This window comes from Streptomyces sp. DT190, assembly GCF_049846985.1.
In the GTDB taxonomy this organism is placed as follows: Bacteria; Actinomycetota; Actinomycetes; order Streptomycetales; family Streptomycetaceae; genus Streptomyces.
Genome location: NZ_JBNCNM010000010.1, coordinates 112,868 through 169,696, shown reverse-complemented (window position 1 = coordinate 169,696; position 56,829 = coordinate 112,868). Strand labels below are relative to the sequence as shown.

The window sequence follows — 56,829 nt, the reverse complement described above, 5'->3', positions numbered from 1 at the left end:
AAAGGACATCCAGAAGGCGTACGACCTCTTCCCCATCCTCGGCGAACGCCGCAACCAGGCCGCCGGAACCCTCTCCGGCGGTGAGCAGCAGATGCTCGCCATGGGCCGCGCCCTGATGTCCCAGCCCAAGCTGCTCATGCTCGACGAGCCCTCCATGGGCCTCTCCCCGATCATGATGCAGAAGATCATGGCGACCATCTCGGAGCTCAAGTCCCAGGGCACGACCATCCTCCTGGTCGAGCAGAACGCCCAGGCCGCGCTGTCGCTGGCCGACCAGGGCCACGTCATGGAGGTCGGCAACGTCGTCCTGTCCGGCACGGGGCAGGACCTGCTGCACGACGAGTCGGTCCGCAAGGCCTACCTCGGCGAGGACTGAGGCCCCAGCCGTATACGAAAGCGGCCTGTTCCCCTCCGGGTGGAGGGGAACAGGCCGCTTTCGCCGTCTCCGGATCAGCCCTTGCCGGCCTTCTTCTCCTCGGCGTCCTGGATGACCGCCTCCGCGACCTGCTGCATCGACATGCGGCGGTCCATCGACGTCTTCTGGATCCACCGGAACGCGGCCGGCTCGGTCAGCCCGTACTCCGTCTGCAGGATCGACTTCGCCCGGTCCACCAGCTTGCGCGTCTCCAGCCGGAGGGTCAGGTCGGCGACCTCCTTCTCCAGCTCCTTCAGCTCCGTGAACCGCGACACGGCCATCTCGATCGCCGGCACGACGTCGGTCTTGCTGAACGGCTTCACCAGGTACGCCATGGCCCCGGCGTCCCGGGCCCGCTCCACCAGGTCGCGCTGCGAGAAGGCGGTCAGCATCAGGACCGGCGCGATGCTCTCCTCGGCGATCTTCTCGGCCGCGGAGATGCCGTCCAGCTTGGGCATCTTCACGTCCAGGATCACCAGGTCGGGGCGGTGCTCACGGGCCAGCTCCACGGCCTGCTCACCGTCACCGGCCTCGCCGACGACGGTGTACCCCTCCTCCTCCAGCATCTCTTTGAGGTCGAGCCGGATCAGGGCCTCGTCCTCGGCGATGACGACGCGGGTCGTCATCGGAGGCACGTGCGACTTGTCCTCATCAGGCACGTCAACAGGCTGGGGCGACTCGGGGGCGCTCACGTGGGCTCCTTGGTACGGGGCAGGCCGGTACTGCTCCCAAGAGCGTACCCAGCTGCGGTATGGTGGTCGGGCAGTGGGTCCGGGTCAACCTTGGATTCACCGGGCCCCGGTAGCCCAATTGGCAGCAGGCAATGGATTCAAAACCCATACAGTGTCGGTTCGAGTCCGACCCGGGGCACTTTTCCTTGTTTTCCAAGGTCACCACTGCGAAGCGGATGCCCACGTTCTCGTGAACATCCGCTTTTTGCTGCGTGTCGACGTGATCACGCTCCCACAGTGGCCACATGTACGACCTCAGCACACGCAGGCGAGCGCTCGCGTTGGTGGCCCAGGGCCGCAGCCTCAACTCGGTGAGCCGTGAAACGGGCATCTCACGGGCCGCGATCCGCTCCTGGCGGAGCCGCCTCGAGCCGCTGCCCCGCATGGTGCCTCCAGACCCCGGACCGCCTGCCGACGAGCGCGCTTACGCCTACCTGCTGGGCCTCTATCTCGGTGACGGCTGCATCAGCGGTCACCCTCGCGGCGCCGGCTACTACTTGAGGATCGCCTGCGCGGACTCGTGGCCGGGCCTGATCGACGCCTGCGAGATCGCGATGCGCGCCATCAACCCCACCGGGCGTGCCTTCCGCACGCAAGCTCAGGGCTACGTCTCGGTGGTCAGCTACAGCAGGCACTGGCCGTACCTCTTCCCCCAGCACGGCCCCGGGATGAAACACGAACGCCGGATCACCCTCGAACCCTGGCAACAGGCCATCGTCGACGCCCATCCCTGGGAGTTCATCCGCGGACTCATTCACTCCGACGGCTGCCGGGTCACCAACTGGACGACTCACATCGTCGGCGGTGAGCGGAAGCGCTACGAATATCCGCGGTACTTCTTCACCAACCTCTCGGCCGACATCATCCGGCTCTTCACCAGAGCCCTCGACCAAGTGGGCGTCGACTGGAAACGGGCGAACGCACGCAACATCTCCGTCGCCCGCAAAGCCTCCGTAGCCCTCATGGACGCCCACGTCGGCCCCAAGTACTGACAGCGCCCTAGTTCGGGCTGTCGTCCTCGGCGATGTGGTGGACGCGGACCAGGTTCGTGGAGCCGGAGACGCCGGGCGGGGAGCCGGCCGTGATGACGACCGTGTCGCCCGGGCGGCAGCGGCCGTACTTGAGCAGCAGCTCGTCGACCTGGTCGACCATCGCGTCCGTGGAGTCCACGCTCGGCCCGAGGAACGTCTCGACACCCCAGCTGAGGCTGAGCTGGGAGCGGGTCGCCTGGTCGGGGGTGAAGGCCAGCAGGGGAATGGGCGAGCGGTAGCGGGAGAGGCGGCGGGCCGTGTCGCCGGACTGGGTGAAGGCGACCAGGAACCTCGCGCCGAGGAAGTCGCCCATCTCGGCTGCCGCGCGGGCGACCGCGCCGCCCTGGGTGCGGGGCTTGTTGCGTTCGGTGAGGGGCGGCAGGCCCTTGGCCAGGATGTCCTCTTCCGCGGCCTCGGCGATACGGGCCATCGTGCGGACCGTCTCGACGGGGTGCTTGCCGACGCTGGTCTCGCCGGAGAGCATCACCGCGTCCGTGCCGTCGATGATCGCGTTGGCGACGTCGGAGGCCTCGGCGCGCGTCGGGCGGGCGTTGTCGATCATCGAGTCGAGCATCTGCGTGGCGACGATGACCGGCTTCGCGTTGCGCCGGGCCAGCTTGATCGCGCGCTTCTGGACGATCGGGACCTGCTCCAGCGGCATCTCGACGCCGAGGTCGCCGCGGGCCACCATGATGCCGTCGAACGCGGCGACGATGTCGTCGATGTTCTCCACGGCCTGGGGTTTTTCGACCTTGGCGATGACGGGGAGGCGGCGGCCCTCCTCGTCCATGATGCGGTGGACGTCCTGGATGTCGCGGCCGCTGCGGACGAAGGACAGGGCGATGACGTCGAAGCCGGTGCGCAGGGCCCAGCGCAGGTCGTCCTCGTCCTTCTTGGACAGGGCGGGGACGGAGACGGCGACGCCGGGCAGGTTCAGGCCCTTGTGGTCGGAGACGACGCCGCCCTCGACGACCGTGGTGTGGACGCGGGGGCCTGCGATCTCGGTGACTTCGAGGCAGACCTTGCCGTCGTCGACGAGGATGCGTTCGCCGGGGGTGACGTCGGTGGCGAGGCCGGCGTAGGTGGTGCCGCACATCCGGCCGTCGCCCTCGGCGCCGTCCTCGACGGTGATGGTGAAGGTGTCGCCGCGTTCAAGGAGTACGGGGCCTTCGGTGAAGCGGCCGAGGCGGATTTTCGGGCCTTGAAGGTCGGCGAGGAGGCCGACGCTGCGGCCGGTCTCGTCGGCGGCCTTGCGCACGCGGTGGTAGCGCTCCTCGTGTTCGGCGTGTCCGCCGTGGCTGAGGTTGAATCGGGCCACGTCCATTCCGGCGTCGACCAGGCCTTTGATCTGGTCGTACGAGTCGGTGGCGGGCCCCAGGGTGCAGACGATTTTCGCTCGGCGCATAGGTCCGAGCCTATGAGTTACCGACTGGTAGAGAATTGGCCGGGCGTGACCACTCAACAGACTTTGCATGAAGCGTTATTGACAAGTGTTGAATTGTGCGGTGGCGCGCTCCTATGAGCACTCCGAAAGTCGCCGGACCGCGCCGGAAATTCGCTCGTGTTTTCGGAAGTCGCGCATGTCGTTCAGCGGCTCACAGCGCCGGCGGCACCATGGTGAAGCGGGCGTTGATCTGCGCGTGGACGTGCTGGCGCTGGGGTTCGAGGTCGAGGGGGGCGGCCTGGGCGTCCTCGGCGGCGCCGGCGTAGGCGGCGGAACGCATCCGGCCGGGGTGCTGGGGGTAGGCCGGCGGGCTGTTCTCGGCTCCGATGTCGGCGAGTTCGACCAGGGCGGCGAGCGTGGTGCCGAGGGCCTCGGCGTACTCGCGGGCGCGCTGGACGGCTTCCGTGACGGCCTTCTTGCGGGCCTCGCGGTGGGCGGGCGAGTCGGGGCGCAGGGCCCACCAGGGGCCGTCGACGCGGGTGAGGTCGAGGTCGGCGAGGCGGGTGGTGAGTTCGCCGAGGGCGGTGAAGTCGGTGAGTTCGGCGGTGACGTGGACGCTGCCGTGGTAGGTGCGCACGCGTTCGCCGCGGCCGTGCTTGGTGAGTTCGGGGGTGATGGAGAAGGCGCCGGTCTCCAGGCGTTCGACGGCGTCGCCGTAGGACTTGACCAGGTCGAGGACGCCGGTGTTGCGGCGGGTGAGGTCGTCCAGGGCGGAGCGGCGGTCGCGGCCGCGGGCGGCGACGGTGATGCCGATGCGGGCGATCTCCGGGTCGACTTCGAGGCGGGCCTCGCCGCGCACGGCGATGCGGGGGGCGTCGGGAGTGCCGTAGGGGACGGCGGGCTGGGGGGTGTCTGCCGTGGGCGCGGTCATACGCCCCACTCTGTCATGGTGTGGTCGGCGGGCGGCATGGAGTCGACGGAACCGAGTCACCGGATCGCAACCTGGCGGGGCTGTTGCGGCCGGTCATGACCGGGTCAGAATCTACGCGCGTTATCTACGCGCGTCGTTCACATATTCCGCGAGGAGAGCCCGAGATGCCGTTGAACCGCCGGAAGTTCCTGGAGAAGTCCGCCGTGACCGGGGCGGGGGTGGCACTGGCCGGTGCGGTCGCGGCGCCGGGCGCCGAGGCGGCCGAGGCGCGGGACGGCTCGCGGGGGCGCGCGAAGCGGTACGCGTTCACCGTGATGGGGACGACGGACCTGCACGGCAACGTCTTCAACTGGGACTACTTCACGGACGCCGAGTTCGACGACAAGGCGCACAACGACATCGGTCTGGCGAAGGTCTCGACGCTGGTGAACCAGGTCCGTGCGGAGAAGGGCCGCCGCAACACGCTGCTCATCGACGCGGGCGACACCATCCAGGGCACGCAGCTGTCGTACTACTACGCCAAGGTCGATCCGATCACCGCCGTGGGCGGGCCGGTGCACCCGATGGCGCAGGCGATGAACGCGATGGACTACGACGCGGCGGCGCTCGGCAACCACGAGTTCAACTACGGCATCCCGGTGCTGCGCAAGTTCGAGGAGCAGTGCCGCTTCCCGCTGCTGGGCGCCAACGCGCTGGACGCCAAGACGCTGCGCCCGGCGTTCGCGCCGTACAGCATGCACCGGCTGCGCACGCCGTTCGGGCGGGACGTGAAGGTGGCGGTGCTGGGGCTGACCAACCCGGGCATCGCGATCTGGGACAAGGCGAACGTGCAGGGCAAGATGACGTTCCCGGGTCTGGAGGAGCAGGCGGCGAAGTGGGTGCCGAAGCTGCGGTCGATGGGCGCGGACGTCGTCATCGTGTCGGCGCACAGCGGTTCGTCGGGGACGTCGTCCTACGGTGACCAGCTGCCGTACATCGAGAACGCGGCCGCTCTGGTGGCGGAGCAGGTGCCGGGCATCGACGCGATCCTGGTCGGGCACGCGCACACGGAGATCCCCGAGTACTTCGTCACGAACAAGGAGACGGGCGAGCAGGTCGTGCTGTCCGAGCCGCTGAAGTGGGGGCAGCGGCTGACGCTGTTCGACTTCGAGCTGGTCTGGGAGAAGGGCTGCTGGAAGGTCGAGAAGGTGGCGGCGCAGGTCCTGAACTCCAACACCGTTGCGGAGGACCCGAAGATCGTGCGGCTGCTCTCGGACGAGCACGAGAAGGTCGTGGCGTACGTCAACCAGGTCATCGGCACGAACGCGGCGGAGATGACGTCGGCCGAGGCGCCGTACAAGGACGTGCCGATCATCGACCTGATCAACCACATCCAGGCGGACACGGTGAGGCAGGCGCTGGCGGGCACGGAGCACGCGGCGCTGCCGGTGCTGTCGCAGGCGGCGTGCTTCTCGCGCAGTGCCCGGATCCCGGCGGGCGAGGTGACGATCCGGGACGTGGCGGGCCTGTACGTCTTCGAGAACACGCTGGAGGCGCGGCTGATGACGGGCGCGCAGCTGAAGGCGTACCTGGAGTTCTCGGCGAACTACTTCACGCAGACCGCGCCGGGCGAGCCGGTGGACCCGGCGAAGCTGACCAACGCGAACGGCACGCCGGACTACAACTACGACGTGGTGAGCGGCCTGTCGTACGAGATCGACATCGCCAGGCCGGCCGGGTCGCGGGTGACGAACGTGCGGTTCGAGGGGCAGCCGCTCGCGGACGGCGCGACGTTCGTGTTCGCGGTGAACAACTACCGGGCCAACGGCGGCGGCAACTTCCCGCATGTCGCCGCCGCGCCGCTGCTGTGGTCGAACTCGGACGAGATCCGCAACACCATGATCGCCTGGGTGAAGGCGAAGGGGGCGATCGACCCGGCCGAGTTCGCCGCGGTGGACTGGAAGCTCACGCGGAACGGCACGCCGGTCTTCTGAGCCGGGTCCCTCTCATCTCCGGTCGTCGACGAGCGGGATCAGGGCCGGTGCCTCGCGGGGCGGCGGCACCTGCTGCCGCTGGGTGAGGCCGAAGCTGGTGAAGGCGGTGCGGCGCGGTAGTCCGTAGGCCTCCCTGCCGGTCAGGGAGTTGAGGATGACCGCGCCGCGCCAGGCGACGAGGCCGAGGTCGGGCGTGCCGACGCCGTGGGTGTGGGTCTCGGCGTTCTGGACGTACACCGAGCCGGAGACGGACGGGTCGAGGATCAGCCGGTGGTCCTCGTCGATGCGCGGCCGCTCCTGGCTGTCCCGGCGCATGTAGGGGTCGAGGCCGGCGAGGACGCGGTCGAGGGGGCGTTCGCGGTAGCCGGTGGCGAGGACGACGGCGTTGGTGGTGAGGCGGGAGCGGCTGTTCTGCAGGCCGTGTTCCAGGTGCAGTTCCACCTTGGTCGTCGCGACGCGGCCGGCGGTGCGGAGGTGGACGCCCGGGGTGAGGACGGCGTCGGGCCAGCCGCCGTGCAGCGTGCGGCGGTAGAGCTCGTCGTGGATGGCGGCGATGGTGCCGGCGTCGATGCCCTTGTGGAGCTGCCACTGCCCGGCGACGAGCCGGTCGCGGGCGGATTCGGGCAGGGCGTGGAAGTAGCGGGTGTGGTCGGGGGTGAAGTGCTCCAGGCCCAGCTTGGAGTACTCCATGGGGGCGAAGGATTCGGTGCGGCCCAGCCAGTGCAGTTTCTCGCGCCCGGCGGGCCGGTTGCGCAGCAGGTCGAGGAAGACCTCGGCGCCGGACTGGCCGATGCCGACGACGGTGACGTGCTCGGCGGCGAGCAGGGCGGCGCGGTGGTCGAGGTAGTCGGCGGCGTGCACGACGGGCACGCCCGGGGCCTCGACGAGGGGCTTGAGGGGTTCGGGGACGTGGGGCTCGGTGCCGATGCCGAGGACGACGTTGCGTGTGTACGTCCGGCCGAGGGCTTCGGCCTCGCCGTCGCCGTCGAGCTGGGTGAAGTCGACCTCGAACAGGTCGCGTTCGGGGTTCCAGCGGACGGCGTCGACCTGGTGGCCGAAGTGCAGGCCCGGAAGGCTCCGGGAGACCCAGCGGCAGTAGGCGTCGTACTCGGCGCGCTGGATGTGGAAGCGCTCGGCGAAGTAGAAGGGGAAGAGCCGCTCACGGGACCTGAGGTAGTTGAGGAAGGTCCAGGGGCTGGTGGGGTCGGCGAGGGTGACCAGGTCGGCGAGGAACGGGACCTGGAGGGTGGCTCCTTCGATGAGCAGGCCGGGGTGCCAGGCGAAGGCGGGGCGCTGCTCGTAGAAGACGGCGTCGAGGTCGCTCAGCGGCCGGGCGAGCGCGGCGAGGGAGAGGTTGGCGGGGCCGATGCCGATGCCGACGAGGTCGCGGGGGGCGGCGGGCTCCGGGTGCTCAGGGGGCGCGGGGTTCATCAGGGGGTGTGTCCTTCCACGAGTGTCGCTCGGCTCTCCGCCACGAGGTGCAGCAGGGCGGTCAGGTCGTCGGGCCCGGTGGCGGGGTTGAGGAGGGTGGCCTTGAGCCAGAGCCGGCCGTCGAGGCGGGCCCGGCCGAGGACGGCGCGGCCGTCGGTGAGCAGTGCGCGGCGCACGGCGGCGACGGTGGCGTCGGGGGCGCCCGCGGGCCGGAACAGGACGGTGCTGATGGCGGGCGGGGCGTGCAGCTCGAAGCCGGGGTGCTCCTCGATCCGGGCGGCGAAGGCGCGGGCGCAGGCGCACACCTGGTCGACGAGGGCGCCGAGGCCGGCGCGGCCGAGGGTCTTGAGGGTGACGGCGAGTTTGAGGACGTCGGGGCGGCGGGTGGTGCGCAGGGAGCGGCCGAGCAGGTCCGGCAGGCCGGCGTCGGTGTCGTCGGCGGCGTTGAGGTAGTCGGCGCGGTGCCGCAGGGCGGTGAGGTCGTGGGTGTCGCGGACGGCGAGGAGCCCTGCGGCGGCCGGTTGCCAGCCGAGTTTGTGCAGGTCGAGGGTGACGGTGTCGGCGGCGTCGAGTCCGGTGAGCCGGGGGCGGTGGTGGTCGCTGAGGAGGAGGCCTCCGCCGTAGGCGGCGTCGATGTGCAGCCGGGCGCCGTGGGCCGCGCAGTGGGCGGCGATCTCGGGCAGCGGGTCGATGAGTCCGGCGTCGGTGGTGCCGGCGGTGGCGGCGACGAGCACCGGCCCGGTCAGGTGGGTGAGGGTCTCGGCGAGTGCGGCGGGGTCGAGCGTGCCGGCCGGGGCGGGGACGACGGCGGGGGCGGGCAGTCCGAGCAGCCAGGCGGCGCGGGGCAGGGAGTGGTGGGCGTTGGCGCCGGTGACGAGCCGGACGGCTCCGCCGTGCGCCTCGCGGGCGAGGAGGAGGGCGAGCTGGTTGGACTCGGTGCCGCCGGTGGTGACGACGGCGTCGGGGGTGCGGGCCGGGTCGGTGCCGTAGACCTCGCGGGCCGTCAGCCGCGTGACCATGGCCTCCAGTGCGGAGGCCGCCGGGGCCTGGTCCCAGGAGTCCAGGGACGGGTTGAGGGCGGAGGCGGCCAGGTCGGCGGCCGCGGCGACGGCCAGGGGCGGGCAGTGCAGGTGGGCGGCGCACAGGGGGTGGGCGGGGTCGGCGGCGCCTTCGGCGAAGGCGCGGACCAGGGTGTGGACGGCGTGCGGGTCGCCCTGCTCGGGGAGGATCTCCCCCACCGCCTCCCGCAGCCGCGCGGCGACGGCGTCCGGCCCACCGGCGGGCAACGGCCCACCGCGCGCCCGGGCACCGGCGTCCAGCGCGTCGAGCACGGTGGCGAGCAACGGCCGCAGGGCGTGGGGGCCTTCGGGGCCCGAGGCGAGGGGCGGACTGCTCATGGGCTGACCTCCGGGGCGCGGGGCGGCACTGCCCGAAGAGCCCAACGACCGAGGGAGGGCGGAGGTACGTCTGTGGGGGAAAACGCGTGGGTCGGGCGGCTCGGGGCTGAGGCGCCCTGTTCCGGGGCTCTCGCGCCCCGGGGCTGGACGGGAGCCTCCGCCCGGTTGCCGGCCGTTCGCCCGCACGCCGGGCGAGGGGGCCGGCGACGGCGACGCCCCGGGCGGCACCCCTGAGCCCCTCCCCGGGCGTCCCGCGGTTCAGCAGCGCCGCGCGGCGCCCCCGTCGCATCGGCAGGAGGGGTCTCCCGCCCTGCGCCGGCGCCGGTCCTGGGCCCCGTTCACCGGGACCGGCGGGGTGTCGTCGGGTCGGGGCTCAGGTGGTCCTTCCGGCTTCGCGGACGCGCAGCGCCCGCCGCAGGTCGTCCAGTTGGTCCACCAGCTTGCGGCGCAGCGCCGGGGTCGGTTCCGCGTCGCGCAGGCACTCCTCGCCCAGGCGGAGGTTGTCCGCGTCGACGGCGTGGGCGGGGAAGGCCTCTCGGCCGACGGCCACGGCGATGGCGGGGCCGCGGCGCTCGGCGACGCCGACCGCGTCGGCGTAGTAGCGCGGCACGTACTCCCGCACCAGATCGGCCTGTTCCGGCTGCCAGAAGCCCCGGGCCGTGGCCGAGAAGAGGTAGTTCGACAGGTCGTCGGAGCCGAACATCGCCTCCCAGGCGCGGGCCTTGGCCTCCGGGTCGGGCAGCGCGGCCCGGCAGCGGGCGGCGCCTTCCTGGCCGGTGGCGCTCGGGTCGCGGTCCAGCTCGGCGGCGATGGCGGCCTCGTCGGTCGCGCCGAGCACGGCGAGCCGGGCGAGGACGCGCCAGCGCAGCTCGGGGTCGAGCTCCGGGCCGCCGGGGACGGTGCCGTCGGCGAGCCAGGCGGCGATGGTGTCCGGGTGGGCGGCCACGTCGATGCGGTGGCGTACGGCGATCAGGCGCAGGCCGGGGTTGTCGCCGTCCTCGGTGCGGCGGATGAGGTCGCGGCACAGCTCGGACAGGGTGGCGAGGGCGGCGGGCCGCTCCTCGGGCGTGAGGTAGTGGTCGGCGATGTCGGTGGCGGCGAAGGCCAGCACGCCCTGGACGATGGCGAGGTCCGTCTCCAGGGGGAGGTGGGCGCGGGCCGTCTCCAGGTAGGCGCCCGGGGCGAGTTCACCGTCGCGGACGGCGTCCCGCAGGGCGTTCCAGACGACCGCGCGGGTCAGCGGGGTGGGCAGCCCGGACAGGTCCTTGCGGACGGTCTCGAAGGACTCCGGGTCGAAGCGGACCTTGGCGTAGCTGAGGTCGGCGTCGTTCAGCACGAGCAGCGCCGGGCGCTTGCCGATGGGGTGGGCTTCGTCCTGCGGCAGGTCCAGGTGGCGGCGTTCGCGCAGCACGAGGTGGCCGCCGTCGTCGCCGAGGTCCCGGTCGTACAGGCCGACGGCGATGCGGTGCGGGCGGCTGCCGGCGCGGTCGACGGTGAGGGCGCAGGTGCCGTGGTCGCCGGGGGCGATGTGCGGGGTGAGGGTGTCGACACCGGTGGTGCGCAGCCAGGCGTCGGCCCAGGCGTGGACGTCGCGTTCGGTGGCGCCGGCGAGGGAGTCGATGAAGTCGGCGAGGGTGGCGTTGGCGAACCGGTGCCGGGCGAAGTGGGTGTTGATGCCGGCGAGGAAGTCCTTCTCGCCGAGCCAGGCGACCAGCTGGCGCAGGGCGCTGGCGCCCTTGGCGTAGGAGATGCCGTCGAAGTTGAGCAGCGCGGAGGCGGTGTCGTCGACGGCCTCGGGGGCGACGGGGTGGGTGGAGGGGCGCTGGTCGGCGTCGTAGCCCCAGCACTTGCGGGTGACGCCGAAGTCGGTCCAGGTGTCGGTGAAGCGGGTGGCCTCGGTGAGGGTCTGGTAGCCCATGTACTCGGCGAAGGACTCGTTGAGCCAGATGTCGTCCCACCACTTGAGGGTGACGAGGTCGCCGAACCACATGTGGGCCATCTCGTGGGCGATGACCATGGCGCGGGTCTGCCGCTCGGTGTCGGTGACGGCGGAGCGGTAGACGAACTCGTCGCGGAAGGTGACGAGTCCGGGGTTCTCCATGGCGCCCGCGTTGAACTCGGGGACGAAGGCCTGGTCGTAGGAGTCGAAGGGATAGGGCTCGTCGAACTTCTCGTGGTAGCGGTCGTAGCAGGCGCGCGTGACGTCGAGGAGTTCCTCGGCGTCGGCGTCCAGGTAGGGCGCCAGGGAGCGGCGGCAGTGCAGGCCGAAGGGCAGGCCGCGGTGCTCGGTGCGCACCGAGTGCCAGGGGCCGGCGGCGACGGCGACGAGGTAGGTGGAGATCAGCGGGGTGGGGGCGGCCCGCCAGTGGCCGTCGCCGGTGTGCTCGGTGACGCCGTTGGCGAGGACGGTCCACTCCTGCGGGGCCCGCACCGACAGCTCGAAGACGGCCTTGAGGTCGGGCTGGTCGAAGGCGGCGAAGACGCGCTGGACGTCGTCGAGGAACAGCTGCGTGTAGACGTACGTCTCGCCGTCGGTGGGGTCGGTGAAGCGGTGCATGCCCTCGCCGGTGCGGGAGTAGCGCATGGCGGCGTGGACGCGCAGTTCGTGCTCGCCGGCGGTGAGGTTCTTCAGGGGCAGCCGGTTGCCGTCCAGGGCCTCCGGGTCCAGGGGGTGTCCGTCCAGGGTGACGGAGCGCAGCTCGGCGGGCTTGATCTCGACGAAGGTGTCACCGTCCGTGCGCGCGCTGAAGGCGATCACGGTGTGGGAGTCGAAGGTCTCGTCCCCGCCGGTCAGGTCCAGTTCGATGGTGTAGCGGCGGACGTCGAGGAGCTCTGCACGGGTCTGCGCTTCGTCGCGCGTCAGTACGGACATGCGTGACATGCTGCCTGATGGCACCGGCAAGGCACAGAGGCGGATCGGTACGTGCGGAATGTCCGCTCTAGGTGCGGTCTTTTTCGAGCTCCCCGGCGTGCGCCCCCATGGGCCGCTGGGACGGCACGCGTGCGTCCGGATGCGGCAGGCGGGGCGGGCGCGGGGTGGCGTCGGTGTGCTCCCGGACGAGGGTGCGCAGCCGCCGTACCTCGCGCTGCAGGGCGAGGTGACGCTGGTGGGCGTCGTAGAGGTAGCGGACCTTGGTGCGCAGGGCCCAGGGGTCCACGGGTTTCATGACGAGGTCGGCGACGCCGAGGCCGAAGGCGGCGGTGGTCAGTTCCTGGTCGGCGCCGAAGCCGGTGAGCAGGAGCACCGGGATGTGCTGGGTCTGTTCGACGCGCCGCATGTAGCGCACGACCTCCAGGCCGCTGACGCCGGGCATGCGCACGTCGAGCAGCAGCAGGCCGACCTGCCCGCGCAGGACCTGCTTGAGTGCCTCGTCGCCGCTGGTGGCCCGGCTGAGCTGGTATCCCAGCGGGGCCAGCGCGCTCTCCAGCGCGTACAGCGTGTCCTCGTGGTCGTCGACGATGAGGATCCTGGTGTCCGACGGCATGGCCCGGCGCCCCTCCCTCGTGGAGGACCAGAGTAGTGCGGGACACTGACGGGCAGTGCTCGTCAGCTGACCTGCTGTGCACAGCGCAGCATGCCCCGTGCGGGCCGCCGTGTCACTCCCCCCGTGGCCGGATACCGGCGGTCGGGGGCACCGGGCCGCCGCGCGGTCAGCTGCCGGTGGGGGCCGCGCCGTTGAGGGTCTCGTCCGCGATGCGCTCGTGGTGGCGGATGACCTCGGCCACGATGAAGTTCAGGAACTTCTCGGCGAAGGCCGGGTCCAGCTTGGCGTTCTCGGCCAGGGCGCGCAGCCGCGCGATCTGGCGGGCCTCGCGCGCCGGGTCGGCCGGCGGCAGCTGGTGTTCGGCCTTGAGATGGCCGACCTGCTGGGTGCACTTGAAGCGCTCGGCGAGCATGTGGACGACGGCGGCGTCGATGTTGTCGATGCTGTCGCGCAGCCGGGCGAGCTCCTCGCGGACGGCGGGGTCGGCGTCGCCGGTGCGGGTGTTGCTGGTGGTCATGGGGCGTCAGCCTACGGAATCCGGCGGGACGGCAGCGGGCCGTCTCACACCTCGGCCGCGGTGAGCCGCTTGTGGAAGCAGACGTCCTCGTGGCCGCCGGGCACGCCCTCGATCCGGCCCCGTTCCCGGTAGCCGAGGCGGGGGTAGAACCCGGGCGCCTGGAAGCTGTACGTGGAGACGATCATGTCGGTGCAGCCGCGGCGGGCCGCCTCCGTCTCCGCCGCGCGCATCAGCCGGCTGCCCCAGCCGGCGTGCCGCTGGTCGTCACGCACCCACAGCATGTCGACCGAGCACAGGGTGCCCCAGGTCCAGGCGGTGAGCCCGCCGACCAGCTCGCCGGTCCCGTCGGTGACGCGGACGGAGAGGGGCTCGGTGGTGGCCCCGCCCGCGGCGGCGGTGTTGAAGGCGGTCAGCTCGTCGTCGAGCCGCTTCTCGAGGTCGTCGTCCTGGCCGCCCACGCGCAGCGCGGCGACGGAGCGCTGTTCACCGGTCACGGCCCGGATTCTGCCAGCGGCCCCGGGGAGCGACGACCGGTTTTCGCCGCGGCCGGACCCGTCCGCGGCTCACCCGGCCCTCGTACAGTGGAACCGGGTTCCGGGCGTCTGGGGGTGAGGCGTGGCGAACGACGGGCAGGTGGAACACGGCTACCCGCACCTGGAGACGGTGCGGGCCGCGATCACGGCGTTGTACAGGCGCCTGTCGTACGACACGATCCAGACCTTCGCGACCAGTGTGCTCCCCGCCGACGTGGCGTTCTGCGACACCGACGACCTGCACATGGGGGCGCAGCGGGTGGCGCACGAGCTGGTGCGGCACTACCGGCTGCCGGACGCCCGGCTGATCGTGAGCTTCCGGGAGATGCGGCACGCGGCGAACGTCGAGCTGGCGGCGGGGCCGGAGTACTTCGTGGAGCTGAACGACCGGTTCCGTACGCATCGGCGGGACATCGGGGCGGCCCTGGCGCACGAGGTGACCCATGTGTACCTGCACCGCCTGGACCTGTCCTTCCCGGGCGTGCGGGACAACGAGATCCTGACGGACACGGCGACGACGTACCTGGGCGCGGGGTGGCTGCTGCTGGACGCCTACCGGGAGGACGGGGCGTCGTCGCAGAAGCTGGGGTACCTCACGCCGGAGGAGTTCGGCTACGTGCTGGCCAAACGGGCGCTGGTGTTCGGCGAGGACCCGTCGGTGTGGTTCACCAGCGCGCAGGCCTACCGGGCGTACGAGCGGGGCAGGGAGCTGGCCCGGCGGGACGGGCAGCAGCCGCCGTTGACGGCGGCGGGGTGGGCCGGGCGGCGGCGGTACGCCCGCGACCGGCGGCACGCCCCGGCGGGGCCGCAGCCGGGGGTGCACTACGCGTTCTCGCCGGACGCGGGCGGACGGTTGCGCGTGTCGTTCCCGTGCCCCACGTGCCACCAGCGGATCAGGGTGCCGGTGAAGGGACGGGTCCGGGCGCGGTGCGCGTTGTGCCGGAGCGTGCTGGAGTGCGACACGTAGGGCGCCGTGCGTGAAGGGTGGGCCGGGGTTCCGGACCGGCCGGGCGCTGCGCACCGCCGGGGGCGGGGCTCACCCGGGGAGTGCCGGGCCTGGTCGTCAGTGCCGGTGATCGCCGCTGGTGATCTCCCGGTACTCCTCCACCGTGGGCTTCTCGATCCGCGCGTCGGGCCCGAACATGGCGTGCGCGAGCCGGGCCCGCAGCCGCTGGGACCGCTTGACCCTGCGCCGCACGCCTCCGGCGTCGACCTCGGGTCCGACCGCGTACGGCGGGTGCTGCTCGTGCTGGGTGAGGGTGAACAGTTCCGCATGCGCGAGCGGCTCGTGCACCTCGACGTACTCGCCGGTCGGCAGCCGCTTGACGGTCCCGGTCTCCCTGCCGTGCAGGACCTTGGCGCGGTCGCGGCGCTGCAGGCCCATGCAGATCTTCTTCGTGACGAGGAAGGCGACGACCGGCAGCACGAAGACGCCGATCCGCACGAACCAGGTGATGGCGTTGATGGACAGGTGCAGATGGGTGGCGACGATGTCGTTGCCGCCGCCGATCAGCAGCACGGCGTACAGGGTCAGCCAGGCCACGCCCAGGCCGGTGCGGACGGGCACGTTGCGCGGCCGGTCCAGGATGTGGTGCTCGCGCTTGTCGCCGGTGATCCACGCCTCGACGAAGGGATAGACCCCGAGGGCGAGCAGGATCAGCGGGAACAGCGAGAAGGGGATGAACACGCCGAGGACGAGCGTGTGGCCCCAGAGATTGATCTCCCATCCCGGCATCACCCGGATCAGTCCCTCGGAGAAGCCGAGGTACCAGTCGGGCTGGGCGCCGGTGGTGACGAGGTCGGGCCGGTAGGGGCCGAAGGCCCACACGGGGTTGATCTGGGCGATGGCGCCCATCACCGTCAGCACGCCGAAGACGAGGAAGAAGAAGCCGCCCGCCTTGGCCATGTAGACGGGCAGGAACGGCATCCCGACGACCGACCGCTCCTGGCGTCCGGGCCCCGGGAACTGGGTGTGCTTGTGGTAGAAGACCAGGATCAGGTGGGCGGCCACCAGGCCCAGCATGATCCCGGGCAGCAGCAGCACATGGACCGGGAACAGGCGCGAGATGATGTCGTCGCCCGGGAACTCCCCGCCGAAGAGGAAGAACGCCAGGTAGGTCCCGACGATGGGGATCGACAGGATCGCGCCGTGCGCGAAGCGGATCCCGGTGCCGGACAGCAGGTCGTCGGGGAGGGAGTAGCCGGTCAGGCCGGTGATGATGCCGAGCATCAGCAGGGTCCAGCCGAACACCCAGTTGAGCTCGCGCGGCTTGCGGAAGGCGCCCGTGAAGAACACCCGCATCATGTGCACCAGCATGCCGGTGATGAAGACCAGGGCCGCCCAGTGGTGGATCTGCCGGATCAGCAGACCGCCGCGCACGTCGAAGCTGATGTCCAGGGTGGACTCGAACGCCCTGGACATCAGGACGCCGTTGAGTTCCGTGTAGGACCCCTGGTAGACGACCTCCTGCATGCTCGGCTCGAAGAAGAGGGTGAGGTAGACGCCGGTGAGGATCAGCACGACGAAGCTGTAGAGGGTGACCTCGCCCAGCATGAAGGACCAGTGGTCCGGGAAGACCTTGCGCATGTTGGCCTTGGCCAGCGCGTAGAGCCCCAGCCGGCCGTCCGCCCAGTCGGCGAGCTTCTCGCCCCGGCCCGCGGGGGCTGCCCTGCGGGCGGAGGCCGTCCCGTACACCCGTCGTGCGCCGTCGTCGCCCATGCGTCGTCGCCTCCCCGTCGGATCCCTCCCAGCGTGGCACGGCTGCCCGGCGACGCCAACGGGGGCGAGGGTCGGCTGGGCCAAGGGGGCGAGCGGGCGGCTCAGCGGCGGCCGGCGTCCCGCACGATGCCCTCGGCCCTGGCGGCCACCAGCCACTTGGGGAACTCCCCCACCAGCCGGTCGTACAGCTCGCCGTCCGAGACCCGGCGCGGGTCCTCGCCCGCGTGGAAGAACCCGGCGTTGTCCACGACCCGTCTGCCGGGCACGGCCAGCTCGTCGAGCTTGCGCAGGAAGTCGAACTGCTTGCTGCGCGGGTCGCCGAAGCCGATGAACTGCCAGAACAGCGGAAGCCTCGCCGCCTTGCACAGATAGCGTTCCGCGGCGAGCTTGTTGACGGGTCCGCCGTCGGTCTGGAAGACGACCAGGGCGGGCGCGGCCGTCCCGCTGTCGAGGTAGTGGTCGATGACGGCGTCCATGGCCGCGTGGTAGCTGGTCTTCCCCATGTGCCCGAGCCCGGCCACGATCCGCTCGATCCGCCCCTGGTGGCCGGCCAGGGCGATCTCCGTCTCGGCGTCGACGTCGGTGGAGAAGAACACCACGGGCACGGTGCCGTCGTCGTCGAGGTGCGCCGACAGCCCGAGCACCCGGTCGGCCAGCGCCTGCACGCTGCCGTCCTTGTAGTAGGGCTTCATCGAGCCGGAGTGGTCGACCACGAGGTAGACCGCGGCGCGCAGCCCGTCCAGCCCGTGTTTCGTGAGGGACACCCCGGCGCTCTTGTACAGGTCCACCAGCGCGGGGGCGGTCTCCTGCACCTTGCTCAGACTGATCGCGGCCATGGCGTCACTCTCTCATCGCTCGACGACCGCTCCGTCCCCGTCGCTCGACGACCGCTCCGTCCTCACTGCTCGACGACCACGCCGTCGCTCAGTTCCAGCACGCGGTCGGCGAGGGTGAGGAGTTGGGGGTCGTGGGTGGCGACGAGGGCCGTGACGCCCTCGCTGCGGACCACCGCCCGCAGCAGCTCCATCACCGCCAGACCGGTGGCGGCGTCGAGCTGCCCGGTCGGCTCGTCGGCGATCAGCAGGGCCGGGCGGTTGGCGAGGGCCCGGGCGATGGCGACCCGCTGCTGCTGCCCGCCGGAGAGCTCGGCGGGCCGCTGCGCCTCGTGGCCGGTGAGGCCCACCAGGGCCAGCAGCAGCGCCACCCGCTCCTCCCGCTCGCGCGGCTCGGCCCGGCGCAGCCGCAGCGGCACGCCCACGTTCTCGGCGGCGGTGAGGATGGGGATGAGCCCGAAGGACTGGAAGACGAAACCGATGCGGTCGCGGCGCAGCTCCAGCAGTTCGCTCTCGCTCAGCCCCGACAGGTCGGTGCCGTCCAGGACGACCCGGCCGCCCTGCGGCGCGTCGAGGCCTCCGATCACATGGAGCAGCGTCGACTTGCCGGAGCCCGACCGGCCCTTGAGGGCGACCAGCTCGCCACGCCGGACGGTGAAGGAGACCCCGCGCAGCGCGTGCACGGCCGCGGCTCCCGTGCCGTAGGAGTGGTGGAGGTCCTGCACCCGCAGCATCGGCTCGCCGGGGGTGTCGTCGGCGAGGGCGGCACCGGATACCGGGCTGGTGTTCTCGGTCATCACCGCATCCCATACGGAACCGGTCGGGACGGTCAAGAGCGGAACGACCCCGGTTCGAACGCATGTGCCGGGCCGGTAAGTCCATGATATGCATGCCCAGTTGGAAGCACTGCGGCTCGGCCATCGGGTGGGGGAAGCGTGACGGGCATACTGCTGCTGCGCCTGCGGGCGCATCGGCTGCTCCTCACGGCCGCCCTGCTCGCCGTGGTGCTGACCACCTCGGTGCTCGCCTCCCTCACGGCCTTCTCCGCCTCCGTCGGGGACGCCGCCCTGCGCTCCACCCTGAGCGGCCGGTCGGCGGCCTCCGCGTCCCTCGTCGTGGAGGCGGACGTGCCCCGGGAGCGGCGGGAGGCGGCGCAGCGGGCCGTGGCGCGCGCGGCGCGGGAGTCGTTCGGCGGGCTGCCGGTGACCGTGCGGCGCCTGGAACGCTCCGGTCCGTACGCGCTGCCCCGTTCCCTCCAGGACGCCGACGGCCGCGCCGGGGAACCCGACCTGACGCTCCTCGCCGCCCTGGACCGGTCACGGATCAGGCTGGTGTCGGGGGCCTTGCCCGGCCCGGCCCCGGTGGCCCGTACCGCCGCGGTCCCCGTGGCCCTGCCCGAGACGGCCGCCCAGCGGCTGGGGCTGCGGGCCGGTGCGCGGCTCACCCTCACCGACCGGCTGGGCGGCGCACCGCTCCGGGTCCGGGTCACCGGCGTGTACCGGGTGGCCGACGGCTCCGATCCGTACTGGCAGGTCGACTCGCTCGGCGGCCAGGGCGTGCGCACCGTCGCCTTCACGACCTTCGGGCCGCTGCTCGCGGACGCGTCGGTGCTGGCCTCCGGCCGCGCCTCCGAGGACGGCACCGGCTGGGTGGCGACGGCCGACTACCGGACCTTCACGACCGACGGCATCGGCGCGCTCCGCGCGGCGACCGTCCGCGGGGCCGCGGCGCTGCGCGAGGAGCCGGCGCTCGGGGGCGACGCGGACGTGCGCACCGGGCTGCCCGAGGTGCTCGACCGGACCGAGCGGGCCCTGCTGGTGTCCCGCTCCACACTGATGATCGTCTCCGTGCAGCTGGTGCTGCTCGCCGGGTACGCGCTGCTGCTGGTGGCACGGCTGCTGGGCAGCGAACGGGCGGGCGAGACCGAGCTGCTGCGCGCCCGGGGCGCCTCGCGCGGCCGGATCGTGGGGCTGGCGGCGCTGGAGGCGCTGCTGCTGGCGGTGCCCGCCGCCCTCTGCGCGGCGCTGCTGTCCGGCCCGCTGGCCCGGCTGCTGGCCCGGTGGTCCGCGCTCGACCGGATCGGGCTGCGGCTCGACACCGCCCCGTCGGGCGGGGTGTGGCTGGTCGCGGGCGGGGTGGCCGTGGTGTGCGCGGCGGCGGTCGTGGCGCCCGCGCTGGCGGCGACGGCCGGTGCGGCGGTACGGCTGCGGCGGGTGCGTGCCGCCACGACGGCCGCACCCGTGCGGGCGGGAGCCGACGTGGGGCTGCTGCTGATCGCGGGCGTGGCGTACTGGCAGCTGGAACGGCAGACCGACGCGAGCGGCGGCGGGGTGCTCAGCCGCGACCGGGCCGGTGAGCTGGGCATCGATCCGCTGCTCGTCGCGGCGCCCGCGCTGGCGCTGCTGGCCGGCACGGTCCTGACGCTGCGGCTGCTGCCGCTCGCGGCCCGGCTGGCGGAGCGGCGGTCCGCGAAGGGGCGCGGGCTGCCGGCCGCGCTGGCGGGCTGGCAGTTCAGCCGGCGGCCGCTGCGCGGGGCCGGTCCGGTGCTGCTGCTGGTCGTGGCCGTGGCGACCGGGATGCTGGCGATCGGGCACGGCGCCTCCTGGGACCGTTCGCAGGACGACCAGGCCGACTTCCGCACGGGCGCGGACGTACGCGTGATCGACCAGCGGCCGGGCAGCCCCGGCCAGACCGGTCTGTACGCCGCGCTGCCGGGGGCCCGGGACGCCGCTCCCGCGCACCGCACCTCCCTGTCCCTGTCCGGCGACCGGGAGGCGACGGTGCTCGCCCTGGACACCGCGCACGCCCGGGACGGGATGCTGATGCGCGGCGATCTCGCCGACGAGTCCCCGGAGCGGCTGCTGCGCCACCTGGCTCCGCCCGCCCCGGACCACGACCGTGCCGTGCTGCTGCCCGGCGGCACCCGGCGGCTCGCCCTCGACGTGCGGATCGGCGACGTGCGGGCCCGGACGGGACGTTCGCCCTCCGAGCGCGCGCCCGTGCTCACCGCGGTCGTCGAGGACCGGTTCGGCATCGGCTACCGGCTGGGCGCCGGGACCGTCCCGGTGGACGGCCGGGTGCACCGGCTCACGCTGGACCTGGACGTGACGGCGGCGGGCCGCCGGGCCGCCCCGGCCGGGCCACTGCGGCTCACCGGCGTGCAGCTCGACGACACCGCGCCCGCCGCCCGCCCCGAGACGCACCGGCTCACCGTCGAACGGCTGCTGGCCACCGGCCGCGACGGCTCCGCGCGGGCCGTGCCCGTGCCCGCCGGGACCCGCTGGCGCGGCGACCTGGCCGTCACGGACAACGGCGAGGTCCTCGCCCGTTCCGCCGTGCGGCCGGACGGGTCGGGCACCGCGCCGTTGACCGTGACGTACGCGACCGGTGCCGACGCCGACGCGAGCACCGGAACCGCTCCGGTCTACAGCGTCCGCGTCTCCACCGCCGGGGACGCGGTGCCGCGGACCCTGTCCGCCGTCGCGACCCGGGACTTCCTGCGGGCTGCGGGCACCCGGCCGGGCGACACCATCGACGTGCCGCTGTCCGGGGAGCGGCTGCGGGTGCGGATCGTCCGGTCGGTCGAGGCACTGCCGACCACGGCCACCGGCCTGGACGGGCACGACGCGCAAGGCAGGGACGGCGGGGCGCTGCTGCTCGATCTGCGGGCCGTCGACGCCGTGCTGGCGGGGCGGGCCAGCGCGCCGCTCTCCCCCACCGAATGGTGGGTGAGCACCGCGCCCGGCAAGGCCGCCGAGGTCGCCGCCGGCCTGCGCGGGCGCCCCGACCTCGCGGCGGGGCAGGTGCTGGTGCGCGACGAGACGGCGGCCGAGCTGCTGCGGGACCCGCTCGGGGCCGGGCCGCGCTCGGCGCTGACGGCGGTGGCGGTGGCCGCCGTGGCGCTCGCCGCCGGGGGGTTCGCGGTGAGCGCCGCCGGGGCGCGGCGCGAGCGGTCCGCGGAGTTCGCGGTGCTGCGCGCCCTGGGCACGCCCCGCCGTGACCTCGCCCGGCTCGTCGCGACCGAGCAGAGCCTGCTCGTCGGTGCCGGTCTGCTCGCCGGGCTCGGACTCGGCGCGGTGCTGACCCGGGCCGTCGTGCCGCTGATCGTGCTGACCTCCGGCGCCGCGCGGCCGGTGCCGCAGGTGCTCGTCGAACTCCCGCCGGCCCGGCTGGCCCTGCTCGTCGCGGGAACGGCCGTGCCGCTGCTGCTGATCACCATCGCGTCGGCGCTGCGCCGTGCCGAACCGGCGGTCGTGCTCCGCCACCAGGGGGAGGACTGAGATGCCGTCGCCCACGCGGAGCGCGCCCTGGGTGCGGACCCGGTTGCGGACCGCGCCCTGGCCGGCCGTCGCCCTCGCGGTGCTGGTCCTGGTCACGGCGTTCCTCGCGGCCGCCCTGCCCCGGGCGGTCGAGGCGTATGAGACGGACGGGCTGCGCGAGGCCGTCGCCGGGGCCGCGCCCGAGGCCGGCGTGCTGGAGCTGAAGTCGCCCCCGCCCGGGCTCGAACGGCCCGAGGCGGCCCGGGCGGAGGCGGTCCGCCCGGAGGCCCTGGCGGCGGTCGGCGCCCGGGCGCGGGCGCTGCTGCCCGCGCCGCTGCGGGCGGACCCGGCCCAGTCGGCGTACGGGGTGCGGACCGCGAGGAGCCTGGAAGGGCTGGACGTCGCGCTGCCCCGGCCGGACGGACTGCCGCCGCGCTTCACCCTGCTCGCACAGTCCGGAGCGGCCGCCCACGCCACCGTGCGGGAGGGGCGGCTGCCCACCGCCGGCCGGGTGGGGGTGGACACCAGGGCGGTGGAGGGCGCCGTGACCCGCGAGACCGCCCGCGCCCTGGGGCTGCGAGCCGGGTCGACGCTCACCCTGGCCGGTTATCCGGACCGGCCGCTGACCGTGCGGATCACCGGCGTGGTCGAGCCCCGGCATCCGCAGCGCAGCTACTGGTCGGCGGAGTCCGTCCTGCGCACACCAGGACTGGTCAGCACCACCGGCCGGCCGCCGCAGTTCTACTGGGAGGCGGGCGTCCTGCTCGCTCCGGGGGCCGCGCCCGCGCTGCTCGGCGGTCAGGGCGAGCCGGAGCGGTACTGGCGGTTCGCGCCCGCGACCGGGCGGCTCACCGGGGCGGACGCCCCGGCGCTGGTCTCGGCGGTGGCTTCGCTGGAGGACGGGCCCGGCCTGGTGTCGATGCGCGGGGTCGCCGGCCCGACCGCGCAGCTGTCCACCGGCCTGGAGCAGGTGGTGGGCGCGTACGCGGCGGCCCGGGACGCGATCACGCCGGTGGTCGCCGTCGCCGCCTTCGGGATCGCCGCGGTCGCCGTGGTCGTGCTGGTGATGAGCGGGGGTCTGGCCGCCGCCCGCCGCGACGCCGAGCTCGCCCTGCTGCGTGCCCGGGGCGGCTCCCTGCGCGGCATCGCCGGGCGGCTGCTGGCCGAGACGGCGGTGCCGGCGGTGCCCGCGGCCGTCTGCGGTCTGCTGCTCGCCCTGCTGGTGGTGGAGGGGGGCCGGCCGCTGCCCGCCGTGCTCGGGGCGGGGGCCGTGACCCTGCTCGCCTGCGCGGTGCTTCCGGTGCGCGCGATGGTGGCGCACCGCGCACCGCGGGCGCACCGGGAACGCGACGACCTCGTCCACGCCGGGCGGGGCGGGCGCCGCACGGTCGCCGAACTGACCGTGCTGGTGCTGGCCGTCGGCTCGGTGGCGGCGCTGCGCCGCCGCGGCACGGAAGGCCCCGGCGACCTGCTGGTGAGCGCCGCGCCGGTGCTCGTCGGGCTGGTGGCCGCGCTGGTCCTGGTACGGCTGTACCCGCTGCCGCTGCGGTGGGCCGCCGGCCCGGCCCGGCGGCTGCGCGGCGCGGTGGGGTTCCTGTCGCTGGCCCGCGCGGGCCGCGCACCGGCAGCGGTCGCCGCACTGCCGCTGCTCGCCCTGCTGACCGCCCTGACGACGGCCGCGTTCGGGGGGTCGGTGCTGGCGGGCGTGTCGGACGCCCGCGACCGCGCCGCGCTGCTGGCCACGGGCGCGGACGCACGGCTGGACACGGCCGACGGCACGCCGCTCCCGCCGGGACTGGCCCGGGCGGTGGGTGAGGTGCCGGGCGTACGGCAGGTCACGGCCGTGGGTTTCGCGTACGCCGCGGAGCGCGCGTCCGACGAGTCGCGCTCGCTGCCCGTGGTCGGGGTGGAGCCGGACTCGTACGCGGGGGTGGCCCGGCGGACCGGGCTCGGGGGGTTCCCGGCGGACCGGTTGCGGTCCGCTGACGGCGTGCTGGGTGCCGTCGCGCCGCCCGGGGTCGCCGAGCGGTTCGGGCGGGCACCGCGCCGGATCGTGACCGACGGCGGAGCCGTCACCGTGCGGATCACCGCCGTGGTCCCTCGCACCCCGGCGGTCCCGGAGGGCGAGTTCCTGCTGGTCGACGCGGCCGGCCTGAAGGGTCTCGGCGGCCCGACGACCCTGCTGGCGGCCGGTGCCGGACTCGACGCGAAGGCGCTGCGGACCGCCGTGCGCGGCGCCGGGGCCGGCCTCTTGGTGACCCTGCGCGGCGAGGAACGCGCGGCGCTGTCCGACTCCCCGTTGCAGGCGGGCGCCGAGCGCATCTACGTCTGGGCCGTCGCCGCGGGCGCCGGATACGCCGTGCTCGCCCTGGTGCTCGGCCTGCTGCGGACCGCGCCGGAGCGCGCCGCGCTGCTGGCCCTGCTGCGCACCCTGGGCCTGACGACCCGCCAGGGCCGGCGGCTGCTCGGCCTGGAGGCGCTGCCGCAGGCCCTGCTCGCGGCCGGCGGGGGCATGGCCGTCGGCTGGGCCGCGATACGGCTGCTCGCCCCCGGCGTCGACCTCGACCGGCTCGCCCTGTCCGGCGTGACCGGCGGCACGGTGCCGGGCGGTGCGGTGCTGCGGACCGACCCGTGGGCCCTGGTGCTGCCGGCCGCGGTCACGGTGCTGCTGGCCGGGGCGGTGGCCGTCGCGCAGGCCTGGTGGGCGGGGCGCCGGACACCCCTCACTCACCTCAGGGCGGGAGACATGTGATGAGCGGTACGACCGATTCCCTCGCGGAGCTGGAGCGGCGGGCGGCGCACCACCGCGACCGGCCCGCCTACGGGCACGACGCCCTGATCGCCTGCGACCGGCTGGTGCGGATCTTCGCCAAGCGCGGCGGCGGGGACGCCGTGGAGGTGCAGGCGCTCCAGGGCCTCGATCTGCTGGTGCGCGAGGGCGAGTTGCTGGCCCTGGTGGGGGCGTCCGGCAGCGGCAAGTCGACGTTGATGAACATCCTCGCGGGCCTGGACGTGCCGACCGCCGGCTCCGCGCGGGTCGCGGGCCGCGACCTGCTGACGATGGACGCCAGGGCGCGGCTGCGCTACCGGCGTGAGGTGGTCGGTTTCGTCTGGCAGCAGACGGCCCGCAATCTCCTGCCGTATCTGACGGCGGCGCAGAACGTCGCCCTGCCCCTGCAACTGGCGGGCCGCCCGCGGCGCGAGCGGGCCGCGCGGGCCGGTGAGCTGCTGTCCCTGCTGGGCGTCGCCGACTGCGCCGACCGGCGGCCGCGGCAGCTGTCCGGCGGCCAGCAGCAGCGCGTCGCGATCGCCGTCGCCCTGGCCAACGCCCCCGCGGTGCTGCTGGCCGACGAGCCGACCGGCGAGCTGGACTCGGCGACCGGCCGGCAGGTCTTCGCGGCGTTCCGCCGGGCCAACGAGGAACTGGGCACGACGATCGTCGTCGTCACGCACGACCAGGCGGTCGCCGGCGAGGTCCGCCGCACGGTGGCGATCCGCGACGGCCGCACCTCCACGGAGGTCCTGCGCCGCACGGAGGTCGACGAGAGCGGCCGGGAGTCCCTGGTCTCCCGCGAGTACGCGATGCTCGACCGCGCGGGCCGCCTGCAGCTGCCCGCCGAGTACACGGCGGCCCTGGGCATGCGGGACCGGGTGCTGCTGGAGCTGGAGGAGGACCACGTCCAGGTGTGGCCCGACGAGCACGGCGACGGCGGCAGCAGCGGCGGGCGGCGCACCGGCTGAGGACGTGCGACGGCGCCTGCCCGGTCGTCCGGTCGGGGACAGTGGGGCAGGCGCCGTCGGTGTTCCGCACGCCTTTGTGCGGGACGTTCGGGTGGGTGCGCGTCAGACCATCAGCGCACGGTCCGTCGGGCGGATCGGGGCCGGCAGGTCGCTGGCACCGGTCAGGAACCGGTCGACGCCCTTCGCGGCCGAGCGGCCCTCCGCGATCGCCCAGACGATGAGCGACTGGCCGCGGCCGGCGTCACCGGCGACGAACACGCCCGGCACGTTGGTCTGCCAGTCGGCGTCGCGGGCGATGTTGCCGCGCTCGTCGAGCTCCAGGCCGAACTGCTCGACCAGGCCGTTCTCGCGGTCGGTGCCCGTGAAGCCCATCGCCAGCGTCACCAGCTGGGCGGGGATCTTGCGCTCGGTGCCCGGCTTCGGCGTCAGCTTGCCGTCGATGAACTCCACCTCGGTGAGGTGCAGCCACTGGACGTTGCCGTCCTCGTCGCCCTCGAAGTGGGTCGTCGAGACCGAGTAGACGCGCTCGCCGCCCTCCTCGTGGGCCGAGGTGACCTTGTACAGCATGGGGAAGGTCGGCCAGGGCTGGTTGATCGGGTGCCGGTCGTCGTTCGGGCGGGGCATGATCTCCAGCTGCGTCACGGAGGCCGCGCCCTGGCGGTGGGCGGTGCCGACGCAGTCCGCGCCGGTGTCGCCGCCGCCGATGACCACGACGTGCTTGCCCTCGGCCGTGATGGGGGGCGCCACGAAGTCGCCCTCCTGCACCTTGTTGGCCAGGGGCAGGTACTCCATGGCCTGGTAGATGCCCTTGAGTTCACGGCCGGGCACCGGCAGGTCGCGGGCCGTGGTCGCGCCGACGGCCAGGACGACCGCGTCGTAGCGCTTCTTCAGGTCCGTGGCCTTCAGGTCGCGGCCGATCTCGACGCCCGTGCGGAAGCGGGTGCCCTCCGCGCGCATCTGCTCGATACGGCGGTTGATGTGCCGCTTCTCCATCTTGAACTCGGGGATGCCGTAGCGGAGGAGGCCTCCGATGCGGTCCGCGCGCTCGTAGACGGCGACGGTGTGGCCGGCCCGGGTCAGCTGCTGGGCGGCGGCGAGTCCCGCCGGGCCCGAGCCGACGACGGCGACGGTCTTGCCGGACAGGCGCTCCGGGATCTGCGGGGCGACGTCCCCGGTCTCCCACGCCTTGTCGATGATCGAGACCTCGACGTTCTTGATGGTGACCGGCGGCTGGTTGATGCCGAGCACGCACGCCGACTCGCACGGAGCGGGGCACAGGCGGCCGGTGAACTCCGGGAAGTTGTTGGTGGCGTGCAGGCGCTCCTGCGCGGCCGCCCAGTCCTCGCGGTAGGCGTAGTCGTTCCACTCGGGGATGAGGTTCCCGAGCGGACAGCCGTTGTGGCAGAACGGGATGCCGCAGTCCATGCAGCGACTGGCCTGCTTGCTGATGATCGGCAGCAGGGAGCCGGGGACGTAGACCTCGTTCCAGTCCTTGACGCGCTCCTCGACGGGGCGGGACCTGGCGACCTCGCGCCCGTGGTTCAGGAAGCCCTTCGGGTCAGCCATTGATCGCCGCCTCCATCATCTTCTCGTGGGTCTCGGTCTCGGAGAGACCGGCTCGCTCGGCGGCGTCCTTGGCGGCGAGCACTGCCTGGTACGTGCTGGGGATGATCTTGCTGAAGCGCTCGACGGCGGTGTCCCACTCGGCCAGCAGCTTCTCGGCGACGGTGGAGCCCGTCTCCTCCCGGTGGCGGCGGACCACGTCGTGCAGCCACTGCCGGTCGGTGTCGTCCAGCGCCTGGATCGCGTCCAGGTTGCCGACGTTGACGTTGTCCCGGTCGAGGTCGATCACGTAGGCGATGCCGCCGGACATGCCGGCCGCGAAGTTGCGGCCCGTCTCGCCGAGCACCACCGCGTGGCCGCCGGTCATGTACTCGCAGCCGTGGTCGCCCACGCCCTCGGAGACGACCGTCGCGCCGGAGTTGCGGACGCAGAACCGCTCACCGGTCTTGCCGCGCAGGAACATCTCGCCGCCGGTGGCGCCGTAGCCGATGGTGTTGCCGGCGATGACGCTGTACTCGGCGAGGTGGTCGGCCGCGCGGTCCGGGCGGACGACGATCCGGCCGCCGGAGAGGCCCTTGCCGACGTAGTCGTTGGCGTCGCCCTCCAGGCGCAGCGTGACGCCGCGCGGCACGAACGCGCCGAAGGACTGGCCGGCGGAGCCGGTGAAGGTGATGTCGATGGTGTCGTCGGGGAGCCCCGCGCCACCGAACTTCTTCGTCACCTCGTGGCCGAGCATGGTGCCGACCGTGCGGTTGATGTTGCGGATCTGCACCTGGGCGCGGACCGGCTGGGCCTCGGTGGCGTCCGAGGCGGCCAGGGCGTCGGCGGCCAGCTTGATCAGCTGGTTGTCGAGCGCCTTCTCCAGGCCGTGGTCCTGGGCGATCAGCTGGTGGCGGACCGCGCCCTCGGGCAGCTGGGGCACGTGGAACAGCGGCTCCAGGTTCAGGCCCTGCGCCTTCCAGTGGTCGACCGCGCGGGTGACGTCGAGGGCCTCGGCGTGGCCGACGGCCTCCTCGATGGAGCGGAAGCCCAGCTCGGCGAGGATCTCGCGGACCTCCTGGGCGATGTACTGGAAGAAGTTGACCACGTACTCGGCCTTGCCGTTGTACCGCTCGCGCAGCACCGGGTTCTGCGTGGCGATGCCGACCGGGCAGGTGTCCAGGTGGCAGACGCGCATCATGACGCAGCCGGAGACGACGAGCGGCGCGGTCGCGAAACCGAACTCCTCGGCGCCGAGCAGCGCGGCGATGACCACGTCGCGGCCCGTCTTGAGCTGGCCGTCGGTCTGCACCACGATGCGGTCGCGCAGGCCGTTGAGCAGCAGCGTCTGCTGGGTCTCGGCCAGCCCGAGCTCCCAGGGTCCGCCCGCGTGCTTCAGCGAGGTGAGCGGGGAGGCACCCGTGCCGCCGTCGTGGCCGGAGATGAGCACGACGTCCGCGTGCGCCTTGGAGACACCCGCGGCGACCGTGCCGACGCCGACCTCGGAGACCAGCTTCACGTGGATCCGCGCCTGCGGGTTCGCGTTCTTCAGGTCGTGGATCAGCTGGGCGAGGTCCTCGATGGAGTAGATGTCGTGGTGCGGGGGCGGCGAGATGAGGCCGACGCCCGGCGTCGAGTGCCGTGTCTTGGCGACCCAGGGGTAGACCTTGTGGCCGGGCAGCTGGCCGCCCTCGCCGGGCTTGGCGCCCTGGGCCATCTTGATCTGGATGTCGTCGGAGTTGACCAGGTACTCGGAGGTCACACCGAAGCGGCCGGAGGCGACCTGCTTGATGGACGACCGGCGCGCCGGGTCGTACAGCCGCTCCGGGTCCTCGCCGCCCTCACCGGTGTTGGACTTGCCGCCCAGCTGGTTCATGGCGATGGCGAGGGTCTCGTGCGCCTCCTGCGAGATGGAGCCGTACGACATGGCGCCCGTGGAGAAGCGCTTGACGATCTCGGAGACCGGTTCGACCTCGTCGATCGGGATGGGCTTCCGGTCGGACTTGAAGCCGAACAGGCCGCGCAGCGTCATCAGCCGCTCGGACTGCTCGTTCACGCGCTCGGTGTACTTCTTGAAGATGTCGTAGCGGCCGGAGCGCGTGGAGTGCTGCAGGCGGAAGACCGTCTCCGGGTCGAACAGGTGCGGCTCGCCCTCGCGGCGCCACTGGTACTCGCCGCCTATCTCCAGCGCGCGGTGCGCCGGGGCGATGCCGGAGGCCGGGTAGGCCTTGGCGTGCCGGGCGGCGACCTCCTTGGCGATGACGTCGATGCCGACGCCGCCGATCTTGGTGGCCGTGCCGTTGAAGTACTTGGCGACGAAGGCCTCGTCGAGACCGACGGCCTCGAAGACCTGGGCGCCGCGGTAGGAGGCGACGGTGGAGATGCCCATCTTGGACATGACCTTCAGCACGCCCTTGCCGAGGGCGTAGATGAGGTTGCGGATGGCCTGCTCCGGCTCGATGCCGGGCAGGAAGGTGCCGGCGCGGACCAGGTCCTCGACGGACTCCATCGCCAGGTACGGGTTGACGGCGGCGGCACCGTAGCCGATGAGCAGGGCCACGTGGTGGACCTCGCGGACGTCGCCGGCCTCGACCAGCAGGCCCACCTGGGTGCGCTGCTTGGTGCGGATGAGGTGGTGGTGGACGGCCGCGGTGAGCAGCAGCGACGGGATCGGCGCGTGCTCGGCGTCGGAGTGGCGGTCCGACAGGACGATCAGGCGGGCGCCGTTCTCGATGGCCGCGTCGGCCTCGGCGCAGATCTCCTCGATGCGCGCGGCGAGCGCGTCGCCGCCGCCGTGCACCCGGTACAGGCCGGACAGGGTCGCGGCCTTGAAGCCGGGCATGTCGCCGTCGGCGTTGATGTGGATGAGCTTGGCCAGCTCGTCGTTGTCGATGACCGGGAAGGGCAGCAGGACGCTGCGGCAGGAGGCCGCGTTCGGGTCGAGGAGGTTGCCCTGGGGACCCAGCGACGAGCGCAGGGAGGTGACGAGCTCCTCGCGGATGGCGTCCAGCGGCGGGTTGGTGACCTGCGCGAACAGCTGCGTGAAGTAGTCGAAGAGCAGGCGCGGGCGGTCCGACAGCGCGGCGATCGGCGAGTCGGTGCCCATCGAGCCGATCGGCTCGGCGCCGGCCTTGGCCATCGGCGCGAGGATGACGCGCAGCTCCTCCTCGGTGTAACCGAAGGTCTGCTGGCGGCGGGTGACCGAGGCGTGGGTGTGCACGATGTGCTCGCGCTCGGGCAGGTCGGACAGCTCGATCTCGCCGGCCTCCACCCACTCCGCGTACGGGTTCTCGGCGGCGAGCTCGGCCTTGATCTCGTCGTCCTCGATGATGCGGTGCTCGGCGGTGTCGACGAGGAACATGCGGCCGGGCTGCAGGCGGCCCTTGCGGACGACCTTGGCCGGGTCGATGTCCAGGACGCCGACCTCGGAGCCGAGGACGACCAGGCCGTCGTCGGTGACCCAGTAGCGGCCGGGGCGCAGGCCGTTGCGGTCGAGGACCGCGCCGACCTGGGTGCCGTCGGTGAAGGTGACGCAGGCGGGGCCATCCCAGGGCTCCATCATCGTGGAGTGGAACTGGTAGAAGGCGCGCCGGGCCGGGTCCATGGAGTCGTGGTTCTCCCACGCCTCCGGGATCATCATCAGCACGGAGTGCGGCAGGGAGCGGCCGCCGAGGTGCAGGAGCTCCAGGACCTCGTCGAAGGAGGCGGAGTCGGAGGCGTCCGGGGTGCAGATCGGGAAGATCCGGTCGATGGCCTTGCCGTCGGAGCCGAACAGGTCCGACACCAGCTGCGACTCGCGGGCCACCATCCAGTTGCGGTTGCCCTTGACCGTGTTGATCTCGCCGTTGTGCGCGACGAAGCGGTACGGGTGTGCCAGCGGCCACGACGGGAAGGTGTTCGTCGAGAACCGGGAGTGCACGAGCGCGATCGCGGAGGCGAAGCGGCGGTCGGACAGGTCCGGGAAGAAGGGCTCCAGCTGGCCGGTGGTCAGCATGCCCTTGTAGACGATCGTGCGCGCCGACAGCGACGGGAAGTAGACCCCGACCTCGCGCTCGGCGCGCTTGCGCAGCACGAAGGCCTTGCGGTCGAGGGCGATGCCGGTGGCGGGCGCGTCCGCGCCGTCCGCGACGAAGATCTGGCGGAAGACCGGCATGGTCGACCGGGCGGTGGCGCCCAGCAGCTGGGGCGCGACCGGGACCTCGCGCCAGCCGAGGACGGTGAGGCCCTCGTCGGCGGCGATCGTCTCGATGCGCGAGACGGCGTCGGCGGTGGAGTCCTCCGGCAGGAAGGCGATGCCGACCGCGTAGGCACCGGCCTCGGGGAGTTCGAATCCGGCCACGTCACGGAAGAAGGCGTCCGGGACCTGCGACAGGATGCCGGCGCCGTCGCCCGAGTCGGGCTCGGAGCCGGTGGCACCGCGGTGTTCGAGGTTGCGCAGGACGGTCAGAGCCTGCTCGACCAGGGTGTGGGACGCCTCGCCGGTGAGGGTGGCGACGAAGCCGACGCCGCAGGCGTCGTGCTCGTTGCGGGGGTCGTACATACCCTGCGCAGCAGGGCGAGCATCCATGAACGACCAGTTCTGGCCATTCGCGGAATGCTGGGACGGCTGGCGCGGCGTACGCATCGGCTCTCCCGTCGTCGTCATGTGGCATGTGGCATGTGCCGAGGGACGACGTTGGCCCTCTGCGTGATCGCAAAATTTCGTGCAGGTTACATGATGGAGCGGTTCTCGGGAACCGGGATAACCCGTTCCAGCATGCGGACACCGTGGGCTCGCGGCGGGGGTACCGCGCCGACGGCGGAAGCTATGGGGGGCCGCTACGGAACGATCGGGTGAGATCGATGTCCGCCGGGCCCGACGGCGGGCAGGCGTCTTCGCCCGCCCGCTGGGGGCGCGCGGCGGGCCTCATTGCCCGCAGCGCTTACGGCTCATGCCCGGTGGTTGCGCGTTCGAAACCAGCGAGTAACGGTTACTTATGCGGCCCCGCGCATAAGTCCGAGCCGCGCTATCCTACGGCCGTTCCGAACAGCGTGCCCAGGGCGTACGTCACACCGGCCGCCGCGCCTCCCAGGACCAGCTGGCGCAGACCGCTGTACCACCAGCTGCGCGCCGTCACCTTGGCCACCACCGCGCCGCACAGGAAGAGCCCCAGCAGCGCCAGCAGCACCGCCGGCCACATGGTGCTCGCACCCAGCAGGTACGGCAGCACCGGCACGAGCGCGCCGAGCGCGAAGGAGCCGAAGCTCGACACCGCGGCCACGGTGGGCGAGGGCAGGTCACCGGGGTCGATGCCCAGCTCCTCCCGGGCGTGGATCTCCAGCGCCTGCTGGGGATCCTTCGACAGCTGCCGGGCCACCTCGCGGGCCAGCCGCGGCTCGACCCCCCGCGCCTGATAGAGGGCGGCCAGCTCGGCCTCCTCGTCCTTGGGGTGCTTGCGCAGCTCGCGCCGCTCCACGTCCAGCTCGGCCTCGACGAGCTCGCGCTGCGAGGCCACGGAGGTGTACTCGCCGGCGGCCATGGAGAAGGCACCGGCGGCCAGGCCCGCCAGTCCGCTCAGGACGACGGTCTGCTGACCGACCGCACCGCCCGCGACACCGGTCATCAGGGCCAGGTTGGAGACGAGGCCGTCCATCGCACCGAACACCGCGGGACGCAGCCAGCCGCCGTTGACGTCCCGGTGCGTGTGGTTGTCCCGGTGCGCCTCGTGCAGCGCCGCCTCGGTCTCGATGATGGCCATGGAAGAACCCCGCTCCCCTACTTTGGACAAGTTCCAGAGTTTTACAACACCAAAACTACGCCTCCGATTCCACCCCCGCCAGCAAGGAAAGGCTGCGCTAACCTGCGGTTTTACCGCTTTCCGCTCACTTGATCATCGCCTCGCGCAGATGTCGACCGGGTGATGCTGAGGCGCGTGAGGCTCGCCGGAGTCGTCGCAGTGGGACACATGCCGTATGGCATCGATCGCCTGCATCCCCTCCGTCCCGGCGCCCGGGGACGCCGCCGAACTCCGCGCACGGGCCAGGGGCGCACTGCTGGGCCTGGCCGTCGGCGACGCCCTCGGGGCGCCCGCCGAGAACATGAAGCCGTCCGAGATCCGCGCGCGGTGGGGCCGCATCACGGGATACGTGGCCGAGCAGCCGTCGGGCACGGACGACACCGAGTACGCGCTCTTCTCGGCCCTCCTGCTGGCCCGGCACGGCTCCGCGCTCACCCCGGCGCACGTCGAGACGGCCTGGCACGAACTGATCGCCGACCGCGACGAGGGCCCCTTCCGGGGTGCCGGTTTCAGCGAACGCGGCACGCTGGAGAACCTGCGCCGCGGCCTGGCCGCGCCCATCTCCGCCCAGCACCGGCACGCCTGGAGCGACGGCCTGGCCATGCGCGCGGCCCCCTTCGGGGTGTTCGCGGCGGGCAGGCCGACGGAGGCGGCCCGGCTGGTCGCGATCGACGGCTCGGTGAGCCACGACGGCGAGGGCATCCACGGCGGCCAGGCGGTGGCGGCGGGCGTCGCCGCGGCCATGGCCGGCGCCCCGCCGATCGCGGTGGTGGCCGCGGCCCTGGCGGTCGTGCCCGACGACTCCTGGACGGCCCGCAGCCTGCGCCGCGCGGTGGCGGTCGCGCACCGCGGCGAACGCGCGGTGCGCTCCGCGGTCGTCATCGGCGGCTACCCGTGGACCGATCTGGCCCCCGAGGCGGTCGCCCTCGCGTTCGGCGCGTACGCGGCGGCCGACGGGGACTTCGAGCAGTCCGTCCTGACCGCGGTGAACATGGGCCGCGACGCGGACACCACGGCGGCGGTGGCGGGCGCGCTGGCGGGGGCGACCCGGGGGGTGTCGGCGATCCCGGCGGCCTGGGCGGCGGCCATCACCCCGGCCCGGGGCTCCTGCCTCCCGGCCATGGCGGGCCATCACGTCCTGGACGTGGCGGACCTGCTGGTCCCGGCGGTGCCCGAGGCGGTCCCGGAGCCGGCGGACTTCGTCCTGGCGGCGGGCGACGGGACGGAGGCCCCCGCATGACGACCCACGGACCGACGCCCCGCGCATCGACGGCCCCCGGCAGCGCGACCCCGCCCGCACTCCGCGAGGCCACCACCGACGACCTCCCCCTCACCACGCCGCCCACCCCCGCCGAGGCCACCACCGACGACCTCCTCCTCGCCACCCCACCCACACCGGCACCCCCCACAACCCCCGCCGGCGAGCTGACCCCCACCACCCCGCCCGCCCCCGCCGAGGCCACCACCGACGACCTCCCCCTCACCACCCCACCCACACCGGCACCCCCCACAACCCCCGCCGGCGAGCTGACCCCCACCACCCCGCCCACCCGGCTGCCCCCCGCGCCCACCGACACCGAGACCGCCCTCACCGCCCCGCCCACACCCCCACCCCCCGCGGCCGCCGACGGCGAAACCGCCCCGCGGGAGAGCAGGGCCTTTCGTCCGACCGTCACGGGCGGTGCGCGGGTGGGAGACAGGAAGGCCGAAGGCCTCCTGCTCGGACTGGCCGCCGGCGACGCGGCCGGCTGGCCCGCCGCCCGCCACCGGGCCGCCCGCATGCCCGACTGGACCCGCCGCCTCACCCGCGAGCTCGACACCTTCGCCGAGCACAACGCGACGACCACCCTCCCCGTCCCCATCGCCCTCAACCAGCCCCCGGAACCCCTCCGCCTCGGCCCCTCCGACGACGCGGAATGGGCGGCATTCGCCGCGGAGGCCCTGCTGCGCGCGGGCGACGACACCGTCCTGAACGACCTCAGCCGGGAACGCCGCACCCGCGCCGCGATCGACCTCACCTGGAACGCCATCGCCTGCGAGGTCGCCGCCGCGGCCGACCGCGCCCCCGAGATCGAGTCCGCCGTCCTCCCGCTGCGGGCCCGCATCTCCGTGCGCGCCGGCCTCGGCAACCTCGCCGCCGGCCTGCGCCCGCCCGCCACCGGCCACGACAACCCGCACTACTTCGACGACGCCGCCTGCGTGCGCGCCTGTGTCCTGGCCGTGGCGCACCCCGGCGACCCCCGGCGCGCCGCCGACCTCGCCGAGTTCGACGCCCGCTACACCCAGGACGGCGACGGCGTCCACGGCGCCCGCGCCATGGCGGCGGCCCTCGCCCTCGCCCTGGCCGGCGCACACGTCGACGCCTGCGTCACGGCCGCCCTCGCCGAACTCCCCGAGGAGACGGAGATCGGCCGCAACGCCCGGCACGCCCTCACGCTCGCCGCAGCGGCGGACAGCGCCTTCGCCCTGGTCCCGCCCCTGGAGCACCAGATCGTCGACCACGTCTACAGCTACGGCATCGCCGCCGCCGAGACCGTCCCGGTCACCCTCGCCCTGGCCACCGCGGCCCGGGGCCGCGTCGCCGAGGCGGTCCCGGCCGCGGCCTGCCTGTCCCGCGTCGCGGACTCCGCCCCGGCTCTGGTGGGTGCCCTCACCGGCGCCCTCGGCGGCGGCGCGTCGATCCCGGACTCCTGGCGGGACACCTGCCGCACCCTCTCCGGTTGCGTCCTCCCCCGCCTCACCGGCACCGACCTCGTCGAACTCGCCGAACTCCTGGAAGCCGTCCAACCGGCCCGCCCGGGTGGATGATGCGGCCATGCAGCACAAACCACACCAAAACGCCCTCCTGGACGAGCGGATCACCGGAGCCCTGGTCGGAGCCGCGGTCGGCGACGCGCTCGGCGGCCCCGTCGAGGGCTACTCACCCGAGCAGATCCTCCAGCGCCACGGCGGCCGCGTCCACGGCGTCGTCGGCCCCTGGCACGGCGACGACTGGCGCACGGCCCGTCCCCTCGCCCCGTACCACAAGGGCGACGGGCACGTCACCGACGACACCTTGATGACGCACGCCCTGGTCCGCGTCTACGCCCGGGTCCGCGACCACCTCGACGCCTACGCGATCGCCGACCACCTGGTCCCCGACCTGATGACCGAGCCCCGCTGGATCCCGGAACTGGAGACCGAGGCGCTTCCCCTGCAACGGATCTTCCTCGCGGAGAAGTGGCTGGTCGCACGGCTCCACTACGGCCACGCCGATCCGCGCGAGGCGGGCACCGGCAACATCGTCAACTGCGGTGCGGCGATGTACATGGCCCCCGTCGGCCTGGTCAACGCGGCCGATCCGCGCGCGGCGTACGCCGAGGCCCTGGACGTCGCCGGTGCGCACCAGTCGTCGTACGGCCGTGAGGCGGCGGGTGTCCTGGCCGCCGCGGTGGCGGCGGCCTGCACTCCCGGAGCGACCCCGGACTCGGTCGTCACGGCGTGCCTGGCGCTGGCGAAGGACGGCACGCGCACGGCGATCGAGCGGGTCTGCGAGGAGGCCTCCCGGCACACGGAGTTCGAGTCGGCCCTCGGCCCGCTGCGCGCGGCGGTCACCCCCTACGACACCGTGGGCCCCGACTACCGCGCCCCGTCCCTGGGCGCCCGCCGCCCCTCCCGGCTCCACTCGATCGAGGAACTGCCCATCGCGCTGGGCCTGTTGCTCGTCGCCCGGGGCGACTACCGGCACGCGGTCCTGGGCGCCGTGAACTACGGCCGGGACTGCGACTCCATCGCCACGATGGCGGGCGCCGTCGCCGGGGCCCTGGGCGCGCCCGTCCCGGAGGACTGGGCCAAGACGGTCGCCGAGGCCAGCCGGCTGGACCTCTGGGAACCGGCCGCCACGCTCACCGGGGTGACCCGGGAGATCTTCGCCCGGGACGTCGCCCGCCGCCGCGCCCACGAACGGGCTTTCGCGTCCCTCGGAGGGCAGGAATGCTCCGACTGACCTGGGTCCAGCCGGAGGACCTGCTCGGCCACGAACTGCGCCAGGCCGCCCTGGACGGCCGCGAGCCGAGGGCGATCGCGGCCCGCTGGCGCGCGGCGGGCGGCCCGCAGGCCCCGGCCGCCGCGGGTGCCTCCTCCACCCCCGCGTCCCGCTACCTGCGCCGGCTGGCGGAAGACCTCCTGGACGAACTGGCCGATCTGCCGAGCGCGTTGGCGGACGACGAGCCCACCGACCTGGAACGGATCAAGGCCGTCTGCGCCGACTGGCCACCGCACGCGGACCACCGGGGCCCGCGTCCGGCCGCCACGGCGGAGCGTCTCGAAGCCGCCTGGCTGGGCCGGGCCGCCGGCTGTCTGCTGGGCAAGCCGGTCGAGAAACTCCCCCTCGAAGGCATCCGCCGCCTGGCCCGGTCCACCGGCAACTGGCCCCTGTCCACCTGGTTCACCGCACGCGGCGTCCCGGACGAACTCCTCGCCGCACACCCCTGGAACCGGCGCTCGGCGGCGACGTCCCTGGCCGAGAACATCGACGGCATGCCCGAGGACGACGACCTCGACCACCCCCTCCTCGGCCTGCTCCTCCTCCAGCGCCACGGCAAGGCCTTCACCACCACCGACGTGGCCCGCACCTGGCTCGAAGAACTCCCCGCGGGCCGCGTCTTCACCGCCGAACGCGTCGCCTACCGCAACCTCCTCGGCGGCCTGGAGCCCCCGCACACCGCCCGCCACCGCAACCCGTTCCGCGAATGGATCGGCGCCCTGATCCGCGCCGACGTCCACGGCTGGACCAACCCCGGCGACCCGGCCGCCGCAGCGGAACAGGTACACCGCGACGCCACCCTCACCCACACCGCCAACGGCGTCTACGCGGCGATGTTCGCGGCCGCCGCCGTCGCGACGGCCGCGACCGGCACCGCCGACGTCCACACCTGCCTGCGCACCGGCCTCACGGTGGTCCCCCCGCGCTCCCGCCTGGCCCGAGCGGTCCGCCACGGCGTGGAACTGGCCCGCGAGCACGCCGACTTCGACACGGTCGTCGACGCACTCCACGCCACCTACGCCGCCACCCACCACTGGGTGCACGCCGTCCCCAACACCGCGCTGATCGCCGCCGCCCTCACCCACGCCGACGGCGACTTCACCGGCTCCATCTGCCGGGCGGTGAGCGGCGGTTGGGACACCGACTCCAACGGCGCCACGGCGGGCGGCATCGCCGGCCTGCTGGCCGGGAGCCCTTCGGCGCTCCCCGACCGCTGGACGGCCCCGCTGAAGAACCGCCTGTCGACCTCCGTCGGCGACTTCAACGGCATCGGCTTCGACACCCTCGCCCACCTCACCCACCGGGAGGCCCACCGCTCATGACCGCCACCCCGACCGCGCCCCTCACCGGCCTGCGCGTCCTCGACCTCGCCACCCTCTTCGCCGGCCCGATGGCCGCCACCCTGCTCGGCGACTTCGGCGCGGAGGTCGTCAAGGTCGAGCACCCGCGGAAACCGGACCCCTCCCGCGGCCACGGCCCGTCGAAGGACGGCATCGGCCTGTGGTGGAAGATGCTCGGCCGCAACAAGCGGACCATCACCCTCGACCTGTCCAGGCCCGGCGGCCGCGCCACCCTGCTGCGCCTGGCCGCCACCGCCGACGTGATCGTCGAGAACTTCCGCCCCGGCACCCTGGAGAAGTGGGACCTGGGCTGGCCGGAACTGTCGGCCGCCAACCCCCGGCTGGTCCTGGCCCGGGTCACCGGCTTCGGCCAGTTCGGCCCCTCCGCGCACCGCCCGGGGTTCGGCACCCTCGCCGAGGCGATGAGCGGCTTCGCCGCGATCACCGGCGAGCCGGACGCGCCCCCGACCCTGCCGCCGTTCGGCCTGGCCGACGCCATCGCGGGCCTGACGACCGCGTACGCGGTGATGACGGCGCTCGCCGCCCGGGACCGGACCGGCGAGGGTCAGGTCGTCGACATGGCCCTGATCGAGCCGATCCTCGCCGTCCTCGGCCCCCAGCCCCTCTGGTACGACCAGCTCGGCCACGTCCAGCCGCGCACCGGCAACCGCTCCCCCAACAACGCCCCGCGCGGTGTCTACCGCACCGCGGACGGCACCTGGGTGGCGGTGTCCACCTCGGCCCAGTCGGTCGCGGAACGCGTGATGCGCCTGGTGGGGCGCCCCGAGCTGATCGACGAACCGTGGTTCGCCACCGGCGCCGACCGCGCCCGCCACGCCGACGTGCTGGACGAGGCCGTGGGCTCCTGGATCGCCGGGCGCACCCGCGACGACGTCCTGGCGGCCTTCGAGAAGGCGGAGGCGGCGGTGGCCCCGATCCAGGACGTCCGGGGCGTGATGGCGGACCCGCAATACCAGGCCCTGAACACCATCACCACCGTCGACGACCCGGAACTGGGCCCGCTGCGCATGCAGAACGTCCTCTTCCGCCTGTCCGCCACGCCCGGCGCGATCCGCTGGGCCGGCCGCCCGCACGGCGCCGACACCGAAGAGGTCCTGACCGAACTCGGCCTCTCCGAGACCGATATCAAGGAACTGCGCACGGAGGGCGTCCTGTGACGGCTCCGCCGCCGCTCACCTGGCTCTACGCCCCGGGCGACCGTCCCCACGTGGTGGCGAAGGCCCTCACCTGCGGCGCCGACGTGGTCGTCGTCGACCTGGAGGACGCGGTCGCCCCCGACCGCAAGGCCTACGCCCGCGACGCCACCGCCGAGCTGCTCGGGGATCCGCCGCCCGTCCCGGTCCACGTCCGCGTCAACGCCCTGGACAGCCCCTGGGCCGAGCAGGACCTCGGCGCGCTCGCCCGGGCCCCGGGCCTGTCCGGCCTGCGCCTGCCCAAGGTGACCTCCGCCGCCGGGATCGCGCACATCGCCCACCGCACCCCGGCCGCGCTGTACGCCCTGCTGGAGTCGGCCCTGGCCGTGGAACAGGCCTGCGCCATCGCCATGGCCCATCCGAACCTGCGGGGCATCGCGCTCGGCGAGGCGGACCTGCGGGCCGACCTGGGCGTCCGGGACGACTCCGGCCTCGACTGGTCGCGCTCCCGGGTGATCGTGGCCGCCCGGGCGGCGGGGCTGCCCCCGCCGGCGCAGTCGGTGTACCCGCACGTCGGCGACCCGGAAGGGCTGGCCGCCTCCTGCGCCCGGGGCCGCGCCCTGGGTTTCCTGGGCCGCGCGGCGATCCACCCCCGCCAGCTCCCGGTGATCGAGCAGGCCTACGCGCCCAGCGCCGAGGAGATCGAACAGGCGGAGGCGGTCCTCAAGGCGGCGGCGACGCAGCAAGGCGCCCAGGCCCTGCCCGACGGCCGTTTCGTCGACGCGGCGGTGGTGACGGCGGCCCGGCGCACCCTGTCCCTGGCACGCCGTCGCTGACATGCCGAGGGCGCCCGGTTTCCCGGGCGCCCTCGAAGACATCGGTACGGCAGGGGTCGTCAGGCCTTCTTCCCCGAGCCGGCCTCGTCCCTGGCCGCGTCCGTCCCGGTCCCGCCGGCGGCCTCGCCGGCCTCGCCGTCCCTGACGTCCGTGTCGCCCTTGACGTCCGTGTCGTCCTTGCCGAGGTCGACGGCCTTCTCGTCGCCGTCGGCGGCACCGGCGGCGGAGTCCGCGGAGCCCGGCTCCACGACCTCTTCCCGCCCGGGACGCTTCTTCGCCGACAGCACGAAGTACGTCACCGCGAGCAGGAACACCAGGATCGCGGTCCAGACGTTCAGCCGCAGGCCCAGGATGTGGTGGGCGTCGTCGACCCGCATGTACTCGATCCACGCCCGGCCCGCGCAGTACGCGGCGACGTACAGCGCGAAGGCCCGGCCGTGTCCGAGGCGGAAGCGGCGGTCGGCCCAGATGACCAGGACCGCGACGCCGATGCACCACAGCGACTCGTACAGGAACGTCGGGTGGTAGGTGCCCGGGACCCGCCCGTCCGCGGAGGACGTGATCTCCAGGGCCCACGGCAGATCGGTGGGCTTGCCGTACAGCTCCTGGTTGAACCAGTTGCCCCACCGGCCGATCGCCTGCGCGAGGGCGATGCCCGGCGCGACGGCGTCGGCGTACGCGGGCATCGGGATGCCCCGGCGGCGGCAGCCGATCCACGCGCCCAGGGCGCCGAGCGCGATCGCGCCCCAGATGCCGAGGCCGCCCTCCCAGATCTTGAAGGCGTCCACCCAGTCACGGCCCTCGCTGAAGTACAGCTCGTAGTCCGTGATCACGTGGTAGAGGCGGCCGCCGACCAGGCCGAAGGGCACGGCCCAGACAGCGATGTCGGCCACCGTGCCGGCCCGCCCGCCCCGGGCGATCCAGCGCCTGTTGCCGAGCCAGACCGCGACGAAGACGCCGATGATGATGCAGAACGCGTAGCCGCGCAGCGGAACGGGGCCGAGGTACAGCACCCCTCGCGACGGGCTGGGAATGAAGGCAAGTTCCATGGCAAGGTCGACGCTACCGTGCCGGACCGGGCCCGGGGCAGGCGGTCCGGCTACGGGTCCATAACAGGGGGCGCCGGATCGCCCTCACCCCTGGTTCGCCGCCAGCACCATCTGCTTCAGCTTCGCGGGGGTCATCGTCCGGTCCTGGTAGATGTTCTTGCCGTCGAACAGCACCGTCGGCGTCCCCGAGAAGTCGCCCTTGTCGAAGGCCTCGTTGGACTTGGCCACCCAGGCGTTGTGCGTGCCGTCCTCGACGCAGGCGCGGAAGGCCGGGGTGTCCAGGCCGTCGACCTTGCCGGCGAGCTCGATCAGCCGGGCGTTGTCCGCGAAGGCGTCGTCGACCTCCGGGGGCTGGTTGTCGAAGAGCACGTCGTGGTACGCGGGGAACTTCCCGGCGTCCTGGGCGCAGGCCGCGGCGTTGGCGGCGTTGCGGGAACCGCTGCCGCGCATGTTGCCGTCGATGAGCGTGACCAGGTGGTACTCGGTCTTCAGCTGGCCGGCCTCGGTCAGCTCGTGGATCACCGGCCGGTACGCCGTCTCGAAGGACTTGCAGGCCGGGCAGCGGAAGTCCTCCCACACCGTGAGCGTGGACTTGGCGCTGTCCTTGCCGACCGGGATCGCCAGGCCGTCCTTGCCCTGCGCTCCCGAGGGGGCCACCACCGGGCCCGCGGCCTCGCCGCCGTCGTCCTTGCCGGCGTTGGCCGCGACGACGCCGATCACCGCCGCGAGGCCCAGGACGGCGACGACGGCCCCGCCCACGAGCAGTGCGCGCCGGCGCTTCTCGGCGGACTTGTGCTTCTCACGCTCGACCGCCAGCTTCTCCCGGGCGGTGCGCTTTCCCTCACGGTTCTTCTCGCTCACACCCCGGAAACGAACCGGGGAGGCGCACCGCGCCTCCCCGGCCCCAGGTCCACCCGTACGAGGGACCTGTATGACTTCCGGCTTCCCTACGCCTGCCGGCGCACGCCCTTGGCGAGGTCACCGGCGAGCGCGCGCACGGCCTCGACGCCGGCCGCCTCGTCCGGGGCGTCGAGCATCGCCTTGACGAAGGCCGAGCCGACGATCACGCCGTCGGCGAAGCCGGAGACCTCGGCGGCCTGGGTGGCGTTGGAGACGCCGAGCCCGACGCAGACCGGCAGGTCGGTGCCGGTGGCCCGGGTGCGTTCCACCAGGTCCTGAGCCTGCGAGCTGACCGTGGCGCGGGTGCCGGTGACGCCCATGAGGGAGGCGGCGTAGACGAAGCCGCTGCCCGCGGCGGTGATCTGCGCGAGCCGCTCGTCCCTGCTGCTGGGCGCGACGACGAAGACGGTGGCCAGGCCGTGCTTCTCGGCGTGCTCCCGCCACAGCGCCGACTCCTGCACCGGCAGGTCGGGCAGGATGCAGCCCGCGCCGCCCGCCTCGGCCAGTTCGGCCGTGAACCGCTCCACGCCGTAGCGGTCGATGGGGTTCCAGTACGTCATGACGAGGACGGGCTTGCCGGTGGCGGCGTGCGCCTCGCGGACGGTGCGCATCACGTCGGCGATCTTCACGCCGCCGCGCAGGGCGATGTCGTCGGCGGTCTGGATGACGGGACCGTCGAGGACGGGGTCGCTGTGCGGCAGCCCCACCTCGACCACGTCGGCGCCGCCGTCGATGACGGCCTTGATCGCCTCGATGCCGCCGTCCACGGTCGGGAAGCCGGCCGGGAGGTAGGCGATGAGGGCCGCGCGTCCCTCGGACCTGGCGGCGGCGAGGGTGTCGCCCAACAGCTGCAGGTTGCCGCTCACTTGGCGTCCCCCTCGATCTCGGCGGTGCCGGAGGCGTCCTCGGCGACCGCGGCGTCGGTGTCGTACAGGCCGAAGTAGCGGGCGGCGGTGTCCATGTCCTTGTCGCCGCGGCCGGACAGGTTGACCACGATCAGCCCGTCCGGGCCGAGCTCCCTGCCGACCTCCAGGGCGCCGGCCAGCGCGTGGGCGCTCTCGATGGCCGGGATGATGCCCTCGGTGCGGGACAGCAGGCGCAGGGCCTGCATCGCGGCGTCGTCGGTCACCGCGCGGTACTCGCCGCGGCCGGAGTCCTTGAGGTAGGAGTGCTCCGGGCCGATGCCCGGGTAGTCCAGGCCGGCCGAGATGGAGTACGGCTCGGTGATCTGGCCCTCCTCGTCCTGCAGGACGTAGGAGCGGGAGCCGTGCAGGATGCCGGGCTCGCCGGCGGTCAGGGTCGCGGCGTGCTCGCCGGTCTCGACACCGTGCCCGGCGGGCTCGCAGCCGATGAGGCGGACGCCCTCGTCGGGGATGAAGGCGTGGAAGAGGCCGATGGCGTTGGAGCCGCCGCCGACGCAGGCGATCGCGGCGTCGGGCAGCCGGCCGGCGCGCTCCAGGAGCTGGCGGCGGGCCTCGACGCCGATGACGCGGTGGAAGTCGCGGACCATGGCCGGGAAGGGGTGGGGTCCGGCGACGGTGCCGAAGAGGTAGTGCGTGTGGTCGACGTTGGCGACCCAGTCGCGGAACGCCTCGTTGATGGCGTCCTTCAGGGTGCGGCTGCCGGACTTCACCGCGATGACCTCGGCGCCGAGCATGCGCATGCGGGCGACGTTGAGGGCCTGGCGCTGCGTGTCGATCTCGCCCATGTAGATGGTGCAGTCGAGACCGAACAGGGCGCAGGCGGTGGCGGTCGCGACGCCGTGCTGGCCGGCGCCCGTCTCGGCGATGACCCGGGTCTTGCCCATGCGCTTGGTGAGCAGGGCCTGCCCGAGCACGTTGTTGATCTTGTGGGAGCCGGTGTGGTTGAGGTCTTCCCGCTTCAGGAAGACCCGGGCACCGCCGGCGTGCTCGGCGAACCGGGGCACCTCCGTGAGCGCCGACGGGCGGCCGGTGTAATGGACCAGGAGGTCGTCGAGTTCCTTCGCGAACTCCGGGTCGTGCTTGGCCTTGTCGTACTCGACGGCCACCTCGTCGACGGCGGCGACGAGGGCCTCGGGGATGAACTTGCCGCCGAAGGCACCGAAGTAGCCTTCGGGGTTCGGCGTCTGTCCCTCGGGGTCGGGGATGAAGAACTGGCTGGGCATGCGAATACCTTCACGGTGAGTCGTGTGTGGGATGCACTGGTCGCCGTGGGGGCGGGGATCGACGGTTGGCCGCGGGCCGTCAGTGGCTTGGCGCGCCGTTCCCCGCGCCCCTTGCGGGGCGCCGCTGCCATCGCATGCCGTTCACCTGGCCCGGCTCGTCACCGATGACGTACCGGACACGGCGGCCGTGGACCCGGCGGGCGGGCGCGCGGCAGCCGCGGGGGCGGCAGCCGCGCGCGAGGCGGGCGTACCGGTCCACGGTCGTCATGGTGAGAGTCATCGGGGCCAAGCCTAGCGGGTGATCAGCTCCGGCCGTGCCGGAGCGCGGGGTGCTCGCCCGCCGCCACCAGGTCGGAGACCGCGGTCCTCGGGTCCTTGCCGGTGACGAGGGACTCGCCGACCAGGACCGCGTCCGCGCCGGCGTTGGCGTAGGCGATGAGGTCGTGCGGGCCGCGGACGCCCGACTCGGCGACCTTGATGATGTGGTCGGGGATCTCCGGCGCCACCCGCTCGAAGGTGTTGCGGTCCACCTCGAGGGTCTTGAGGTTGCGGGCGTTGACGCCGATCACGCGGGCGCCGGCGTCGACCGCGCGCTCCACCTCGTCCTCGTCGTGCACCTCGACCAGCGGCGTGAGCCCGATGGACTCGGCCCGCTCGATGAGGGACTCCAGGGCGGACTGGTCGAGGGCGGCCACGATCAGCAGGGCGACGTCGGCGCCGTAGGCGCGGGCCTCCCACAGCTGGTACGAGGTGACGATGAAGTCCTTGCGCAGGACCGGGATGTCCACCCGGGCGCGCACCGCCTCCAGGTCGGCCAGCGAGCCGCCGAAGCGCCGCTGCTCCGTGAGGACGGAGATGACGGCCGCGCCGCCCGCCTCGTAGTCGGCGGCGAGTCCGGCCGGGTCGGCGATGGCGGCCAGCGCGCCCTTGGAGGGGCTGGAGCGCTTGACCTCGCAGATGACCTTGACGCCGTCGCCGCGCAGGGCCGCCGCGCCGTCCTTGGCCGCGGGAGCCTTCGCCGCGCGCTCCTTGAGCTCGTCGAGGCTCACGCGCGCCTGCCGCTCCGCGAGGTCGGCACGGACTCCGTCGATGATCTCGTCGAGCACACTCACGCGAGCGGCCCCCTTCCAGACTCTTGACAGTTCCAGCGACCAGTCGGAAAGCGATGGTCACTGCGATGGTATCCGCAGCGGGGCGTAGGCCTCGCATCCGGTTGACGCCGGTCCCAGTACCTGGACATCCGCCGGGTGATCAAGGATGGAGCCAGTCACCGATGGGCAGGTTCCGGACAACCGAGAAGACCAGCAGCAGAGCGCCCAGGCCCCACACCAGCCCGGGGCGCGGATCGATCCGCAGCGGGCGCCCGCGAACGGCGTGGACCACCCATACGGTCCACAGCACCGCGCAGGCCAGATAGCCGAGCACGGCGAGCGCGTTGGCCTGCAGGGCGGCCGGCAGGTCGCCGTGGACGAACGCGTGGGCGCTGCGCAGTCCGCCGCAGCCGGGGCAGTACAGGCCGGTGAGGCGCAGCAGCGGGCAGGCGGGGTAGTGGCCGGGTTCGTTCGGGTCCACCGCGCCCACGTAGGCGAAGGCGGCGACGGCGCCCGCGAGGAGCCCGGCGGGGACGGCCAGGCGTCCCGGCAGACCGGGCGTCACCCGTCGGCTGTCGGCGTTCACGGTGTGCATTGTGCCCCGCTCGCGCGTGAGGGGCGGTCCCGGCACCCCGGTGCCGGCCGCCCCTCACGCCTTCCGTCCGAAGGCGCCTTCCGCGAAGATCAGCCCTCGGCGCGCGCCGGCTCGCGGTCGCCCGTCATCTGGTGCGGGGCGTGCAGGTCCTTGGGCTGACCCATGCCCATCATCCGCATGATGCCGCCGACGACACCGCCGAGCAGCACGACCACCATGCCGGCCCAGAAGCCCGCCGGCTGGTCCATCACCATGAAGGCGCCCGCGACGCAGAAACCGATGAAGGCGATGATGACACCGGTCCAGGCGGCCGGGGTGTGACCGTGGCTGCTGCCCGCCATTGCTTGCTCCTCGTTGCTGTGTGCGTGTCTGAGCAGGACGCTCGGGGCCATTGTCCCGCACGCGCCCGCGGTCGGTGACCGGGGGTGCTCCCCGAACTCACCCGCGCGGCTCAGGCCCCGGTCGGGTCCTCGCCCCGGTCGAGGGCCTTCCACAGCTCCTCGGGCCGGTCGGGGTCCGCCGCGGGGGCCCTGCGGCGCGGCTGGGGCGCGCCGCCGCGCTCGTAGCGGCCGGACATGGCGGGCCACAGCCGGCCGTAGCGCAGGGCGAGCAGTCCGGCCAGCAGGAGCAGGACACCGCCGGCGGCCGCGACGTACGGCCAGGCGGTGTGGGTCAGGGCGGCCACCGAGGCGGAGGCGTCGCCGGAGGCCCGGGCGGCCTTCTCGTCGAGCGCGGAGCTGTCGGAGGCGCCCAGCAGGGCGGCCGCGACGGTGCCCGCGCCGGACAGCGCCAGCAGCCCGGCCACGACGACCCGGCCGGCGCGGCGGACGGCGAAGACGGCCACGAGCGCGGCCAGGCCCACTATGGCGAGCGCCGCGGGGACGCCCGTGACGTCGCTGCCGTTGGCGGTCAGCGGGAAGGCGCCGCCGGCCACCGTCGCGGTGCCCTCCGCCCACTGCTGCCGGGTGGCGAGGAGCGCCACGGCAGCGCCGAGCGCGCCGCACAGCAGCGCGGCGGCGAGGCTCAGGCGGCCGGCCCGGGCGGGCCCGGCGGCTTCGGAACGGGGGTGAGGTACGGCAGTCACGTGTCCCACTATCGCCTGAACCCCGGGCGAACCGTCACCCGGGGGTCATCTCAGGCCTTTCCCAGCCGGTTCGCCGTGTGCACGGCCCGCAGGACGGCGGCCGCCTTGTTGCGGCACTCGGTGTCCTCGGCGACCGGGTCGGAGTCGGCGACGACCCCCGCTCCGGCCTGCACGTACGCCGTTCCGTCGCGCAACAGGGCGGTGCGGATGGCGATGGCGGTGTCGGAGTCGCCGGCGAAGTCCAGGTAGCCGACGCAGCCGCCGTACAGGCCGCGCCGGGACGGTTCGAGTTCGTCGATGATCTGCATGGCGCGCGGCTTGGGGGCGCCGGAGAGGGTGCCGGCCGGGAAGCAGGCGGTGAGCACGTCGAAGGCCGTGCGCCCCGGGGCCACGCGGCCGGTCACCGTCGAGACGATGTGCATCACGTGCGAGTACCGCTCGATGGACATGAAGTCGACCACCTCGACCGAGCCGGGTTCGCAGACCCGCCCCAGGTCGTTGCGGCCGAGGTCGACGAGCATGAGGTGCTCGGCGCGTTCCTTCGGGTCGGCGAGGAGTTCGTCGGCGAGGGCCTGGTCCTCCTGCGGGGTGGCGCCGCGCCAGCGGGTGCCGGCGATGGGGTGGACCATGGCCCGGCCGTCCTCGACCTTGACCAGGGCCTCCGGGGAGGAGCCGACGACGTCGAAGCCGTCGAAGCGGAACAGGTACATGTACGGCGACGGGTTGGTCGTCCGCAGCACCCGGTAGACGTCCAGCGCGCTCGCCGCGCACGGCGTCTCGAAGCGCTGGGAGGGCACCACCTGGAAGGCCTCGCCGGCCCGGATGCGCTCCTTGATGTCCTCCACGGCCTCCTGGAACTCCGTCCCGCCCCACAGCGCGGTGTACTCGGGCAGTTCGGAGGGCGGGAGCACGGCCGGGGGCTGGGCGACCGGGCGGGTCAGGTCGGCCTGCATCGCGTCGAGGCGGGCCACGGCGTCGGCGTAGGCCTCGTCGACACCGGTCTCCAGGTCGTTGTGGTTGATCGCGTTGGCGATCAGCAGGACCGAGCCCTCCCAGTGGTCCATGACGGCGAGGTCGCTGGTGAGGAGCATGGTCAGCTCGGGCAGCCGCAGGTCGTCGCGCTCGCCGGGGCCGATCTTCTCCAGGCGGCGGACGATGTCGTAGCCGAGGTAGCCGACCATGCCGCCGGTGAAGGGCGGCAGGCCCTCCTGGTGGGGCGTGTGCAGGGCCTCGATGGTGGCGCGCAGCGCGGCGAGCGGGTCGCCGTCCGTGGGGACGCCGACGGGCGGGGCGCCGAGCCAGTGGGCCTGCCCGTCGCGCTCGGTCAGGGTGGCCGCCGAGCGGACGCCCACGAAGGAGTAGCGGGACCAGGAGCGGCCGTTCTCGGCGGACTCCAGCAGGAAGGTGCCGGGGCGCTCGGCGGCGAGTTTGCGGTAGAGCGCGACCGGGGTGTCGCCGTCGGCGAGGAGCTTGCGGGTGACCGGGATGACCCGCCGGTCGGTGGCGAGCTTGCGGAACGTCTCGAGGTCCATGGCGGCTGACCTTACTGATCCGCCGCGGGGCCGGCGGAACCGCCGTCCTCGATCAGCACGTCCTTGTCGAAGCAGGTGCGGGCGCCGGTGTGGCAGGCGGCGCCGACCTGGTCGACCTTGACGAGCACGGTGTCGGCGTCGCAGTCCAGCGCCACGGACTTCACCCACTGGACGTGGCCGGAGGTGTCGCCCTTGACCCAGTACTCCCGGCGGCTGCGGGACCAGTACGTGCACCGGCCGGTGGTGAGGGTGCGATGCAGCGCCTCGTCGTCCATCCAGCCGAGCATGAGCACCTCACCGGTGTCGTACTGCTGGGCGATGGCGGGCAGGAGGCCGTCGGCGCTGCGCTTGAGGCGGGCGGCGATCTCCGGGTCGAGGCGGCTGGGCTCGCTGGTCATGCCCACCATTGTGCCGCGCGCCGCCGGCGGGGCAGGTGGAGTGTCCACTGTGCGGACCCGGCGGGCCGCCGTAGGCTGGCCGCATGTCGACCCATGCCAAGCGTGAACGACTTCTCCTCGCCGACCTGTTGGAGACCGCGGGCCCGGACGCGCCCACCCTGTGCGAGGGCTGGGCCACCCGGGACCTCGCCGCACACGTCGTGGTCCGCGAGCGCCGCCCGGACGCGGCCGGCGGGATACTGATCAAGCAGCTCGCGCCGCGCCTGGACCGGGTGATGGCGGAGTACACGGACAAGCCGTACGAGGAGCTGATCCAGCTGATCCGTACCGGCCCGCCGCGCTTCTCTCCCTTCTCGCTCAAGCCGGTCGACGAGGCGTCGAACATCGTCGAGTTCTACGTGCACACCGAGGACGTCCGCCGCGCCCAGCCCGACTGGTCCCCGCGCGAGCTCGACCCGGTCTTCCAGGACGCCCTGTGGTCCCGCCTGGAGCGCACGGCCCGCCTGATGGGCCGCGGCGTGCCGACGGGCCTGGTCCTGCGCCGCCCCGACGGCCAGACGGCGGTCGCCCACCGCGGCACCCCGGTCGTGACGGTGACCGGCGAGCCGTCCGAGCTGGTGCTGTTCTGCTACGGCCGGCAGAGTGCGGCCAAGGTCGACCTGGACGGCGACGAGAACGCGATCGCGAAGCTGCACGAGACCAAGCAGCTCGGCATCTGAGCGAGCGGCAGCCCCGGACGCGCAGGGCGTCCGGGGCTGTGGGGCGGGGGCGTCACCGCACCCGGTGGCGTCAGCGCACCGGGTGGCCCGCCTCCCGCAGGGTCTGCTTGACCTGGCCGATGCGCAGGTCGCCGAAGTGGAACACCGACGCGGCCAGGACCGCGTCCGCGCCCGCCTCGACGGCCGGCGGGAAGTCCGTCAGCCGGCCCGCGCCGCCCGAGGCGATGACGGGCACGGTGACGTGCGTGCGGACGGCCCGGATCATCTCCAGGTCGTAGCCGTCCTTGGTGCCGTCGGCGTCCATGGAGTTGAGCAGGATTTCGCCGGCGCCCAGTTCGGCGGCCCGGTGGGCCCACTCGACGGCGTCGATGCCGGTGCCGCGGCGGCCGCCGTGGGTGGTCACCTCGAAGGTGCCCGACTCGGTGCGGCGGGCGTCCACCGACAGGACCAGGACCTGGCGGCCGAAGCGCTCGGCGATCTCGCGGATCAGCTCGGGGCGGGCGATGGCGGCGGTGTTGACGCCGACCTTGTCCGCGCCGGCCCGCAGTAGCTTGTCGACGTCCCCGGCGGTGCGCACGCCGCCGCCGACCGTGAGCGGGATGAACACCTGCTCGGCCGTGCGGCGCACCACGTCGTAGGTCGTCTCCCGGTTGCCCGAGGATGCGGTGATGTCGAGGAACGTCAGCTCGTCGGCGCCCTCGGCGTCGTACACCTTCGCCATCTCGACGGGGTCGCCCGCGTCGCGCAGGTTCTGGAAGTTGACGCCCTTGACGACCCGGCCGTTGTCCACGTCCAGGCAGGGGATGACTCGGACCGCCAGGGTCATGAATCGTGCCTCTCTAGTGTTCCGCGAGGGGGTCCCCCGGAATGCTCAGGGTGTCCCTCGGAATGCTTCCACTTCCACCGACACCAGGACCCGGGAGTCGATGAAGCCCTGCACGACCAGCAGGGTCGTGACCGGGCGTACGGCGTCGAACATCTCCTGGTGGGCCCGGCCCACCGCGTCGACGTCCCGGGCGTGTGCCAGATAGACCCGGGTGCGGATCACCGACTCGACGCCGAGCCCGAACTCGGCGATCGCCTCCAGGGCGGTGGTGAAGGCCACTTTGGCCTGTTCGTACGGGTCGCCCTCGCCGTAGAGCACATCGCCCTTGAAGGCGGTCGTGCCCGCGACGAGCACGCGGTCGCCCGCCGCCACGGCGCGTGCAAAACCGAAGGACTCTTCCCAGGGACTTCCGCTCTGCACACGCCGTACGGCACCGCTCATGACGACACAGCCTCCAAGGCCTCTTCCAGGGTGAACGCCTTCGCGTACAGCGCCTTCCCTACGATCGCGCCCTCGACACCGAGCGGGACCAGCTCGGCGATCGCGCGGAGGTCGGCGAGCGAGGAGACGCCGCCGCTGGCCACGACCGGGCGGTCGGTCGCCGCGCAGACGTTCCTCAGCAGCTCCAGGTTGGGGCCCTGGAGCGTGCCGTCCTTGGCGATGTCGGTGACGACGTAGCGGGCGCAGCCCTCCTGGTTCAGGCGCTCCAGCGTCTCGTAGAGGTCGCCGCCGTCGCGGGTCCAGCCGCGGCCGCGCAGGGTGGTGCCCCGGACGTCCAGGCCGACCGCGATCTTGTCGCCGTGCTCGGCGATGACCTTGGCGACCCACTCGGGGGTCTCCAGCGCGGCCGTGCCGAGGTTGACGCGCGTGCAGCCGGTGGCGAGGGCGGCGGCGAGGGTGTCGTCGTCGCGGATGCCGCCGGACAGCTCGACCTTGATGTCCATCGCCTTGGCGACCTCGGCGATCAGCTCGCGGTTGTCGCCGGTGCCGAAGGCGGCGTCCAGGTCGACCAGGTGCAGCCACTCGGCGCCGGAGCGCTGCCAGGCGAGGGCGGCCTCCAGCGGGGAGCCGTAGGAGGTCTCCGTGCCGGACTCGCCGTGCACCAGACGCACCGCCTGGCCGTCGCGGACGTCGACGGCGGGGAGGAGTTCGAGCTTGCTCACAGGGTTCCGATCCAGTTGGTGAGGAGCTGGGCTCCGGCGTCGCCGGACTTCTCGGGGTGGAACTGCGTGGCCCACAGGGCGCCGTTCTCGACGGCCGCGACGAACGGCTTGCCGTGCGTGGACCAGGTGACCTTCGGGGCCTCGATGGCCGGGTTGTACGTCTCCAGCGACCAGTCGTGGACGGCGTAGGAGTGCACGAAGTAGAAGCGCGCGTCGGCGTCGAGGCCGGCGAAGAGCCGCGAACCGGGGGCCGCGTCCACGGTGTTCCAGCCCATGTGGGGCACGACCTCGGCCTGCAGCGGCTCGACCGAGCCGGGCCACTCGTCGAGGCCCTCGCTCTCCACGCCGTGCTCGATGCCGCGCGCGAAGAGGATCTGCATGCCGACGCAGATGCCCATGACCGGGCGGCCGCCGGACAGCCGGCGGTCCACGATCCAGTCGCCGCGCGCCTCGCGCAGGCCCGTCATGCAGGACGCGAAGGCACCGACGCCCGGCACGAGCAGGCCGTCGGCGTTCAGGGCCTTGTCGTAGTCACGCGTGATCTCGACGTCGGCTCCGGCGCGGGCGAGGGCACGCTCGGCGGAACGGACGTTGCCGAAGCCGTAGTCGAAGACGACCACGTTCTTGCGGGGGGCGCTCAATTCCACACCTCCAGCCTCATGACGCCGGCCACCAGGCACATCGCGGCGCCGATCGACAGCAGGACGATCAGGCCCTTGGGCATCTTCTGCTTGACGAAGGAGTAGATGCCGCCGACGAGGAACAGGCCCACGACGATCAGCAGGGTCGAGATGCCGTTCACAGGGCGCCCTTCGTGGAGGGGAGGATGCCGGCCGCGCGCGGGTCGCGCTCGGAGGCGTAGCGCAGGGCCCGGGCGAGCGCCTTGAACTGGCACTCCACGATGTGGTGCGCGTTGCGCCCGTAGGGCACGTGCACGTGCAGCGCGATCTGCGCCTGGGCCACGAAGGACTCCAGGATGTGCCGGGTCATGGTGGTGTCGTACTCGCCGATCATCGGCGCCATGTTCTCGGGCTCGGTGTGCACCAGGTACGGACGCCCCGACAGGTCGACGGTGACCTGGGCGAGGGACTCGTCCAGCGGGACCGTGCAGTTGCCGAAGCGGTAGATGCCGACCTTGTCGCCGAGGGCCTGCTTGAAGGCGGCGCCCAGGGCGAGCGCGGTGTCCTCGATGGTGTGGTGCGAGTCGATGTGCAGATCGCCCTCGGTCTTCACGGTGAGGTCGAACAGACCGTGCCGGCCGAGCTGGTCGAGCATGTGGTCGTAGAAGCCGACGCCTGTCGACACGTCGACCTTTCCGGACCCGTCGAGGTCGATCTCGACGAGCACCGAGGTCTCCTTGGTGACTCGCTCCACGCGTCCCACGCGGCTCATGTGCTCTGCTCCTTCTTCAGTTCACGGACCGCGTCGAGGAACGCGTCGTTCTCTTCGGGGGTTCCGGCGGACACCCGCAGCCAGCCCGGAATGCCGTTGTCCCGGACCAGGACACCCCGGTCGAGGATCTTCCGCCAGGCCGCGTGCGCGCCGCCCTCGCCGTCGAAGCGTCCGAACTGCACGAAGTTGGCGTCGGACTCGACGACCTCGTAGCCGGTCGCGCGCAGCTCGGCGACCAGGCGGTCGCGCTCGGACTTGAGCTGCTCGACGTAGCCGAGCAGCGTGCCGGTGTGCTCCAGGGCGGCCAGGGCGGTGGCCTGGGTGACGGCCGACAGGTGGTACGGCAGCCGCACCAGCTGGACGGCGTCCACGACCGCCGGGTGGGCGGCGAGGTAACCGAGGCGCAGGCCGGCCGCGCCGAACGCCTTCGACATCGTGCGGGAGATGACGAGGTGCGGGCGTCCGTCGAGCAGCGGCAGCAGCGAGTCGCCGTGGCTGAACTCGACGTACGCCTCGTCCACGATCACCATCGACGGCTTCGCCGCCTGGGCGGCCTCGTACAGCGCGAGGACCGTCTCGCGCGGCACCGCGTTGCCCGTGGGGTTGTTGGGGGTGGTGATGAAGACGACGTCCGGCTTGTGCTCGGCGATCGCCTTCTCGGCGGCGGCGGGGTCGATCGTGAAGTCGTCCCGCCGGGGACCGGGGATCCAGCCGGTGCCCGTGCCGCGCGCGATGAGCGCGTGCATCGAGTACGACGGCTCGAAGCCGATGGCGGTGCGGCCCGGCCCGCCGAAGGTCTGCAGCAGCTGCTGGATGACCTCGTTGGAGCCGTTGGCCGCCCAGACGTTGGCGACGCCGACTTCGTGGCCGGACGTGTCCGTCAGGTACTCCGCCAGGCGGGTGCGCAGCTCGACCGCGTCCCGGTCCGGGTAGCGGTTGAGGTCGCGGGCCACGTCACGGACCCGCTCCGCGATCCGCTCGACCAGCGGCTCGGGCAGCGGGTAGGGGTTCTCGTTGGTGTTCAGCCGTACGGGGACGTCCAGCTGGGGCGCGCCATAGGGGGACTTGCCGCGCAGTTCGTCCCGCACGGGGAGATCGTCGATGCGTACGTCGCTCACTTGCCCTGCGGAACCTTCCAGTCGAACCTCGCCTTGATCGCCGCGCCGTGGGCCGGCAGATCCTCCGCCTCCGCCAGCGTCACCACGTGGTGCGCGACGTCGGCCAGCGCCTCGCGCGTGTAGTCCACGATGTGGATGCCGCGCAGGAAGGACTGCACCGACAGGCCCGAGGAGTGGCAGGCGCAGCCGCCGGTGGGCAGGACGTGGTTGGACCCGGCCGCGTAGTCGCCGAGCGACACGGGCGCCCAGGGGCCGATGAAGATCGCCCCGGCGTTCCTGACCCGGTCGGCCACCGCGGCGGCGTCTGCGGTCTGGATCTCCAGGTGCTCGGCGCCGTAGGCGTCGACCACCCGCAGGCCCTCGTCGATGCCGTCGACCAGGACGATCGCGGACTGCCTGCCCTGGAGGGCGGGCACGATCCGGTCGTCGACGTGCCTGGTCGCCGCGATCTGCGGCTCCAGTTCCTTCTCCACGGCGTCCGCGAGGGCGACGGAGTCGGTGACCAGGACGGCGGCGGCCAGCGGGTCGTGCTCGGCCTGGCTGATCAGGTCGGAGGCGACGTGCACCGGGTCGGCCGTGTCGTCGGCGAGGACCGCGATCTCGGTCGGGCCGGCCTCGGCGTCGATGCCGATCTTGCCGGTGAAGTAGCGCTTGGCGGCGGCGACCCAGATGTTGCCCGGGCCGGTGACCATGTTCGCGGGCGCGCAGGACTCGGTGCCGTAGGCGAACATCGCGACGGCCGTGGCGCCGCCGGCCGCGTACACCTCGTCGACGCCGAGCAGGGCGCAGGCGGCGAGGATGGTCGGGTGCGGCAGGCCCCCGAAATCGGCCTGGGCGGGCGAGGCGAGCGCGATGGACTCGACGCCGGCCTCCTGCGCGGGCACCACGTTCATGATCACGGAGGACGGGTACACCGACCGGCCGCCGGGCGCGTACAGCCCGACGCGCTCGACCGGAACCCACTTCTCGGTCACGGTGCCGCCGGGCACGACCTGGGTGGTGTGGGTGCTGCGGCGCTGCGCGCGGTGGACGGTGCGGGCGCGGCGGATGGACTCCTCCAGGGCCGCGCGCACGGCCGGGTCGAGCTCCTCCAGCGCGCGCGTGAGGGCGGCGGCCGGGACCCGCACCTGGTCGAGCCTGACCCCGTCGAACCGCTCGGCGGCGTCGATCAGCGCCGCGTCGCCCCGATGATGCACGTCCTCGCAGATCGGACGCACCTTCTCCAGGGCGGCCTGTACGTCGAAGTCGGCTCGGGGCAGCAGGTCGCGCAGGGCGGGGCCCTCGACGAGGGCGTCGCCGCGCAGATCGATTCGGGAGATCACGTGCTCAATTCTCTCAGACCCGGGTGAGGCACCGTTCGCGCGTATCAATGGCTGATACAGAGTGTCGCGGGCCCCGGAAGATCTCCTTCACTCCCTGCTTTCGGAGCGTCACGCAGCGGGCATGAACAGTTGTACGAAGGACCCAACCGGCGAGTACCCGGGGAGGAAGGGAAGCACTGTGACCGAGGGGGCCGGCCTGCGTGCCGGAGAGCTGCCCGACGACCTGACCGCGGCCGAGGCCGGTATGTGGCAGGCGTTCCGCAACGGCAGCGTCTACGACCTGAGCAGCGGCGACACCGTGGTGGACGATCCGCACGGCGGCCATCCCTGGGGCGAGGACCGGACCGTGCGGGCCCGGATCGTGTGCTGGCTGCTCCTGGACGGCCCGCCCGCGCTGGCCGGCCGCGTGTCGTCGCTGAAGCTCGCCGGCGTGCACATCAGCGGCTCCCTCGACCTCGCCGGCGGCACGGTGACGCCGTACGTCGAGATGCGCCGCTGCCGCTTCGAGCAGGACGTGCTGCTGCCGGAGGCCCGCTTCACGACCATGCGGCTGGTGGACTGCTCGGTGCCCCGGCTGGAGGCGGCCCGGGTGCAGACCGAGGGCGACCTGCACCTGCCGCGCTGCCGCTTCCACCGCGGCATCCGGCTGACCGACGCGCAGATCGGCACGGACCTGATGCTCAACCAGGCGATCGTGCACCGGGACCGCAGCGGCCGGTCGGTCGCCGCGGACGGCCTCACCGTCGGCCAGGACTTACAGGCCGAGCTGCTGGAGTCGCACGGCGAGCTGAGCCTGCGCGCCGCCACCATCGGCGTGTCGCTGAGCCTGCGCGGCGCCCGTCTGGCCAACCCGTACGCGCGGCTCGCGCTGAACGCCCCGCAGCTGACCGTCGAGCGCAGCCTGTACCTGACCCCGGCGGGCGTCGGCGCGCAGGCGATGAGCGGGATGACCCCGGCCCAGGGCACGCGCATCCAGCGGTTCGCGTGCGAGGGCGGGATCCGGCTGGACGACGGGCGGTTCGGCGACGCCGTCGACTTCGAGCAGGCGCGCTTCACTCTCACCGACGGCCAGGAGCTGTCGCTGCGCCGGGTGCAGACCCCGGAGCTGCGGTTCCTCGGGGAGCGGCCGGCGCGCGGCCGGGTGGTGCTGTCCGGGGCGAGGATCGTCAACCTGATGGACCGGGCGGACGCCTGGCCCGGCCCGGGGCGGCTGCACATGGGCGGCTTCGCCTACGAGAACCTGGTGCCGCGCGGGCCGTTCCCGCTGGCCGAGCGGCTGGACTGGGTGGCGGCGGCGACCGCCGAGTACAACCCGGAGCCGTACGAGCGGCTCGCCGCCGTGCTGCGGGCCGGCGGGGAGGACGAGGACGCCCGCGAGGTGCTGCTCGCCAAGCAGCGCCGGCACCGCGAGAGCCTGCCGCCGGCCGCCAAGCTGTGGGGC

General features: G+C 73.2%; 49 protein-coding genes and 1 tRNA gene (2 of these 50 only partly in view). 16 read left to right on the top strand and 34 right to left on the bottom strand.

From position 1 onward, the window contains the following. A protein-coding gene (locus tag ACPXCS_RS19660) for an ABC transporter ATP-binding protein (RefSeq protein WP_425945525.1) crosses the window boundary here: on the top strand, window positions 1-376 show its 3' portion. Its footprint begins 341 nt before the window's first position; 376 of the gene's 717 nt are visible here — the last part of the coding sequence; its start codon lies beyond the left edge, outside the window; the stop codon is at window positions 374-376. A gap of 74 nt (window positions 377-450) precedes the next feature. On the opposite strand, the gene ACPXCS_RS19655 is transcribed toward ACPXCS_RS19660, so the two are convergent. Continuing rightward, on the bottom strand, window positions 451-1,107 hold the full coding sequence (locus ACPXCS_RS19655; RefSeq protein WP_309096690.1) for an ANTAR domain-containing response regulator: 657 nt from the start codon (window positions 1,105-1,107) through the stop codon (window positions 451-453). A gap of 103 nt (window positions 1,108-1,210) precedes the next feature. On the opposite strand from ACPXCS_RS19655, the gene ACPXCS_RS19650 reads away from it, so the two are divergent. Together ACPXCS_RS19650 and ACPXCS_RS19645 are read left to right on the top strand one after the other, a co-directional pair. Then, a tRNA-Leu gene (locus ACPXCS_RS19650) sits at window positions 1,211-1,285 on the top strand. Between the two features lie 106 nt (window positions 1,286-1,391). Next, window positions 1,392-2,138: a transcriptional regulator gene (locus ACPXCS_RS19645; RefSeq protein WP_425945524.1), complete on the top strand. Its 747-nt coding sequence runs from the start codon at window positions 1,392-1,394 to the stop codon at window positions 2,136-2,138. A gap of 7 nt (window positions 2,139-2,145) precedes the next feature. On the opposite strand, the gene pyk is transcribed toward ACPXCS_RS19645, so the two are convergent. Both pyk and ACPXCS_RS19635 read right to left on the bottom strand, forming a co-directional pair. Then, a complete protein-coding gene (gene pyk, locus ACPXCS_RS19640) occupies window positions 2,146-3,582 on the bottom strand; it encodes a pyruvate kinase (RefSeq protein ID WP_425945523.1) in 1,437 nt (478 codons plus the stop codon). A 190-nt stretch (window positions 3,583-3,772) separates the two neighbouring features. Beyond that, window positions 3,773-4,492: an SIMPL domain-containing protein gene (locus tag ACPXCS_RS19635; protein WP_425945522.1), complete on the bottom strand. Its 720-nt coding sequence runs from the start codon at window positions 4,490-4,492 to the stop codon at window positions 3,773-3,775. 164 nt (window positions 4,493-4,656) lie between these two features. Here ACPXCS_RS19635 and ACPXCS_RS19630 point away from each other — a divergent pair, with 164 nt between their 5' ends. Further along, window positions 4,657-6,465, top strand: coding sequence for a bifunctional metallophosphatase/5'-nucleotidase (locus ACPXCS_RS19630; protein WP_425945521.1), 1,809 nt, complete (start codon window positions 4,657-4,659; stop codon window positions 6,463-6,465). 12 nt (window positions 6,466-6,477) lie between these two features. Here the strand turns inward: ACPXCS_RS19630 and ACPXCS_RS19625 are convergent, their stop codons facing one another. The 6 genes from ACPXCS_RS19625 to ACPXCS_RS19600 form a co-directional block, all read right to left on the bottom strand. Further along, complete coding sequence (locus ACPXCS_RS19625) at window positions 6,478-7,896, bottom strand: lysine N(6)-hydroxylase/L-ornithine N(5)-oxygenase family protein (protein WP_425945520.1); 1,419 nt, start codon at window positions 7,894-7,896, stop codon at window positions 6,478-6,480. Next, on the bottom strand, window positions 7,896-9,293 hold the full coding sequence (locus ACPXCS_RS19620) for a pyridoxal phosphate-dependent decarboxylase family protein (protein ID WP_425945519.1): 1,398 nt from the start codon (window positions 9,291-9,293) through the stop codon (window positions 7,896-7,898). The genes ACPXCS_RS19625 and ACPXCS_RS19620 overlap by 1 nt, the downstream gene beginning before the upstream one ends. A gap of 373 nt (window positions 9,294-9,666) precedes the next feature. Next, window positions 9,667-12,165, bottom strand: coding sequence for an aminopeptidase N (gene pepN / locus ACPXCS_RS19615; protein WP_425945518.1), 2,499 nt, complete (start codon window positions 12,163-12,165; stop codon window positions 9,667-9,669). A 67-nt stretch (window positions 12,166-12,232) separates the two neighbouring features. Further along, window positions 12,233-12,778, bottom strand: a complete 546-nt coding sequence (locus ACPXCS_RS19610) for a response regulator (protein ID WP_425945517.1) — start codon at window positions 12,776-12,778, stop codon at window positions 12,233-12,235. A 166-nt stretch (window positions 12,779-12,944) separates the two neighbouring features. After that, complete coding sequence (locus ACPXCS_RS19605; RefSeq protein WP_425945516.1) at window positions 12,945-13,295, bottom strand: chorismate mutase; 351 nt, start codon at window positions 13,293-13,295, stop codon at window positions 12,945-12,947. A gap of 44 nt (window positions 13,296-13,339) precedes the next feature. Next, on the bottom strand, window positions 13,340-13,789 hold the full coding sequence (locus ACPXCS_RS19600; protein WP_425945515.1) for a GNAT family N-acetyltransferase: 450 nt from the start codon (window positions 13,787-13,789) through the stop codon (window positions 13,340-13,342). 121 nt (window positions 13,790-13,910) lie between these two features. On the opposite strand from ACPXCS_RS19600, the gene ACPXCS_RS19595 reads away from it, so the two are divergent. Then, a complete protein-coding gene (locus tag ACPXCS_RS19595) occupies window positions 13,911-14,795 on the top strand; it encodes a hypothetical protein (protein WP_425945514.1) in 885 nt (294 codons plus the stop codon). Window positions 14,796-14,891: 96 nt separating this feature from the next. On the opposite strand, the gene ACPXCS_RS19590 is transcribed toward ACPXCS_RS19595, so the two are convergent. From ACPXCS_RS19590 to ACPXCS_RS19580, 3 genes are all read right to left on the bottom strand, one after another. Continuing rightward, window positions 14,892-16,547 carry a cytochrome b gene (locus ACPXCS_RS19590; protein WP_425945513.1) on the bottom strand — a complete coding sequence of 552 codons (1,656 nt, stop codon included), beginning with the start codon at window positions 16,545-16,547 and terminating at the stop codon, window positions 14,892-14,894. A gap of 101 nt (window positions 16,548-16,648) precedes the next feature. Beyond that, window positions 16,649-17,383 carry a vWA domain-containing protein gene (locus ACPXCS_RS19585; RefSeq protein ID WP_425945512.1) on the bottom strand — a complete coding sequence of 245 codons (735 nt, stop codon included), beginning with the start codon at window positions 17,381-17,383 and terminating at the stop codon, window positions 16,649-16,651. Window positions 17,384-17,445: 62 nt separating this feature from the next. Continuing rightward, complete coding sequence (locus tag ACPXCS_RS19580; protein WP_425945511.1) at window positions 17,446-18,177, bottom strand: ABC transporter ATP-binding protein; 732 nt, start codon at window positions 18,175-18,177, stop codon at window positions 17,446-17,448. Between the two features lie 138 nt (window positions 18,178-18,315). Between ACPXCS_RS19580 and ACPXCS_RS19575 the strand changes: the two genes are divergently transcribed. The 3 genes from ACPXCS_RS19575 to ACPXCS_RS19565 are packed head-to-tail and all read left to right on the top strand — an operon-like array spanning window position 18,316 to window position 25,380. Further along, window positions 18,316-21,660, top strand: a complete 3,345-nt coding sequence (locus ACPXCS_RS19575; RefSeq protein ID WP_425945510.1) for an FtsX-like permease family protein — start codon at window positions 18,316-18,318, stop codon at window positions 21,658-21,660. A 1-nt stretch (window position 21,661) separates the two neighbouring features. Continuing rightward, a complete protein-coding gene (locus ACPXCS_RS19570) occupies window positions 21,662-24,391 on the top strand; it encodes an ABC transporter permease (RefSeq protein ID WP_425945509.1) in 2,730 nt (909 codons plus the stop codon). Then, window positions 24,391-25,380, top strand: coding sequence for an ABC transporter ATP-binding protein (locus tag ACPXCS_RS19565; RefSeq protein WP_425945508.1), 990 nt, complete (start codon window positions 24,391-24,393; stop codon window positions 25,378-25,380). Before ACPXCS_RS19570 ends, ACPXCS_RS19565 begins: the two co-directional genes overlap by 1 nt. A 102-nt stretch (window positions 25,381-25,482) precedes the next feature. On the opposite strand, the gene ACPXCS_RS19560 is transcribed toward ACPXCS_RS19565, so the two are convergent. The 3 genes from ACPXCS_RS19560 to ACPXCS_RS19550 form a co-directional block, all read right to left on the bottom strand. Then, the gene (locus ACPXCS_RS19560; RefSeq protein ID WP_425945507.1) at window positions 25,483-26,946 is read right to left on the bottom strand and encodes a glutamate synthase subunit beta; all 1,464 of its coding nucleotides are present in this window, start codon (window positions 26,944-26,946) and stop codon (window positions 25,483-25,485) included. Then, window positions 26,939-31,546 (bottom strand): glutamate synthase large subunit, encoded by a 4,608-nt coding sequence (gene gltB / locus ACPXCS_RS19555; RefSeq protein WP_425945506.1) that lies wholly within the window; start codon window positions 31,544-31,546, stop codon window positions 26,939-26,941. Before gltB ends, ACPXCS_RS19560 begins: the two co-directional genes overlap by 8 nt. Before the next feature lie 382 nt (window positions 31,547-31,928). Next, window positions 31,929-32,660, bottom strand: a complete 732-nt coding sequence (locus ACPXCS_RS19550; RefSeq protein ID WP_425945505.1) for a VIT1/CCC1 transporter family protein — start codon at window positions 32,658-32,660, stop codon at window positions 31,929-31,931. 214 nt (window positions 32,661-32,874) lie between these two features. On the opposite strand from ACPXCS_RS19550, the gene ACPXCS_RS19545 reads away from it, so the two are divergent. The 6 genes from ACPXCS_RS19545 to ACPXCS_RS19520 all read left to right on the top strand — a co-directional run bounded on the left by ACPXCS_RS19545 (window position 32,875) and on the right by ACPXCS_RS19520 (window position 40,053). Next, window positions 32,875-33,939 carry an ADP-ribosylglycohydrolase family protein gene (locus ACPXCS_RS19545; protein ID WP_425945504.1) on the top strand — a complete coding sequence of 355 codons (1,065 nt, stop codon included), beginning with the start codon at window positions 32,875-32,877 and terminating at the stop codon, window positions 33,937-33,939. 314 nt (window positions 33,940-34,253) lie between these two features. After that, the gene (locus tag ACPXCS_RS19540; protein WP_425945767.1) at window positions 34,254-35,507 is read left to right on the top strand and encodes an ADP-ribosylglycohydrolase family protein; all 1,254 of its coding nucleotides are present in this window, start codon (window positions 34,254-34,256) and stop codon (window positions 35,505-35,507) included. 7 nt (window positions 35,508-35,514) lie between these two features. After that, window positions 35,515-36,684 carry an ADP-ribosylglycohydrolase family protein gene (locus ACPXCS_RS19535; RefSeq protein WP_425945503.1) on the top strand — a complete coding sequence of 390 codons (1,170 nt, stop codon included), beginning with the start codon at window positions 35,515-35,517 and terminating at the stop codon, window positions 36,682-36,684. After that, window positions 36,672-38,045, top strand: a complete 1,374-nt coding sequence (locus ACPXCS_RS19530; RefSeq protein ID WP_425945502.1) for an ADP-ribosylglycohydrolase family protein — start codon at window positions 36,672-36,674, stop codon at window positions 38,043-38,045. Before ACPXCS_RS19535 ends, ACPXCS_RS19530 begins: the two co-directional genes overlap by 13 nt. After that, window positions 38,042-39,241, top strand: a complete 1,200-nt coding sequence (locus ACPXCS_RS19525; protein WP_425945501.1) for a CaiB/BaiF CoA transferase family protein — start codon at window positions 38,042-38,044, stop codon at window positions 39,239-39,241. The genes ACPXCS_RS19530 and ACPXCS_RS19525 overlap by 4 nt, the downstream gene beginning before the upstream one ends. Beyond that, entirely contained in the window at window positions 39,238-40,053 is an 816-nt protein-coding gene (locus tag ACPXCS_RS19520; RefSeq protein WP_425945500.1) for an HpcH/HpaI aldolase/citrate lyase family protein, read from the top strand. Before ACPXCS_RS19525 ends, ACPXCS_RS19520 begins: the two co-directional genes overlap by 4 nt. Window positions 40,054-40,112: 59 nt before the next feature. Here the strand turns inward: ACPXCS_RS19520 and lgt are convergent, their stop codons facing one another. The 11 genes from lgt to hisI form a co-directional block, all read right to left on the bottom strand. After that, on the bottom strand, window positions 40,113-41,102 hold the full coding sequence (gene lgt / locus ACPXCS_RS19515; RefSeq protein ID WP_425945499.1) for a prolipoprotein diacylglyceryl transferase: 990 nt from the start codon (window positions 41,100-41,102) through the stop codon (window positions 40,113-40,115). Between the two features lie 84 nt (window positions 41,103-41,186). Next, entirely contained in the window at window positions 41,187-41,963 is a 777-nt protein-coding gene (locus ACPXCS_RS19510) for a DsbA family protein (RefSeq protein WP_425945498.1), read from the bottom strand. Between the two features lie 86 nt (window positions 41,964-42,049). Further along, a complete protein-coding gene (gene trpA / locus ACPXCS_RS19505) occupies window positions 42,050-42,868 on the bottom strand; it encodes a tryptophan synthase subunit alpha (RefSeq protein WP_425945497.1) in 819 nt (272 codons plus the stop codon). Then, on the bottom strand, window positions 42,865-44,148 hold the full coding sequence (trpB, locus tag ACPXCS_RS19500; RefSeq protein WP_425945496.1) for a tryptophan synthase subunit beta: 1,284 nt from the start codon (window positions 44,146-44,148) through the stop codon (window positions 42,865-42,867). Before trpB ends, trpA begins: the two co-directional genes overlap by 4 nt. A gap of 79 nt (window positions 44,149-44,227) precedes the next feature. Then, on the bottom strand, window positions 44,228-44,416 hold the full coding sequence (trpM, locus tag ACPXCS_RS19495) for a tryptophan biosynthesis modulator TrpM (RefSeq protein ID WP_425945766.1): 189 nt from the start codon (window positions 44,414-44,416) through the stop codon (window positions 44,228-44,230). Window positions 44,417-44,450: 34 nt separating this feature from the next. Next, entirely contained in the window at window positions 44,451-45,260 is an 810-nt protein-coding gene (gene trpC / locus ACPXCS_RS19490; protein WP_425945495.1) for an indole-3-glycerol phosphate synthase TrpC, read from the bottom strand. Window positions 45,261-45,399: 139 nt separating this feature from the next. After that, on the bottom strand, window positions 45,400-45,834 hold the full coding sequence (locus ACPXCS_RS19485; protein WP_425945494.1) for a DUF2752 domain-containing protein: 435 nt from the start codon (window positions 45,832-45,834) through the stop codon (window positions 45,400-45,402). A gap of 89 nt (window positions 45,835-45,923) precedes the next feature. Further along, entirely contained in the window at window positions 45,924-46,175 is a 252-nt protein-coding gene (locus ACPXCS_RS19480; protein WP_425945493.1) for an HGxxPAAW family protein, read from the bottom strand. Between the two features lie 110 nt (window positions 46,176-46,285). Next, window positions 46,286-46,927, bottom strand: a complete 642-nt coding sequence (locus ACPXCS_RS19475; RefSeq protein WP_425945492.1) for a TIGR02234 family membrane protein — start codon at window positions 46,925-46,927, stop codon at window positions 46,286-46,288. A 41-nt stretch (window positions 46,928-46,968) separates the two neighbouring features. Then, a complete protein-coding gene (locus tag ACPXCS_RS19470; RefSeq protein ID WP_425945491.1) occupies window positions 46,969-48,450 on the bottom strand; it encodes an anthranilate synthase component I in 1,482 nt (493 codons plus the stop codon). Window positions 48,451-48,461: 11 nt separating this feature from the next. Next, window positions 48,462-48,857 carry a phosphoribosyl-AMP cyclohydrolase gene (gene hisI, locus ACPXCS_RS19465; RefSeq protein WP_425945765.1) on the bottom strand — a complete coding sequence of 132 codons (396 nt, stop codon included), beginning with the start codon at window positions 48,855-48,857 and terminating at the stop codon, window positions 48,462-48,464. Between the two features lie 74 nt (window positions 48,858-48,931). On the opposite strand from hisI, the gene ACPXCS_RS19460 reads away from it, so the two are divergent. Next, a complete protein-coding gene (locus ACPXCS_RS19460) occupies window positions 48,932-49,567 on the top strand; it encodes a TIGR03085 family metal-binding protein (protein WP_425945490.1) in 636 nt (211 codons plus the stop codon). A gap of 70 nt (window positions 49,568-49,637) precedes the next feature. Here ACPXCS_RS19460 and hisF read toward each other — a convergent pair whose 3' ends face one another. From hisF to hisD, 8 genes are read right to left on the bottom strand one after another with little or no spacing between them, the layout of a single operon-like run. Further along, complete coding sequence (hisF, locus tag ACPXCS_RS19455; protein WP_425945489.1) at window positions 49,638-50,393, bottom strand: imidazole glycerol phosphate synthase subunit HisF; 756 nt, start codon at window positions 50,391-50,393, stop codon at window positions 49,638-49,640. A gap of 45 nt (window positions 50,394-50,438) precedes the next feature. Continuing rightward, window positions 50,439-50,834, bottom strand: a complete 396-nt coding sequence (locus ACPXCS_RS19450; protein ID WP_425945488.1) for a RidA family protein — start codon at window positions 50,832-50,834, stop codon at window positions 50,439-50,441. Further along, the gene (gene priA, locus ACPXCS_RS19445; protein WP_425945486.1) at window positions 50,831-51,556 is read right to left on the bottom strand and encodes a bifunctional 1-(5-phosphoribosyl)-5-((5-phosphoribosylamino)methylideneamino)imidazole-4-carboxamide isomerase/phosphoribosylanthranilate isomerase PriA; all 726 of its coding nucleotides are present in this window, start codon (window positions 51,554-51,556) and stop codon (window positions 50,831-50,833) included. The genes ACPXCS_RS19450 and priA overlap by 4 nt, the downstream gene beginning before the upstream one ends. After that, window positions 51,553-52,197, bottom strand: a complete 645-nt coding sequence (hisH, locus tag ACPXCS_RS19440) for an imidazole glycerol phosphate synthase subunit HisH (RefSeq protein WP_425945485.1) — start codon at window positions 52,195-52,197, stop codon at window positions 51,553-51,555. The genes priA and hisH overlap by 4 nt, the downstream gene beginning before the upstream one ends. Further along, window positions 52,194-52,358 (bottom strand): hypothetical protein, encoded by a 165-nt coding sequence (locus ACPXCS_RS19435; protein WP_425945484.1) that lies wholly within the window; start codon window positions 52,356-52,358, stop codon window positions 52,194-52,196. Before ACPXCS_RS19435 ends, hisH begins: the two co-directional genes overlap by 4 nt. Next, a complete protein-coding gene (gene hisB, locus ACPXCS_RS19430) occupies window positions 52,355-52,948 on the bottom strand; it encodes an imidazoleglycerol-phosphate dehydratase HisB (protein ID WP_030932889.1) in 594 nt (197 codons plus the stop codon). Before hisB ends, ACPXCS_RS19435 begins: the two co-directional genes overlap by 4 nt. Continuing rightward, entirely contained in the window at window positions 52,945-54,066 is a 1,122-nt protein-coding gene (locus ACPXCS_RS19425; RefSeq protein WP_425945483.1) for a histidinol-phosphate transaminase, read from the bottom strand. Before ACPXCS_RS19425 ends, hisB begins: the two co-directional genes overlap by 4 nt. Further along, window positions 54,063-55,388, bottom strand: a complete 1,326-nt coding sequence (gene hisD / locus ACPXCS_RS19420; RefSeq protein ID WP_425945482.1) for a histidinol dehydrogenase — start codon at window positions 55,386-55,388, stop codon at window positions 54,063-54,065. Before hisD ends, ACPXCS_RS19425 begins: the two co-directional genes overlap by 4 nt. 178 nt (window positions 55,389-55,566) lie before the next feature. Between hisD and ACPXCS_RS19415 the strand changes: the two genes are divergently transcribed. After that, on the top strand, window positions 55,567-56,829 hold the 5' portion of the coding sequence (locus ACPXCS_RS19415) for an oxidoreductase (RefSeq protein ID WP_425945481.1). 315 nt of this gene lie beyond the right edge of the window; only the first 1,263 of its 1,578 coding nucleotides appear in the window; its start codon is at window positions 55,567-55,569; its stop codon lies off the right edge, out of view.

Coding starts and splice junctions, on each gene's coding strand:
- ACPXCS_RS19585 (WP_425945512.1), bottom strand. CDS start 17,383: ATGGCCGCGATCAGTCTGAGCAAGGTGCAGGAGACCGCCCCCGCGCTG.
- lgt (WP_425945499.1), bottom strand. CDS start 41,102: ATGGAACTTGCCTTCATTCCCAGCCCGTCGCGAGGGGTGCTGTACCTC.
- hisF (WP_425945489.1), bottom strand. CDS start 50,393: ATGACCCTGGCGGTCCGAGTCATCCCCTGCCTGGACGTGGACAACGGC.
- trpB (WP_425945496.1), bottom strand. CDS start 44,148: ATGCCCAGCCAGTTCTTCATCCCCGACCCCGAGGGACAGACGCCGAAC.
- ACPXCS_RS19480 (WP_425945493.1), bottom strand. CDS start 46,175: ATGGCGGGCAGCAGCCACGGTCACACCCCGGCCGCCTGGACCGGTGTC.
- ACPXCS_RS19610 (WP_425945517.1), bottom strand. CDS start 12,778: ATGCCGTCGGACACCAGGATCCTCATCGTCGACGACCACGAGGACACG.
- ACPXCS_RS19525 (WP_425945501.1), top strand. CDS start 38,042: ATGACCGCCACCCCGACCGCGCCCCTCACCGGCCTGCGCGTCCTCGAC.
- pyk (WP_425945523.1), bottom strand. CDS start 3,582: ATGCGCCGAGCGAAAATCGTCTGCACCCTGGGGCCCGCCACCGACTCG.
- ACPXCS_RS19605 (WP_425945516.1), bottom strand. CDS start 13,295: ATGACCACCAGCAACACCCGCACCGGCGACGCCGACCCCGCCGTCCGC.
- ACPXCS_RS19560 (WP_425945507.1), bottom strand. CDS start 26,946: ATGGCTGACCCGAAGGGCTTCCTGAACCACGGGCGCGAGGTCGCCAGG.
- ACPXCS_RS19635 (WP_425945522.1), bottom strand. CDS start 4,492: ATGACCGCGCCCACGGCAGACACCCCCCAGCCCGCCGTCCCCTACGGC.
- ACPXCS_RS19460 (WP_425945490.1), top strand. CDS start 48,932: ATGTCGACCCATGCCAAGCGTGAACGACTTCTCCTCGCCGACCTGTTG.
- ACPXCS_RS19625 (WP_425945520.1), bottom strand. CDS start 7,896: ATGAACCCCGCGCCCCCTGAGCACCCGGAGCCCGCCGCCCCCCGCGAC.
- ACPXCS_RS19590 (WP_425945513.1), bottom strand. CDS start 16,547: ATGGGCGACGACGGCGCACGACGGGTGTACGGGACGGCCTCCGCCCGC.
- ACPXCS_RS19485 (WP_425945494.1), bottom strand. CDS start 45,834: ATGCACACCGTGAACGCCGACAGCCGACGGGTGACGCCCGGTCTGCCG.
- pepN (WP_425945518.1), bottom strand. CDS start 12,165: ATGTCCGTACTGACGCGCGACGAAGCGCAGACCCGTGCAGAGCTCCTC.
- hisI (WP_425945765.1), bottom strand. CDS start 48,857: ATGGTGGGCATGACCAGCGAGCCCAGCCGCCTCGACCCGGAGATCGCC.
- gltB (WP_425945506.1), bottom strand. CDS start 31,546: ATGCGTACGCCGCGCCAGCCGTCCCAGCATTCCGCGAATGGCCAGAAC.
- hisB (WP_030932889.1), bottom strand. CDS start 52,948: ATGAGCCGCGTGGGACGCGTGGAGCGAGTCACCAAGGAGACCTCGGTG.
- ACPXCS_RS19565 (WP_425945508.1), top strand. CDS start 24,391: ATGAGCGGTACGACCGATTCCCTCGCGGAGCTGGAGCGGCGGGCGGCG.
- ACPXCS_RS19580 (WP_425945511.1), bottom strand. CDS start 18,177: ATGACCGAGAACACCAGCCCGGTATCCGGTGCCGCCCTCGCCGACGAC.
- ACPXCS_RS19645 (WP_425945524.1), top strand. CDS start 1,392: ATGTACGACCTCAGCACACGCAGGCGAGCGCTCGCGTTGGTGGCCCAG.
- ACPXCS_RS19620 (WP_425945519.1), bottom strand. CDS start 9,293: ATGAGCAGTCCGCCCCTCGCCTCGGGCCCCGAAGGCCCCCACGCCCTG.
- ACPXCS_RS19570 (WP_425945509.1), top strand. CDS start 21,662: ATGCCGTCGCCCACGCGGAGCGCGCCCTGGGTGCGGACCCGGTTGCGG.
- ACPXCS_RS19470 (WP_425945491.1), bottom strand. CDS start 48,450: ATGGACCTCGAGACGTTCCGCAAGCTCGCCACCGACCGGCGGGTCATC.
- trpM (WP_425945766.1), bottom strand. CDS start 44,416: ATGACGACCGTGGACCGGTACGCCCGCCTCGCGCGCGGCTGCCGCCCC.
- ACPXCS_RS19550 (WP_425945505.1), bottom strand. CDS start 32,660: ATGGCCATCATCGAGACCGAGGCGGCGCTGCACGAGGCGCACCGGGAC.
- ACPXCS_RS19630 (WP_425945521.1), top strand. CDS start 4,657: ATGCCGTTGAACCGCCGGAAGTTCCTGGAGAAGTCCGCCGTGACCGGG.
- ACPXCS_RS19450 (WP_425945488.1), bottom strand. CDS start 50,834: ATGAGCGGTGCCGTACGGCGTGTGCAGAGCGGAAGTCCCTGGGAAGAG.
- ACPXCS_RS19535 (WP_425945503.1), top strand. CDS start 35,515: ATGCAGCACAAACCACACCAAAACGCCCTCCTGGACGAGCGGATCACC.
- ACPXCS_RS19530 (WP_425945502.1), top strand. CDS start 36,672: ATGCTCCGACTGACCTGGGTCCAGCCGGAGGACCTGCTCGGCCACGAA.
- ACPXCS_RS19545 (WP_425945504.1), top strand. CDS start 32,875: ATGGCATCGATCGCCTGCATCCCCTCCGTCCCGGCGCCCGGGGACGCC.